At 60.7% G+C, this 48,428-nt stretch carries 47 protein-coding genes and 1 riboswitch (1 of these 48 cut by a window edge); of the genes, 25 read left to right on the top strand and 22 right to left on the bottom strand.

The genetic code is table 11. The features are described 5' to 3' along the window. Positions 1-130: 130 nt before the first annotated feature. The 8 genes from M2367_RS09860 (at position 131) to M2367_RS09825 (ending at position 7,921) form a co-directional block, all read left to right on the top strand. Positions 131-556 (top strand): thioesterase family protein, encoded by a 426-nt coding sequence (locus tag M2367_RS09860; protein ID WP_259236569.1) that lies wholly within the window; start codon positions 131-133, stop codon positions 554-556. After that, on the top strand, positions 553-1,164 hold the full coding sequence (locus M2367_RS09855; RefSeq protein ID WP_259236568.1) for an outer membrane lipoprotein carrier protein LolA: 612 nt from the start codon (positions 553-555) through the stop codon (positions 1,162-1,164). The genes M2367_RS09860 and M2367_RS09855 overlap by 4 nt, the downstream gene beginning before the upstream one ends. Further along, complete coding sequence (locus M2367_RS09850; protein ID WP_259236567.1) at positions 1,154-3,496, top strand: MMPL family transporter; 2,343 nt, start codon at positions 1,154-1,156, stop codon at positions 3,494-3,496. The genes M2367_RS09855 and M2367_RS09850 overlap by 11 nt, the downstream gene beginning before the upstream one ends. A 49-nt stretch (positions 3,497-3,545) precedes the next feature. Then, positions 3,546-4,124: a DUF3261 domain-containing protein gene (locus M2367_RS09845; RefSeq protein WP_259236566.1), complete on the top strand. Its 579-nt coding sequence runs from the start codon at positions 3,546-3,548 to the stop codon at positions 4,122-4,124. After that, complete coding sequence (locus tag M2367_RS09840) at positions 4,121-5,401, top strand: beta-ketoacyl-[acyl-carrier-protein] synthase family protein (protein ID WP_259236565.1); 1,281 nt, start codon at positions 4,121-4,123, stop codon at positions 5,399-5,401. Before M2367_RS09845 ends, M2367_RS09840 begins: the two co-directional genes overlap by 4 nt. Continuing rightward, positions 5,394-5,852 carry a hotdog family protein gene (locus M2367_RS09835; RefSeq protein WP_259236564.1) on the top strand — a complete coding sequence of 153 codons (459 nt, stop codon included), beginning with the start codon at positions 5,394-5,396 and terminating at the stop codon, positions 5,850-5,852. Before M2367_RS09840 ends, M2367_RS09835 begins: the two co-directional genes overlap by 8 nt. A 108-nt stretch (positions 5,853-5,960) precedes the next feature. Then, complete coding sequence (locus M2367_RS09830; RefSeq protein ID WP_042040154.1) at positions 5,961-6,686, top strand: 3-ketoacyl-ACP reductase FabG2; 726 nt, start codon at positions 5,961-5,963, stop codon at positions 6,684-6,686. After that, positions 6,683-7,921, top strand: coding sequence for a beta-ketoacyl-ACP synthase (locus M2367_RS09825; protein ID WP_259236563.1), 1,239 nt, complete (start codon positions 6,683-6,685; stop codon positions 7,919-7,921). The genes M2367_RS09830 and M2367_RS09825 overlap by 4 nt, the downstream gene beginning before the upstream one ends. A gap of 60 nt (positions 7,922-7,981) precedes the next feature. Here the strand turns inward: M2367_RS09825 and mog are convergent, their stop codons facing one another. Further along, positions 7,982-8,512: a molybdopterin adenylyltransferase gene (gene mog, locus M2367_RS09820; protein WP_042040156.1), complete on the bottom strand. Its 531-nt coding sequence runs from the start codon at positions 8,510-8,512 to the stop codon at positions 7,982-7,984. Between the two features lie 412 nt (positions 8,513-8,924). On the opposite strand from mog, the gene M2367_RS09815 reads away from it, so the two are divergent. From M2367_RS09815 to folA, 4 genes are all read left to right on the top strand, one after another. Beyond that, entirely contained in the window at positions 8,925-9,263 is a 339-nt protein-coding gene (locus tag M2367_RS09815) for a DUF3135 domain-containing protein (RefSeq protein ID WP_042040157.1), read from the top strand. 308 nt (positions 9,264-9,571) lie between these two features. Further along, entirely contained in the window at positions 9,572-10,384 is an 813-nt protein-coding gene (locus tag M2367_RS09810) for a threonine/serine exporter family protein (RefSeq protein WP_042040158.1), read from the top strand. Positions 10,385-10,442: 58 nt separating this feature from the next. Continuing rightward, positions 10,443-10,910, top strand: a complete 468-nt coding sequence (locus M2367_RS09805) for a threonine/serine exporter family protein (protein WP_042040159.1) — start codon at positions 10,443-10,445, stop codon at positions 10,908-10,910. A gap of 24 nt (positions 10,911-10,934) precedes the next feature. Further along, positions 10,935-11,435 carry a type 3 dihydrofolate reductase gene (gene folA, locus M2367_RS09800; protein ID WP_224432241.1) on the top strand — a complete coding sequence of 167 codons (501 nt, stop codon included), beginning with the start codon at positions 10,935-10,937 and terminating at the stop codon, positions 11,433-11,435. Positions 11,436-11,504: 69 nt separating this feature from the next. On the opposite strand, the gene M2367_RS09795 is transcribed toward folA, so the two are convergent. From M2367_RS09795 to lptD, 6 genes are read right to left on the bottom strand one after another with little or no spacing between them, the layout of a single operon-like run. After that, positions 11,505-12,332 carry a symmetrical bis(5'-nucleosyl)-tetraphosphatase gene (locus tag M2367_RS09795; protein WP_259236562.1) on the bottom strand — a complete coding sequence of 276 codons (828 nt, stop codon included), beginning with the start codon at positions 12,330-12,332 and terminating at the stop codon, positions 11,505-11,507. Positions 12,333-12,338: 6 nt separating this feature from the next. Then, a complete protein-coding gene (gene apaG / locus M2367_RS09790) occupies positions 12,339-12,701 on the bottom strand; it encodes a Co2+/Mg2+ efflux protein ApaG (protein WP_259236561.1) in 363 nt (120 codons plus the stop codon). A gap of 4 nt (positions 12,702-12,705) precedes the next feature. Beyond that, entirely contained in the window at positions 12,706-13,518 is an 813-nt protein-coding gene (rsmA, locus tag M2367_RS09785) for a 16S rRNA (adenine(1518)-N(6)/adenine(1519)-N(6))-dimethyltransferase RsmA (protein WP_224432244.1), read from the bottom strand. Then, complete coding sequence (gene pdxA / locus M2367_RS09780) at positions 13,515-14,501, bottom strand: 4-hydroxythreonine-4-phosphate dehydrogenase PdxA (protein ID WP_259236590.1); 987 nt, start codon at positions 14,499-14,501, stop codon at positions 13,515-13,517. The genes rsmA and pdxA overlap by 4 nt, the downstream gene beginning before the upstream one ends. Then, complete coding sequence (gene surA, locus M2367_RS09775) at positions 14,501-15,799, bottom strand: peptidylprolyl isomerase SurA (RefSeq protein ID WP_224432245.1); 1,299 nt, start codon at positions 15,797-15,799, stop codon at positions 14,501-14,503. The genes pdxA and surA overlap by 1 nt, the downstream gene beginning before the upstream one ends. A 29-nt stretch (positions 15,800-15,828) precedes the next feature. Continuing rightward, positions 15,829-18,228, bottom strand: coding sequence for an LPS assembly protein LptD (lptD, locus tag M2367_RS09770; protein ID WP_259236560.1), 2,400 nt, complete (start codon positions 18,226-18,228; stop codon positions 15,829-15,831). 179 nt (positions 18,229-18,407) lie between these two features. Between lptD and M2367_RS09765 the strand changes: the two genes are divergently transcribed. The 3 genes from M2367_RS09765 to djlA are packed head-to-tail and all read left to right on the top strand — an operon-like array spanning position 18,408 to position 20,945. Further along, complete coding sequence (locus M2367_RS09765; protein WP_259236559.1) at positions 18,408-19,439, top strand: aminoglycoside phosphotransferase family protein; 1,032 nt, start codon at positions 18,408-18,410, stop codon at positions 19,437-19,439. Continuing rightward, positions 19,436-20,101, top strand: a complete 666-nt coding sequence (murU, locus tag M2367_RS09760; protein WP_259236558.1) for an N-acetylmuramate alpha-1-phosphate uridylyltransferase MurU — start codon at positions 19,436-19,438, stop codon at positions 20,099-20,101. The genes M2367_RS09765 and murU overlap by 4 nt, the downstream gene beginning before the upstream one ends. A gap of 16 nt (positions 20,102-20,117) precedes the next feature. After that, positions 20,118-20,945 carry a co-chaperone DjlA gene (gene djlA / locus M2367_RS09755; protein WP_042040173.1) on the top strand — a complete coding sequence of 276 codons (828 nt, stop codon included), beginning with the start codon at positions 20,118-20,120 and terminating at the stop codon, positions 20,943-20,945. Between the two features lie 72 nt (positions 20,946-21,017). On the opposite strand, the gene M2367_RS09750 is transcribed toward djlA, so the two are convergent. The 4 genes from M2367_RS09750 to M2367_RS09735 all read right to left on the bottom strand — a co-directional run bounded on the left by M2367_RS09750 (position 21,018) and on the right by M2367_RS09735 (position 25,880). Then, on the bottom strand, positions 21,018-22,373 hold the full coding sequence (locus M2367_RS09750; protein ID WP_259236557.1) for an NCS2 family permease: 1,356 nt from the start codon (positions 22,371-22,373) through the stop codon (positions 21,018-21,020). Positions 22,374-22,637: 264 nt separating this feature from the next. Next, complete coding sequence (locus tag M2367_RS09745) at positions 22,638-22,973, bottom strand: hypothetical protein (RefSeq protein WP_259236556.1); 336 nt, start codon at positions 22,971-22,973, stop codon at positions 22,638-22,640. Between the two features lie 137 nt (positions 22,974-23,110). Then, on the bottom strand, positions 23,111-24,778 hold the full coding sequence (gene ettA, locus M2367_RS09740; protein ID WP_042040177.1) for an energy-dependent translational throttle protein EttA: 1,668 nt from the start codon (positions 24,776-24,778) through the stop codon (positions 23,111-23,113). Positions 24,779-25,013: 235 nt separating this feature from the next. Further along, positions 25,014-25,880, bottom strand: coding sequence for a lytic transglycosylase domain-containing protein (locus tag M2367_RS09735; RefSeq protein WP_259236555.1), 867 nt, complete (start codon positions 25,878-25,880; stop codon positions 25,014-25,016). Positions 25,881-26,149: 269 nt separating this feature from the next. On the opposite strand from M2367_RS09735, the gene M2367_RS09730 reads away from it, so the two are divergent. Together M2367_RS09730 and M2367_RS09725 are read left to right on the top strand one after the other, a co-directional pair. After that, positions 26,150-26,596 carry a globin domain-containing protein gene (locus tag M2367_RS09730; protein ID WP_259236554.1) on the top strand — a complete coding sequence of 149 codons (447 nt, stop codon included), beginning with the start codon at positions 26,150-26,152 and terminating at the stop codon, positions 26,594-26,596. 202 nt (positions 26,597-26,798) lie between these two features. Continuing rightward, positions 26,799-27,410, top strand: coding sequence for a YitT family protein (locus M2367_RS09725; protein ID WP_259236552.1), 612 nt, complete (start codon positions 26,799-26,801; stop codon positions 27,408-27,410). A 66-nt stretch (positions 27,411-27,476) separates the two neighbouring features. Here the strand turns inward: M2367_RS09725 and M2367_RS09720 are convergent, their stop codons facing one another. The 3 genes from M2367_RS09720 to M2367_RS09710 are packed head-to-tail and all read right to left on the bottom strand — an operon-like array spanning position 27,477 to position 30,155. Next, positions 27,477-28,283 carry a heme ABC transporter ATP-binding protein gene (locus M2367_RS09720; protein ID WP_259236551.1) on the bottom strand — a complete coding sequence of 269 codons (807 nt, stop codon included), beginning with the start codon at positions 28,281-28,283 and terminating at the stop codon, positions 27,477-27,479. Positions 28,284-28,290: 7 nt separating this feature from the next. Further along, positions 28,291-29,322 (bottom strand): iron ABC transporter permease, encoded by a 1,032-nt coding sequence (locus tag M2367_RS09715; protein ID WP_042040185.1) that lies wholly within the window; start codon positions 29,320-29,322, stop codon positions 28,291-28,293. Further along, positions 29,319-30,155, bottom strand: a complete 837-nt coding sequence (locus tag M2367_RS09710; protein WP_259236550.1) for a hemin ABC transporter substrate-binding protein — start codon at positions 30,153-30,155, stop codon at positions 29,319-29,321. The genes M2367_RS09715 and M2367_RS09710 overlap by 4 nt, the downstream gene beginning before the upstream one ends. A gap of 160 nt (positions 30,156-30,315) precedes the next feature. Here M2367_RS09710 and hutX point away from each other — a divergent pair, with 160 nt between their 5' ends. Both hutX and hutZ read left to right on the top strand, forming a co-directional pair. Further along, on the top strand, positions 30,316-30,828 hold the full coding sequence (gene hutX / locus M2367_RS09705) for a heme utilization cystosolic carrier protein HutX (RefSeq protein WP_259236549.1): 513 nt from the start codon (positions 30,316-30,318) through the stop codon (positions 30,826-30,828). Then, on the top strand, positions 30,825-31,379 hold the full coding sequence (hutZ, locus tag M2367_RS09700; RefSeq protein WP_224432257.1) for a heme utilization protein HutZ: 555 nt from the start codon (positions 30,825-30,827) through the stop codon (positions 31,377-31,379). Before hutX ends, hutZ begins: the two co-directional genes overlap by 4 nt. Positions 31,380-31,446: 67 nt before the next feature. Here hutZ and M2367_RS09695 read toward each other — a convergent pair whose 3' ends face one another. The 3 genes from M2367_RS09695 to M2367_RS09685 all read right to left on the bottom strand — a co-directional run bounded on the left by M2367_RS09695 (position 31,447) and on the right by M2367_RS09685 (position 33,457). Next, a complete protein-coding gene (locus tag M2367_RS09695) occupies positions 31,447-31,854 on the bottom strand; it encodes a hypothetical protein (protein ID WP_157013871.1) in 408 nt (135 codons plus the stop codon). Next, positions 31,855-32,379: a cysteine hydrolase family protein gene (locus M2367_RS09690; RefSeq protein WP_042040190.1), complete on the bottom strand. Its 525-nt coding sequence runs from the start codon at positions 32,377-32,379 to the stop codon at positions 31,855-31,857. It abuts the gene before it with no gap. A gap of 106 nt (positions 32,380-32,485) precedes the next feature. Further along, a complete protein-coding gene (locus M2367_RS09685) occupies positions 32,486-33,457 on the bottom strand; it encodes a ChaN family lipoprotein (RefSeq protein ID WP_259236548.1) in 972 nt (323 codons plus the stop codon). Positions 33,458-33,601: 144 nt separating this feature from the next. Here M2367_RS09685 and M2367_RS09680 point away from each other — a divergent pair, with 144 nt between their 5' ends. From M2367_RS09680 to M2367_RS09665, 4 genes are all read left to right on the top strand, one after another. Beyond that, the gene (locus M2367_RS09680; protein ID WP_404972867.1) at positions 33,602-35,749 is read left to right on the top strand and encodes a TonB-dependent hemoglobin/transferrin/lactoferrin family receptor; all 2,148 of its coding nucleotides are present in this window, start codon (positions 33,602-33,604) and stop codon (positions 35,747-35,749) included. 325 nt (positions 35,750-36,074) lie between these two features. Next, on the top strand, positions 36,075-37,214 hold the full coding sequence (locus M2367_RS09675) for a 3-phenylpropionate MFS transporter (RefSeq protein ID WP_259236546.1): 1,140 nt from the start codon (positions 36,075-36,077) through the stop codon (positions 37,212-37,214). A gap of 72 nt (positions 37,215-37,286) precedes the next feature. Next, the gene (locus tag M2367_RS09670; protein ID WP_259236545.1) at positions 37,287-40,775 is read left to right on the top strand and encodes a PAS domain-containing hybrid sensor histidine kinase/response regulator; all 3,489 of its coding nucleotides are present in this window, start codon (positions 37,287-37,289) and stop codon (positions 40,773-40,775) included. A 184-nt stretch (positions 40,776-40,959) separates the two neighbouring features. Next, positions 40,960-41,047, top strand: a riboswitch (cyclic di-GMP riboswitch). A 112-nt stretch (positions 41,048-41,159) separates the two neighbouring features. Continuing rightward, positions 41,160-43,754 carry a glycosyl hydrolase family 18 protein gene (locus M2367_RS09665; RefSeq protein WP_259236544.1) on the top strand — a complete coding sequence of 865 codons (2,595 nt, stop codon included), beginning with the start codon at positions 41,160-41,162 and terminating at the stop codon, positions 43,752-43,754. A gap of 285 nt (positions 43,755-44,039) precedes the next feature. Here the strand turns inward: M2367_RS09665 and M2367_RS09660 are convergent, their stop codons facing one another. Together M2367_RS09660 and crp are read right to left on the bottom strand one after the other, a co-directional pair. After that, positions 44,040-44,840 (bottom strand): putative RNA methyltransferase, encoded by an 801-nt coding sequence (locus M2367_RS09660; protein ID WP_259236543.1) that lies wholly within the window; start codon positions 44,838-44,840, stop codon positions 44,040-44,042. 195 nt (positions 44,841-45,035) lie between these two features. Continuing rightward, entirely contained in the window at positions 45,036-45,674 is a 639-nt protein-coding gene (gene crp / locus M2367_RS09655; protein WP_005896734.1) for a cAMP-activated global transcriptional regulator CRP, read from the bottom strand. 423 nt (positions 45,675-46,097) lie between these two features. On the opposite strand from crp, the gene M2367_RS09650 reads away from it, so the two are divergent. Together M2367_RS09650 and M2367_RS09645 are read left to right on the top strand one after the other, a co-directional pair. After that, complete coding sequence (locus M2367_RS09650) at positions 46,098-46,502, top strand: OsmC family protein (RefSeq protein ID WP_042040199.1); 405 nt, start codon at positions 46,098-46,100, stop codon at positions 46,500-46,502. Positions 46,503-46,539: 37 nt separating this feature from the next. Continuing rightward, positions 46,540-46,839 carry an MliC family protein gene (locus M2367_RS09645; protein ID WP_042040200.1) on the top strand — a complete coding sequence of 100 codons (300 nt, stop codon included), beginning with the start codon at positions 46,540-46,542 and terminating at the stop codon, positions 46,837-46,839. 73 nt (positions 46,840-46,912) lie between these two features. On the opposite strand, the gene M2367_RS09640 is transcribed toward M2367_RS09645, so the two are convergent. From M2367_RS09640 to M2367_RS09630, 3 genes are all read right to left on the bottom strand, one after another. Further along, entirely contained in the window at positions 46,913-47,449 is a 537-nt protein-coding gene (locus tag M2367_RS09640) for a DUF4136 domain-containing protein (RefSeq protein WP_259236542.1), read from the bottom strand. 16 nt (positions 47,450-47,465) lie between these two features. Next, on the bottom strand, positions 47,466-48,335 hold the full coding sequence (locus M2367_RS09635) for a phosphoribulokinase (protein ID WP_005896722.1): 870 nt from the start codon (positions 48,333-48,335) through the stop codon (positions 47,466-47,468). A gap of 89 nt (positions 48,336-48,424) precedes the next feature. Continuing rightward, a protein-coding gene (locus M2367_RS09630; protein WP_259236541.1) for a YheU family protein crosses the window boundary here: on the bottom strand, positions 48,425-48,428 show its end. Its footprint extends 233 nt past the window's final position; 4 of the gene's 237 nt are visible here — the last part of the coding sequence; the start codon falls outside the window, past its right edge; it ends in the stop codon at positions 48,425-48,427.

Genomic DNA, 48,428 nt, shown 5'->3' with positions numbered 1-48,428 from the left:
ACGGCCCGATGGAGAGTCTGTATGCAGCATGAGTCCTGGATGATTAGCCACAGTATCGAGATAGAGATCCCGTTTCACGACGTGGACATGATGGCAGCGGATGTCTGGCACGGCCCGATGGAGAGTCTGTATGCAGCATGAGTCCTGGATGATTAGCCACAGTATCGAGATAGAGATCCCGTTTCACGACGTGGACATGATGGCGGTGGCCTGGCATGGCCATTATGTGCGTTATATCGAGCTGGCCCGCTGCGCCCTGCTCGAGCGCATCGATTACAACTATCCCCAGATGGAGGCCTCCGGCTATGTCTGGCCCGTCATCGACTTGCGACTCAAGTACATGGCGCCCCTGCGCTTTGGTCAGAAGGTGCGAGTCGAGGCCCGACTCTGCGAGTATCAGAACCGGCTCAAAATCGAGTACGAGCTGTTCGACGCCGCCAGCGGCGTGCGTACCAGCAAGGGCTACAGCATTCAGGTGGCGGTGGACAAGGAGAGTGGCGAGATGTGCCTGGCCTCGCCCCGGGTGCTGCTCGACAAGCTGGGAGTGAGCGAATGAGGCGCTGGTTAAGCCTGGCGCTGCTGCTGACGACGGTGCTGAGCCCGTTACCTCTCCAGGCCGCGGCCATGACCCAGGCCGAGGTGCGTCAGTTGCTGAGCGAGCAGCCCGCTCAGCGCGCCCGGTTTGAGCAGGAGAAACAGGTGGCAGGCTTAAGCCAGCCCCTGCGGGCCAGCGGCGAGCTGCTGCTGGTACGGAGCAAGGGGCTCTGGTGGCATCAGCAGGCCCCCTTTGATCTCGCCCTCAGCCTCACCGACCAGCGCATGAGCCAGCGGGTGGGTCAGGGGCGGGCCGAGGTGATCGACAACCCCCAGCTGCTCGAATTCAGCAAGATGCTGCTGGCGCTGTTTGGTTCGAACGAGCAGGCGCTGGCCCGCTATTTTGACCTCGATTTTCAGTCCGGCGAGCAGGGGTGGGCCCTGACCCTGACGCCGCTGGCGTCGCCCCTTGACAAGGTATTTGCCAAGCTCACCCTGAGTGGTCGCGAGCAGTTGGATAAGCTGTCGATCGCAGACAGACAAGGGGATGAGACCCGCATCCACTTCTCCCGCTGGCAGGCAGTGACGCTGCCACTTCCCCCTGAGCAAGAGGCCTATTTTGCCCGATAAAGCGCCCATAGTCCCATCGCAGCCGACCCTTGGCATCGGCGAGGCCAGCTGGCGCAAGCTTGCCCTGGGCTGGTTGCTGCTCTGCCTGCTGGCGTTGGCGCTGCTCGGCTATCTGCTGCCCCACAGTCGCATCAACACCAGCCTGATGGATCTGCTGCCCCAAAGTGAGCGTTCCGCCCTGGATCCGGCTCTGCAGCAGGGGTTGCTGCGCCAGCTCGATGGTCAGCTGGTCTGGATGCTGAGCCTGCCGGCGGGCCAGGATGGCCGCGCCGCGGCAGAGGCCTGGGCCGAGTCTCTCGCACGGCTGCCTGAGCTCAGTAGCGTTCGCGGTGCCCAGCCTGAGCTGACGGGAGCCTGGCAAGGGTATCTGCATGACTACGCCTGGCAGCGGCTCGATGAGCGCAGCCGTGTCAGGTTGGCGGCTGGCCCCGAGGCGTGGAGCCAGTGGGTACTCGGCCAGATCTACAGCCCCTTTGGCGGCGTCTCCCGCGCCGAGTGGCAATCCGATCCCCTGCTGCTGACCCGGGCCGGGGTACAGGGCCAGGCAGCCACGCCGCTGCGCCTCGACCATGACTGGCTGGTGAGCCAGGATGAGACGGGACGGCGCTGGTATATGCTGCGGGCCGAGCTGGATCGCTCCGCCTTCGATCTCTCCCGCAACGGCGCCCTGCTCGGCCGACTCGACGAGGCCGAGCAGACCCTCAAGGCGCACTATCCGGGGGTCGAGCTGCTGCGTCGTGGCACGCTGTTTTATAGCCAGCATGCCAGCAACCTGGCTCAGGCGGATATCTCCACCATAGGGCTGGGCTCGCTGATTGGGGTGGTGCTGCTCATCTGGGTGGTGTTCCGCTCGGCCCGTGCGCTCTGGCTTGCCCTGCTGCCCATCCTCATCGGTCTGGGCTGGGGGCTCTTGGCCGTGCTGCTCTGGTTTGGCGAAGTGCACCTCTTTACCCTGGTGATCAGCACCAGTCTCATCGGCATCGCCATCGACTATGGCCTGCATTTTCTGAGCGAGCGGCGTCTGCATGGGGGTGAGGAGAGCCCCCATCAGACGAGGATCCGGCTGCTGCCCAGCCTCTGGCTGGCGCTGCTCACCACCCTGATCGGCTATGGCCTGCTCTGGTTGGCACCCTTCCCCGGTTTGCAACAGCTCGCGCTGTGCGCCCTGGCCGGACTGTTCGCCGCCTTCATCACAGTGATCTGCCTCTTCCCGCTCTGGCTGGGCCCCCTGCCGCAAGGAGAGCCCAGGGGGTTGGTGTGGCTAAGCGGCTGGCTCAATCTGTGGCGCGAGCGACGCGGCTTGCGCTGGGGCCTGCCGCTGACGTGCCTGTTGCTGGTGGCCGCGGGTCTGAGCCGGTTGCAGATCGATGATGATATCGGCCGTCTGCAACCGCTGCCCGCTGAGCTGCAAGCCCAGGAGCAGCAGATCCAGCGCCTCATTGGCCAGCAGGGGGGCATGGCGGGTTTTCTGGTGACGGGGAACGATGGGGAGGCGGCCTTGCAACGGCTGGAGGCCCTGACCCGGACGCTTGCCTTGGCCAAGGCCCAGGGGCAACTGACCGGATTCGTCTCGCTGGCGCAGTGGCTGCCATCCCTCGCGCAGCAAAGGGCGGATCACGACGCCCTTGGCAAGCTCCTGCCCGAGGTGGTGGCAGGGCTCAACCAGGTCGGGGTGCCGGTCAAGGGCGTCGCCAGACCCTGGCAGCCACTGACGCCCGCGCTGTGGCTGGCCAGCCCGGTCAGCGAGGGGAGCCGCCTGCTCTGGCACGGCATGGCCGATGGCCGGGTCGCCATCTGGCTGCCGATCTCAGGGGTGAGCGCGCCGACGGCCATGGCGAACCTGGCGGCAAACCAGTCCGGCGTCTATTGGCAGGATCAGCGGGCGCAATGGAGCCAGCTGTTCGCCCACTATCGCATCAAGCTGGCCGAGCTGCTGGGAGTGGCCATGGGACTGGTCGCCCTGTTGCTCGGCTGGCGGCTGGGTTGGCGCAAGGGGGGGCGAGTCCTGCTGGTCAACGTCCTGGCCCTGGGGGCGGGCCTGGCCCTGCTTGCCGCCTGTGGTCAGCCGCTCACCCTGTTTGGTGTCCTGGCCCTGAGTCTCATCTTTGGCATCGGCATCGACTACGGGCTCTTTTTTGCCCACAGTGGCGTCGATCCCCACCGGCAGCGCTCGACCCTGCTTGCCATCTTGCTGGCCAACCTGACCACCCAGCTGGCATTCGGGCTATTGGCCCTGAGTCACACTCCGGCCATTGCGGGTTTTGGTCTGGTGTTGAGCGGCGGTATCTTTACCGCTTTCCTCCTGTCGCCGCTGGTGCTGGACCGGAGATGATCCCATGATCCACCCCTTTTTGGCCCACCCCAGACGCCCGGGACACAAGATGAAGTCGCTTCTGCCTCTCTGTTTATGCGCCAGCTTGCTGAGCGCCTGTGCCAGTGCGCCGACCGCGGTGCCGGATAATCGCGCTTTCCTGACCCAGGAGACCCGTCTGGTGTTACCGGCGCCGACCCTGGTTCAGCCGCTCTATCGCCAACAGTTGCTGAGTGCCAGGACCCAGGGGGGTGAGCATCAGCTGCTGACGGTGTTGGAGGCCGATGGCCGCCAGCTCACCCTGGTGGGGTTGACCCCGAGCGGGATCCGGCTGTTTCGCGTGAGTTATGACGGTGAGGCGATTCGCACCGAGCAACTCTCCAGCCTGCTGGGAGGCACGACCCTGCCCCCGGTGGCTCAGGTATTGGCCGATGTCATGCTCAGCTACTGGCCCATTCAATCCTGGCAGCCGCAACTGCCCAGGGGTTGGCAGCTCAAGGACGAGGGCATGGTGCGGCGCCTGCGAGACCCCAAGGGCACGCTGGTGAGCGAGATCTTCTATCAAGATATCGCCGGAGAGCGAGAACCTGTGCGTCTGGTGCAGCATGCCTTCGATTACCAGTTGCAGATGGAGAAGCTGGCCCCATGACCCAGGCAATGAACCCTATCTCCCCCTGCTATATCCAGGCTTACGGCCTGATCTGTGCCCTGGGGGAGGGCAAGGCGGCGGTGAGCACGGCCCTGACCGCCTGGCAGGTGGAGGGCATCAGCCCCCTCGACACTGAACAGCAAGCCCTGAGTGATGGCCGACTCACCCCTGTGGGCCGGGTGAGGGGGGCGCTGCCTCCCGTCCCTGACACACTGGCGGCCTATGACTCTCGCAACAATCGACTGCTGCTGGCGGCCCTGGCCCAGATCCGGCCCAGTGTCGATGCGCTGGTGACCCGACTGGGGGCGGATCGCATCGCCATCGTACTGGGTACCAGCACGGCGGGGATTGCCGAGGCGGAGCTGGCGGTGGCGGCCAGGGAGCGGGGGGCGTCATTGCCAGCTGCATTTGACTATCGCCAGCAGGAACTGGGTTCGCCGAGTGAGTTTCTGGCACGCCAGCTGGCCCTGACGGGGCCGGCTTACACCCTTTCGACCGCCTGTTCATCCAGTGCCCGCGCCTTTATCAGCGGCCAGCGGCTGCTGGCGGCCGGGCTGGCCGACGCGGTGATCGTCGGCGGGGCCGACAGCTTGTGCGGCTTGACCCTCAATGGTTTTGACAGCCTGGAGTCCCTGAGTCTGGCGCGCTGCCGCCCCTTCGCCGCGGATAGACGCGGCATCAACATCGGCGAGGGGGCCGCCCTCTTTTTGCTGAGCCAGGCCCCGGCGCCGCTGGCGTTGCTGGGGGCGGGGGAATCCTCCGATGCCTGGCATATCTCGGCCCCTCATCCGGAAGGGGTGGGGGCCGAGGCGGCCATGCGCATGGCCCTGCAGCAGGGAGGGGTGGAGGCCAGGGCGCTCGACTACATCAACCTGCATGGCACCGCGACCCGACTCAACGATGAGATGGAGAGCCGCGCCCTGGCCCGATTATTCGGGGGCGATGAGACGGCCCCCTGCAGCTCCAGCAAGATGCTGACCGGTCATTGTCTGGGGGCGGCGGGCGCCATAGAGGCGGCGCTCTGCTGCCTGTTGATGGAGCTAGGGTTGCCAGCTCCCGGGCAGGGAAGCGTGCAGGATGCGGCCCTGGCCCAGATTGAACTCATGCAGGGACGCGGGTCTGCTCTCGCCGGTGAGCCCCTCGCCCTGACTCTGTCGAACTCCTTCGCCTTTGGTGGCAATAACGTCAGTCTGCTGCTGGGTCGCCGGGACGTGGCAGGCTCCGCCGAGGGGACTGCGCCCCTTGCGGCACAAGAGATGAATACCGACCATGAATGAGATAACCATCGCCGAGCTGTTGCCCCATCAGGCCCCCATGCTGCTGCTCGATAGCCTGCTCGATTACCAGGGGACGCGGGTGCGCTGCGAGACCCGGGTGGGGGATCGCCACCGCCTGCTGCTCGATGAGCAGGGGAGCCTGCCCGCCTGGGTCGGCCTGGAGCTGATGGCCCAGACCATAGCCGCCTGGGCCGGGATGCGGGGGCGCGAGCGGGGCGAACCGGTGCGCATCGGCATGCTGCTCGGCAGTCGCCAGTATCAGAGCCAGCTGCCCGCCTTCGCGGTCGGGGAGCGGCTCGTCATCGAGGCCGAATGCCTGCTGGAAGATGGTGGCATGGCCAGTTTCGAGTGCCGGATCTTGCGCGGTGATAGGCTCTGTGCCGAGGCGCGGCTGAGCACCTATCTGCCCAGTGATAGCGAACTGGCCAATATCTTGCCGCTTGACCGATAGCGCCGGGCTGGCCAGGGGGCTGGCTCGGCGGGCAACAGAGTGCCGCCTGAGGGGCGCTCTGGGTGCCTGAGGCCCCATTATCTGAATTTGTTAGGGAAGGATTGATTTATGAGTTCCACCGTATTGGTGACGGGTGCCAGCAAGGGCATAGGCCGTGCCATCGCCCTGCAGCTGGCCAGGGATGGTTTTCACATCGTGGTGCACTATCACAGTGACCGTTCGGGTGCCGAGGCAACCCTGGCCGAGCTCGTGGCGGCGGGGGGCCAGGGGCGACTGATCCAGTTCGATATCTCGAACCGGGAGGCGTGCCGCAGCCGGCTCGAGTCGGACATCGAGACCCATGGCGCCTATTACGGCGTGGTCAGCAATGCCGGTGTCATCCGCGACGGTGCCTTCCCGGCCCTGACCGATGAGGATTGGGATGGGGTAGTGCACACCAATCTGGATGGTTTCTACAACCTGCTCAAGCCCTGCATCATGCCGATGATTGGGCTGCGGCGGGGGGGGCGCATCGTCACCCTCTCCTCTGTCTCCGGCATCATGGGTAACAGGGGCCAGGTCAACTACAGCGCGGCCAAGGCGGGCATCATAGGGGCCAGCAAGGCCCTGGCCCTGGAGCTGGCCAAACGCAAGATCACGGTCAACTGCGTGGCCCCCGGGCTCATCGACACCGGCATGGTCAATGCCGAGGTGGAGGCCGAGGCGATGAAGATGATCCCGCTCAAGCGCATGGGCCAGGCAGATGAAGTGGCGGGGCTGGTCTCCTACCTGATGTCGGACGTAGCGGCTTATGTCACCCGTCAGGTGATCTCCATCAACGGGGGCCTGATATGAGCGCGAACAGCAGGCGGGTCGTGGTCACCGGCATGGCCGGGGTGACCGCCTTTGGCAACGACTGGCAGAGCGTGGGGCCCCGCCTCAAGGCCGAGCGCAATGGAGTGTGCCAGATGCCGGAGTGGGCGGTCTATGAGGGGCTCAATACCCGGTTGGCCGCCCCCATCCCAGACTTTGTGCTGCCGAGCCACTATACCCGCAAGCAGACCCGCGCCATGGGCCGGGTCTCACAGCTCTCCACGGTGGCGACCGAGCTTGCCCTGATCCGCGCCGGCCTGATTGGCCATCCGGTTCTCACCGGTGGACGCACCGGCATCGCCTATGGCTCCTCCACGGGCAGCACCGCGCCCATCAGCGCCTTCGGCGCCATGCTCAACGACAAGACCACCGCCAGCATCACGGCCACCACCTATGTGCAGATGATGCCACACACGGCGGCGGTCAATACCGGCCTCTTCTTCGGTCTGCGAGGCCGGGTCATTCCCACCTCGAGCGCCTGCACCTCCGGCAGTCAGGGCATTGGTTATGCCTATGAGGCGATCAAGCATGGCTATCAGGATCTGATGGTGGCGGGGGGCGCCGAGGAGCTCTGCCCCTCCGAGGCGGTGGTGTTTGACACCCTGTTCGCGACCAGCTTGCAAAATGAGACCCCGCAGCTGAGCCCCAGGCCCTTCGACAGGGAGCGCGATGGGCTGGTGATCGGGGAGGGGGCAGGCACCCTTATTCTGGAGGAGCTGGAGCATGCCCTGGCCCGGGGCGCGACCATACTCGCCGAGTTGGTGGGCTTTGCCACCAACTGCGATGCCGCCCATGTCACCCAGCCCCAGAGAGAGACCATGCAGCTCTGCATGGAGATGGCCCTGAATGATGCCGGTTTGCAGGCTGGGGATATTGGCTATATCAGTGCTCACGGCACGGCGACCGAGCGCGGCGATATTGCCGAAAGCCATGCCACTGGTGCTATTTTCGGGGACAAGACCCCCATCTCCTCATTGAAAAGCTACTTTGGTCACACCCTGGGGGCCTGCGGCGCCATCGAGGCCTGGCTCTCTCTGGAGATGATGAATGAGGGCTGGTTCTCTCCCACCCTCAACCTGAACGAGCCGGATCCCGCCTGCGCCCCGCTGGACCATATCCGCAGCGGTGGCCGGGTGCTGGATGTGGCGTATCTGATGTCCAACAACTTCGCCTTTGGCGGCATCAATACCTCGCTCATCTTCAAGCGCTGGCCGTGACCATCAAGATGGTAAAAGAGGCGCCCCTGGGCGCCTCTTTTTATGGGGGATGAGCTGCGCTTACTGCTTGGGGCGAAACGGCTTGATGACGCTCTCATCGCACTCGAGATAGGGGCCGTCCATCAGATCGATGCAGTAGGGAATGGCGGGGAAGACCGCATCCAGGCACTCGCGAATGGATTTTGGTTTGCCTGGCAGGTTGACGATCAGGGTGCTGCCCCGCAGCCCCGCGGTCTGGCGCGACAGTATGGCGGTCGGGACGAACTTGAGGGACTCGGCGCGCATCAGTTCACCGAAGCCCGGCATCATGCGATCGCACACCGCTTCGGTCGCCTCCGGGGTGACATCCCGCTTGGCAGGGCCTGTGCCCCCCGTGGTGACGATGAGGCAGCACTGCATGTCATCCGCCAGTTGAGCCAGACACGCCTCAATCTGGGGTTGCTCGTCCGGGATCAGGCGGTAGACGGCTTCCCATTCAGAGCTCAGATAGCAGCCGAGCGTGTCCATGATGGCCTTGCCGGAGAGATCCTCGTAGATGCCTGCACTGGCCCTGTCACTGACGGTGACGATGCCGATCTTTGCCTTATTCATACGACCCCTTGTCTGTCGCGGTGGATAGGGAAATAAAATAGCATAATCAGATAGATATGTTAAATGCTGGCCTTAATGCCCGAGGTGTCGCCTGCTTGAACCGGCTCTTGGCATACGGCTTGAAAATACATTTTCAGGCCGGAAGTCAGTAATGGGAATAATGGTGCTGCCCTGCTTGTGAAAAATGTATAAGGATTGATGGTTAGACAGGATATTGGCGTTTCAAATTCAACGTGCTGATCTGTAATGGTTAATATCTTGATGTCCTGATTGGCAGTATTCAATGGAAGCTTGTCGACTGTCTGGTGGTAAATTGAACTCCGCTCACCCTTGGCATATATAACCAGTAGGAGAGGCTGGAAGAGTCAATGTGCCAGCATCACACCCTCTCAATGCGAGAGTGGAGGGCGACATGGAATTACCTGATTTTGACACCTTGAAACGGCTTGCCGCGACAGAGCCTCATCTGCTTGAGACCCTGCTCTATGAACAGATAGAGGCGGTGATAGAAACGGCCACCCCGGATCAGCAGCGCAGATTGAGAGGGTTGCAGTTTCAGGTCGACTGCCAGCGCAGGCTGGCCAAGAACCCCATCGATAGCTGCCTTCGCATCGTCAATATGATGCAAGACTCCTTCTTCCTGATGCGAAGTGAAATGAGCCGGCTCTGCTATCTCTCGGACGAAGATGAACTCCCTCCCTTGCCACCCCGTAATAATGTGATCTCATTGCAGGACCATCGCCACAAATAAGTGTCATTCGGAAATATTCAATACCGGGTTTTATAGACGGGAATGGATTATTTCCGCTGACCCAGCTGGGCCGTATTTGGCATATCCTGGTCGTGTTTCCTTTATCGCGCTGACATTGGGTGATCCGAAAGAGACCGCTATCCCATGGGGGCCGTTAGCTGCGCGCTTTATTATGAGTGATACCGGTTGCAAGCTATTTATCATCCGGTTCGTTGATCTTGCCCCCTATTTTACCCTGCCAGGGGTGGGTGAATAGCCTGGCCAGCCAGGCTAAGATAGTGCCTTTAACGCTACGACTCGAAGGGAACATGAGAAGTATCAGTCCAAGAAGGGTGCTGTCCCGGGAACAGCAGACGGAGGTCACCCGTATCCTCGTCAAGGCAGGGCAGATGTTGGCCCAGTTTGGTGCCGAAAGCCGGCTCATTGAGCAAACGACAACGCGGCTGGGCCTGGCGCTTGGACTGGAGAGTGTCGAGATGGCCATCTCCTCAAGCGCCATAGTGTTGACCAGCCTCTATCAGGGGCATTGTGTCACCACCACCCGCAGGGTGCGCGAGCACGGCATCAATATGCAGGTGGTGTGTGAGGTGCAACGGCTGTGCATCATGGCTGAGAAGCATCTCATTGGGGCGCGGGAAGTCAGGCAGCGACTCGATGCCATCAAGCCCTTCCACTATCACCCCTGGCTGGTCGTGCCCATGGTGGGTCTATCCTGTGGTGCCTTCAGCCTGTTGTTCGGCGGCGATTGGCCCATTTTCCTGGTGACTTTTGTCGCCAGCGCCGTTGCCATGCGGGTACGCCAGCTGATGGCGCGCCACCATCACAGTCCGCTGATCAATTTTGCCCTGACCGGTTTTATCGCAACGCTCCTTGCCTCCAGCGCCACCTTCTTTGGCTGGGGCGAGCAGCCCTACCTCGCCATGGCGGCCAGCGTGCTGTTGCTGGTGCCGGGGTTCCCCCTCATCAATGCGGTCTCTGACATGGTCAAGGGTTACTTCAACATGGGACTGGCCCGCTGGGGGACGGCGACCCTGCTCACCATCAGCGCCGCCATCGGTATCATACTGGCCATGTCCATCGCCGAGGTCTGGGGAGGCAAGGTATGGTGGAGGCTGATATGAACCGCATCTCGCATGCTATGGCAGCGCTCCCGTCAGCCGGTGGTGATGGGAGCAGGCCATGATGGAGCTGTCATGGTTGTTGGCCAAGGATGCCTTCTGGTCGGCCATTCCCGCGGTGGGGTTTGCCATGTTGTTCAACGTGCCGCCCCGCATGCTCAAGTACTGCGCCATGGGGGGCGCCCTGGCCCATAGTCTGCGCACCTTGCTGATGCACGAGGGGATGCCCATCGAGTGGGCAACCCTGGCGGCGGCGACCACGGTCGGCTTTGTCTGTGTCTATTGGTCGCGGCGGCTGCTGGCCCCGCGCCCCGTGTTCAGCGTGGCCTCTATCATCCCGATGATCCCGGGCAGCTATGCGTTCAAGACGATGATAGCCATCGTCGAACTCAACATTCACGGCGTGACCCTGGCGCTTATTCAGAGCGCCCTGGAGAATGGTTTGAAGGCTATTTTTATCGTAGGAGCATTGAGCTTCGGGCTGGCGATACCCTCGCTGGTCGTGTACCGTAATCGCCCCATTGTGTGAGAGACGGCGTGAGAGGCTGAACCCATGAAGATTTCCATGATTGCCGCCATGGCCCGGGATCGGGTGATCGGCAAGGACAACCAGATGCCCTGGCACCTGCCCGCCGATCTGGCCCACTTCAAGAGGGTCACCCTTGGCAAACCGGTATTGATGGGGCGAAAGACATTTGAGTCTATTGGCCGCCCGCTGCCTGGGCGCCGAAATTTGGTGATCAGTCGTAATTCAGGATTTAGCGCGCCCAACATTGAGGTTTTCTCATCCATCGAGGAAGTCTTCGCAACCTTGTCCGAGAGCGAGATGCCCGATGAGTTGATGGTGATTGGCGGGGGTTATCTCTATGCCCAGCTATTGCCGCGCGCGGATCGTCTCTATCTGACTCACATTGAGCTGGCCGTCGAGGGTGACACCCGCTTCCCGGAGTATGAGAGGCAGCAGTGGCACTGCGTGGAGCGGGAAGCCCATCAGCCCGATGAGCGCAATCCCCATCCTTACTGTTTCGAGACCCTGGAGCGGATCGCCCATTGATCCCCCAGTCGTACCATGAAAAAAGGCCCGTGAGGGCCTTTTTGCTGTCCGTGATGCACCATCCCTTGCTCAGCGAGCATGCAGGGGGCAGGGGGTGCTGATCAGGGCATCATCTTCCAGACGCCACAGGGTAAGAGTGTTGCCCCAGACGCAGCCGGTATCGAGGGCCTTGATATGAGGACGGCCTGTGTTGCCCATCAGTGCCGCCCAGTGGCCGAATACCAGGGTGGGGTCATCGCTGTGACGCTCCCGCAGCTCGAACCAGGGATGCAGGCCGGGGGTCGAGTCATCGGGCCCCAGCTTGCACTTGAAGTCGAGTCGACCATCGGCGTGACAAAAGCGCATTCGGGTGAAGCTGTTGATGATGTAGCGATAGCGCTCTATGCCGAGCAGGCCTTCGTCCCAGCTATCCGGATGATCCCCATACATGTGGTGCAGCAGCCAGAGGTACTGATCGCTTTGCAGCAGACTCTCCACCTCGCGGGCACAGCGGCGGGCGGTATCGGCATCCCAGGTCGGAGAGAGACCGGCATGGACCATCATCACAGGGCGTGTCGGGTGGGGGCACTCGGCAAGCAGCGGTCGATGGCGCAGCCATTCCAGCAGGGCCTCTCTGTCCGGTGCTTCCATCAAGGCCTGCAATCTGTCCTTCTTCTTGAGGGGGGCCACCCCTTCGGCGACGGCGAGCAGATGCAGATCATGATTGCCGAGTATGCAGACGGCCTTGTCACCCAGGGACTTGGCAAAGCGCAGCACGGAGAGGGAGTCCGGCCCCCGCGCCACCAGATCCCCCGCCAGCCAGAGAGTATCTGCCTGGGGATCAAAATCAGCCAGCTCAAGCAGGCGGCGCAGATCGTCATAACAACCCTGGACATCGCCGACAAAACAGTTTGCCATGAAACCTCAATTGATAATGTGGGGAACCGCCAGGGTAAAGGGCGCTATGGGGGCATCAAATTCGTTGCCCCCTTCATCGCGCATCCGATAGCTCCCCTCCATGACCCCGAGGGGGGTATCAAGGGGAACCCCGCTCTGGTAGCGGAAGGTCTCACCAGGGGGAATGACGGGCTGCTCACCGACCACGCCAGGCCCCTCGACCTCCACTATCTTGCCGTTGGCATCGGTGATGATCCAGCGCCGGGCGAGCAGTTGTGCCGGGCCTGGCCCCAGGTTATGGATCTCGATGAGATAGAGAAACTGGTAGGGATCCTGGCTGCCTTCGACATAGCTGGGATGAGGGCGGATATGAATGGTCGGTGTCGCCATGGTGTCAGGCCTGCTGTTGGTCGGCCAGCCAGTTGGCGATGGTCACAAACTGTGCCAGGGAGAGGTTCTCCGGGCGCAGGGTGCTGTCAATGCCAAGCTCGGCGAGCTGGTCCACGGTAATGAAGTTCGCAAAGCTGTTGCGGATGGTCTTGCGACGCTGGCCGAAGCCTTCGGTACAGACCCGGCTCAGGCAGCGCAGATCCTTGGCGACCAGGGGAGGGGTCTTGTGGGGCACCAGGCGTACCACGGCAGAGTCCACTTTCGGGGCTGGCTTGAAGGCGCCTGGGCCCACTTCCAGGACAGGGATCACCTGGCAGTAGTACTGAACCATGACGCTCAGGCGACCATAGGCCTTGCTGCCCGGGCCGGCGCACATCCGCAATACCACCTCTTTTTGCAACATGAAGTGCATGTCCTCGACCCGGTCGGCGAACTCGCACAGGTGGAAGATGAGGGGGGTGGAGATGTTATAGGGCAGGTTGCCGAAGATGCGCAGCGGCCCCTTGCCTTCGCCCATCAGGGTGCCGAAGTCGAAGCGCATGGCATCGGCTTCGATCACGGTCAGCTTCTCTTTCAGGGTGGGGTGCTCGCGCAGGCGTGCGGCCAAGTCACGGTCCAGCTCGACCACGGTCATCTTGTCCATCTGGGAGGCGACCGGTTCGGTCAGCGCCGCCAGACCCGGGCCTATCTCCACCAGGTTCTGACCCGGCTGCGGATTGATGGCGGCCACTATCTGATCGATCACATAGCTGTCGTGCAAGAAGTTCTGACCGAAACGCTTACGGGCCGTGTGGCCCATGTGCATCTTACTGCTCATATTTTTTTCTCTACCATCAGAATGGCGTGGTTAAGCGCGGTGATCAGGCTGCCAGAATCGGCCAGGCCCTTGCCTGCCAAGTCCAGGGCCGTGCCGTGATCCACCGAGGTGCGGATAAAGGGGAGTCCGAGGGTGATATTGACCGAGCGCCCGAAGCCCTTGTATTTGAGCACGGGCAGCCCCTGGTCGTGGTACATGGTCAGTACCGCGTCCGCATCCTTGAGGTACTTCTCCTGGAACAGGGTGTCGGCTGGCAGGGGGCCAACCAGATCGATCCCTTCCTGGCGCAGGGCGGCCAGGGCGGGTTCGATCACGTCTATCTCTTCCCGGCCCAGGTGACCCCCTTCCCCGGCGTGGGGATTGAGGCCGCAGACGTAGATCCTGGGACGAGTGATACCAAACTTGCTGTTCAGATCCGCATTCAGGATCCGGATCACCTTGCCCAGACGCTCCGCCGTAATGGCGCGAGCGACATTGGCGAGGGGAATATGAGTGGTGGCCAGCGCCACCCTCAGGCCGTCGGTGGCGAGCAGCATGACCACATCACCGACCCCTGCCTGCTGGGCAAAGAACTCGGTGTGGCCGCTAAACGAGACCCCGGCCTGGTTGATGATGCCCTTGTGCACCGGGCCTGTGACCACGGCGGCAAACTCGCCGCTCAGGTTGCCATCACAGGCTCGCTGCAGGGTGGCCAGCACATAGGCGCCATTGGCTTCGTTGAGCGCGCCTGCGGTCTCCGCTGCCCCCAGGGTGACGGGGCAGAGGGTCAGGCTACCGGCCCGCTGGGGGCTGGCCGGCAGGGCTGGATCATAGGGGACAAGCTCGATATCGAGCCCCAGCATGGCGGCGCGGCGGCGCATCAGCGCAGGATCGGCCACCACCACCAGCTGGTGGGGCCAATCGCGCTGGGCGATGTCGAGCACCAGGTCCGGCCCAATACCGGCCGGCTCACCCGGGGTGATGGCGAGACGTTGGCAAATCATCAACTGCCGGCGCCTTCGATGCGGATATAGGCTTCATCGCGCAGCTCATCCAGCCAGGCTTGGGACTCTTCCACGAAGCGGCGATTGTAGATCAGCTGGTAAGCGCGCTGTTCCTGGGCCTTGTCGGTGGCGTCCTGACTGCGTCTGTCTTCGAGCTGCACTATGTGCCAGCCGTGGCTGGTACGGAACGGCTCGCTGTACTGACCGGGTTGCAGGCGATTGACCATATCGCGGAACTCGGGCACATAGACGCCGGGATCGGACCAGCCGAGCTCGCCACCTTGTACCGCAGAACCGGGGTCTTCGGAGTACTTCTCTGCCAGGGCGGCGAAGTCAGCCTTGCCGCTCTTGATGTCGTGGAGGAAGCCATCAAGCATGCCCTTGGCCTTCTCTTCACTCAGGATGATCGAGGGCTTGATCAGAATGTGGCGGGCCTTGACCTCGGTCTGCACCACTTGCTGGGCACCTTTGGCATCAAACACCTTGACGATGTGCAGGCCTGCCCCGGAGCGCAGCGGGCCGACGATGTCACCCTTCTTGGCACCCTGCACGGCCTCAGCCATGAGCGTGGGCATCTCTTGCGGGCTCATCCAGCCCCAATCCCCCCCTTCCAGGGCCTTGGGACCATTGCTCTCGGCGATGGCCAGCTCGCGGAAGTCCGCGCCATCACGCAGGCGTTTGAGCAGGCTGTCGATCTTGGCTTTGGCGGCATTGAGCTGTTCGGTGCTCGGGTTGTCCGGCAGGGCTATCTGGATGTGACCGACATGGAACTCCTGCTGTTGCTGGCCCTGTTTCTGCAGTGCCTGCACCACTTGCTTGACCTCTTGATCGGAAATGTTGATGCGGCGACGGATCTGGTTGCGGCGAACCTCGTTCATCAGGATTTCGCGGCGCACCTCTTCCCGGTACTGGGCATAACTCAGACCCTCACGGTCGAGCTGGGCCCGCAGCTGCTCCAGGTTCATCTTGTTATCGGCGGCGATGCTGTTGATCGCCTGCTCGAGCTGGGTATCGCTGATCTTCAGACCTTGCCGGTCCGCCAGCTGCAATTGCAGGCTCTCCTGGATCAGGCGATCCAGCGCCTGTTTGCGCAGGGTGGCGTCATCGGGCAGCGCCTGGCCGCTCTCCTTGGCAGAGAACTTGATCTTGTTGACCAGGGCCTCTTGCTGGCTGGCGAGTACCACGTCTTTGTTGACCACCGCCAGCACCTTGTCGATGAGCTCGGGGGAGGCAAGGGCACTCTGGCTCATGACACCTAACAGGCCTGCGGTCAGCAGGGAAATCCACGTCTTCTTCATATCCATCTCTCAAGGCGTTTTGCGATGACTCACTTGTCCCGCAGGTTAAACGGACGAATGTAAGGCAGGGCATCTGTATCCAGACTGGTGCCCTTGGCCCCTGTACCCACACTACCCAATCCTTTCATTTCAAACTGGATGCCGAAACTACGCTCCGAAGTGGGCTGGTAGGTGACGTTATCCGGGCTGTTGACCCACTCCAGGTTGAAGTTGATGCTCCAGCAACAGGAGTCATATTTGACGCCTATTTTGCGGTCGACTTTGACGTTCTGATCCAGGTCGTAGTAATAGCCGCCATACATGTGCCACTGGTCATTGATGGGCGAGCCCACCACCATGCCGACCTGATTGATGTTGGCCGTCTCACCGCTGCGGGTGAGGTCATAGTTGGCATCACGCACGAAGCGGTAGTTGACCTGGCTGACCAGCTTCTCATGGCGGTATTCCAGGGCACTGTTGGCGGAGCTGAACTCTTTTTCCTGCACGTCATACTGGGCGCCGGCATGGGCGAACCACTGTTCGCTTATCTTGGCATCCCCCTCGAACGACAAGGGGGAGCGGGTATTGGTGCTCGCCTCATCGCTGGGATAGAGCGTTACCTTGGGGGCGACGAAGTCGAATGCCTGAGCCACCGCCAGACGGAGACGTTCATCACCTACGGCATCATAGACCCGGCTGGTGAGACCCACGGAGACCCGGTTGGAATCACTTATCCGGTCCAGGCCGGCGAAACGGCGATCGCTGAACAGGCTGTAGTAGTCCTGGCGCATGCTGGTCGAGTCATAGATACCAATGTTGTCCTGATCCTCGTAGGGAACATAGAGGTACTGAAACTCGGGCTCCAGGGTCTGGTTGGCAGTTTCACCAAACCAATCCTGCTGGCGATCGAAGGTCATGCCACCCTTGAGGCGGAACGAGGGCAGTACCCGGGTGACCTTGTCGTCGAGATCGGTCAGCCCCTTGTTGCGGTAATAGGCCGTGAGCTTGCTGCTATCCGGTACATCCTGGTTGTACTGGGTGTACATCAGCTTGTATTGGCTATCCAGGTAGTAGCCAGCCGCATCGATGAGCGGCACCGTCAGGGTAGGTGCACTGTAGAGGCGGGTGCCAGTGTAGGCCTCGCCGATTGTGGACTGATCGTTGTCATAGCCGAAATTGGTCAATTCGGTATTCCAGGCCAGATCGTACCAGTTGCCCTGATGGTAAAAGTTGTGATTGATGCGCGGCAACATGGTGTGAGGCTGCTGGGCACCGGCCAGCAATATCTGATAGGTGCGCGCCTCTGTGGTCAGGTTCCAGTTCTGCTGGTAATAACCGGCCTTGAAGGATTGTTGCAACTGGTTATCGACCTGAGTGCCGACCGGCGGCGAGAAGTCGTTGAAATAGTTGTAATCGTTATCGCGTACCTTGGTGTAGTCGAGGGACATCACCAGGGCATTGTCGAGGAAGCGCGAGGTATGACGGGCACTGAGCAGATAGCGATGACCATCGGCGAGATAATCATTGAGGGTATCCGTCTCGTCATACTGCTTGTCATCGGCCAGGTTCTCGAAATAGAGGCTGCCGGTATGGGACGGGTTCGGCATATAGCGGAACTCGACCTGCTCCATCAGGCCACGCCTGTCCATGAAACGAGAGCTGATAGTCGCGTCGTAGTTGGGGGCTATGTTCCAGTAAAACGGCTGGTTGATGTCCATGCCGTTCTTGGAGCTCTGCTCGTAGCTGGGATAGAGCAGACCCGTCTTGCGCTGATCCTTGATCGGAAAGTTGATATAGGGGAAGTAGAACACCGGGTAGTCATAGAGCCAGAGACTGGCGTTCCAGGCTTCGCCAAACACCTCGTTCTGATCGATGTCGATGCTGCCCGCCTTCAGGGTCCAGGCTTCCTGGCCCGGTGGGCAGGTGGTGTATTGCGCGCCTTCCAGGGTGATGTTCTGGTTGTTATTGGTCATGATGACCCGCTCGGCCGAGCCACGCACCGGTGAGCCATGCACCTGATAGACACCCTCTTCCAGCTCGGAATCTTTGGTGGTGAGGTTGGATTTCAGGGTCTTGTCGCTGGTGACAGTGACCTGGCCGTCGTTGTAATAGATGTTGCCGATAGCGATCACATCCCGGCTCTTCTGATCGACCTGGGCATAATCAGAATCAAACTTGCGCACACCCTGGCGAACCTTGACGTCGCCCTGATAGACGGCGGTGCCACCCTGCTTGGCCTCGAGCCTGTCGGCATCGACCTCCACCGGCAGGGCGTTGGCGTCCTCATTGGCGGGGGCTTTCTCTATCTTGGGAACATAGTCATAGCAGAGCCCGTCCAGCAGACCAGTGGCGGCGGGTACGCTCAATGGCGCAGCCTGGAGATATGCCGGGCTGGCAAGGCCAATGGTCAGGGCGATGGGACAGGCACGCCCCAGTGTCCATTTTGTCATTTAGAAGACTCGCGCAATCCGTATCGAAACGGCTGATTCAAGAGCATGCATAATACGCCAGGACTCATCGAGTTGACATTGCATCTCATTGCTTTATGTTAGCCGGCAATGATAAAGCATTATTGCGGCCAGGGCTAACAGCCAAGCGCTGCTTTCCACCTTCAGCCGGTCCTTCACTCATGTCCAATCGCTTCGACTCCCTGCTCCAGTTTGCCCGCCAGTACACCGGCGACCCCCAGCTGACGCTGACCCTTATCTCTGGCGATGCCAGTTTCCGCCGTTACTATCGGGGGGCAGATCTTGTCTGGGTGGATGCCAATCCCCACACCGAAAAGAATCACGAATTTGTTCGCAATGCGGCAGCCCTGCATGCCTGCAATCTGCTGGCGCCCGAAGTGCGAGCGGTCGATTACAGCCTGGGCCTGCTGGCAGTGACAGATCTTGGCGATATCCAGCTCATTCATTGTCTGGGTGAGCACAGCGTACTGGCCTGGTACGAGAAAGCCATTGCGCTGCTGCCCCGGCTGGGGGGCGTGGCGTTGCCGCTCGAGCCTTTCGATGAGCTCTTCATGGCCCGGGAGAACGCCATCTTCCCCGAATGGCTGCTGGGCAAGCATCTGCAACTGCTGCTCAGCGAGGCAGAACAGCAGTTGCTGGATGACACTTTCGCCTGCCTCACCGCCAATAACCTGGCTCAGCCCCAGGGGGTGATGCACAGAGATTTCCATAGTCGCAATCTGATGGTGTGCAGCGAAGGGGCGGGGGACCCTGTCCCGGCCCTGAGCGAGTTGGCCATCATCGATTTTCAAGACATGGTCATGGGCCCCCTCAGCTATGACCTCGTCTCGCTGTTGAAGGATTGCTACGTGCGCTGGCCCGATGAGGTGCTCGAGCAGGGAATGCAGCTTGGCTATGCCCGATTGAGTCAAGCCGGGCTGCTCGGCGAGCTGGATTATGTCAGCTTCCTTCGTCATGCGGACCTGACCGGTATGCAGCGTCACCTGAAGGCGGCGGGCCTGTTCACCCGTCTCTATCATCGCGATGGCAAGTCAGGTTACCTCAAGGATATTCCCCGTACTCTGGGCTATGTGGTGGACGTGTGCGAGCTGCATGGCACCGCCTATCCGGTGCTGGCCGAGTTCGGAGAGTGGCTGGTGCGCCGGGTTCTGCCCGGTTTTGATGGCGCAGTGCTGGAGGGCAAGGGCCCATGAAGGCCATGATACTGGCGGCCGGTCGCGGTGAGCGGATGCGTCCGCTCACCGACACTGTGCCCAAGCCGCTGCTGAGGGTGGGGGGCAAGCCGCTTATCGTTCATCATCTCGAGAAGCTCAAAGCCGCTGGCATCAGCGAGGTGGTCATCAACCATGCCTGGCTCGGCGACAAGCTGGTGGCGGCGCTCGGTGATGGCAGTGACGTCGGGGTACAGATCGCCTGGTCTGCCGAGGCTGCGGCGCTCGAAACGGCGGGGGGCATAGTGCAGGCCCTGCCACTGCTGGGGGATGGCCCTTTTCTGGTGATCAATGGGGATACCTGGCTGGGAATGGATTACGCGCCTCTGGTGTCTCAGTCTCTGGGAGACGATCTCGCCCATCTCTGGCTGGTAGCCAATCCTCCCCAACACCCGGGCGGGGATTTTTCCCTCGAGGGAGACAGAGTACTGGATCGCCCCGGATTGACCTTTAGCGGCGTCGGTCTTTACCACACGTCAGCCTTCAGTGCCCTCACTCAGGGCAGTCGTAAACTGGCCCCGCTGCTGCGAGACTGGATGGCGCAAGGGCGAGTGGGTGGCGCACAGCTGATCGGGGACTGGCGCGATATCGGCACCGTGGCGCGGCTGCGGGCCCTGGACGACGAGTTAAGCTCCACTAATTAATATGAGGTCTTGAGTCATGCGTATTTGGGGCAAGGTGCTCGGCGCCTTCTTCGGTTTTTTACTCGGCAATATCTTCGGGTTGCTGATTGGTCTCTGGCTCGGTCACCGGTTTGACCGCGGTATCGGCATCCAGGGGGCATTTCGTCGCACCCCGAGCGCCGAGCAGCAAGCCATCTTCTTCCACGCGACCTTCGCGGTCATGGGCCACATTGCCAAGGCGGGTGGCCAGGTCACCGAGCAGGAGATCCGGGTCGCTGCGGCGTTGATGGAGCGGATGCGGCTCTCCCCCGAGCAGCGCAGCAACGCCCAGCGTTCGTTTCGCGAGGGTAAAGAGGCTGATTTTCCCCTGCGTCAGACCCTGGCCGGGTTTCGCAGTGCGAGCCAGGGCCAGCGTGACATCTTGCGTTTCTTCCTGGAGGTACAACTGCAAGCGGCCTTTGCCGATGGTCAGGTCGAAGCGGCCGAACGCGCCATCTTGCAGACCATTGCCGAGGAGCTGGGCTTTAGCCAGATAGAGCTGGCGCGGATCCTGGCCATGGCCGAGGCACAGATGAACTTCTTCCGCCACGGCGGCCGGGGCCAGTATCAGGGGGGTCATCACTCCGCGGGCCAGCAGCCACCGAGCCGTGACAGGCTCAAGGACGCCTACCAGTTGCTGGGGGTGAGCGAAGAGATGTCGGATGCCGACGTGAAGAAGGCCTATCGCAAGGAGATGAGCAAGCATCACCCGGACAAGCTGGCCGCCAAGGGTCTGCCGCCCGAGATGATGGAGATGGCCAAGGAGAAAGCCCAGGAGATACAGCAGGCCTGGGAGTGGATCCGCGAGGCGCGCGGCATTCGCTAGCCCCACGTCACCGAACGTCAGCCAAAAAAATGCCAGTCGAGAGACTGGCATTTTTGTTGGTGTCGGTGGCGCTTAGTGGGCGTCGACCCAGACGAACTTGATCACGAACAGCAGGGCGACCACCAGCACGCAGGGGTTGATCTCGCGCCAGCGACCGGTGCCCGCCTTCATCACGCAGTAGGAGATGAAGCCCACGGCGATCCCCTCGGTGATGGAGAAGCTGAACGGCATCATCACCGCTGTCATGAAGGCCGGCACCGCCTCGGTCAAGTCTTCCCATTTGACTTTGGTCAGCTCGGAGCACATCAGCACCCCCACGTAGATGAGGGCGCCGGCGGCGGCATAGGCGGGCACCATGGCGGCGATGGGGGAGAAGAAGATCGCCAGCAGGAACAAGACGCCTACTACTATGGCGGTCAGGCCGGTGCGACCGCCGACGGCAACCCCCGAGCTGCTCTCGATATAGGCCGTGACCGAGGAGGTGCCCATAAAGGCGCCGCCCACTGAACTCACGCTGTCGACCATCAACGCCTGTTTCATGCGCGGGAAGCGGCCCTTGTCATCGGCGAGCTTGGCCCGGCTGGTGACACCTATCAGGGTACCGGAGGAGTCAAACAGGTTGACCAGCATGAAGGAGAAGATGATCCCCGCCAGGCTGATGTCCAGCGAGCCCATCAGATCCAGCTGGCCGAACACCGGGGTGATGCTGGGCGGCATGGAGACGAAGCCCTTGAAGGTCACATCCCCAAACAGCCAGCCCAGGGTGGTGGTGACTACGATGGCGATCAGCACGGCGGAGTGCACGCCGCGGGCGGAGAAGATGCAGATCAGGAAGAAGCCGAGCAGCCCCAGCAGGCAGGGCAGGGAAGTGAGATTGCCCACCGTCACCATGGTGGCCGGGCTGGCGACGACGATGCCGGCGTTGTGCAGGCCTAGCAGGGCGATGAGCAGACCGATACCGGCGGTGATGCCGACTCGCAGGGTGAGCGGGATATTGGCGATGAGCCAGTAGCGCACCCGCAGCAGGGTGAGGATCAGCAAGCCCAGGGCGCCCCAGAAGATGGTGCCCATGCCGACCTGCCAGGAGTAACCCATGCCGGCGACGACCACGAAGGCGAAGAAGGCGTTGAGACCCATGGCGGGGGCCAGGGCGATGGGCAGGTTGGCCAGCAGACCCATCAGAATGCTGCCGATGCCGGCGATGAGGCAGGTAGTGACAAATACCGCCTGGGTGTCCATGCCCGCATTGGAGAGGATCTGCGGGTTGACGAACACGATGTAGACCATGGTCAGGAAGGTGGTGATCCCGGCGATGACCTCGGTGCGGGCGGTGGTGCCATGGCCTTTCAGGGCGAACAGGCGTTCGAGCAATCCTTGCCCGGCAGCTTGGCTGGCGGCCTGATGGTCGGTTTGATGTGGTTGATTCATGTTGTATTCCAATGGGTGACGTGAAATAAGCAGCAGGCTCGCGGCCAGACCCATCCATGAGGGATCCTGACCGGCGTCGCTGGCCAATGAATAGCCGGACTCGTCCTGATACCGTGACAGCGCGCACATTTTCACACAGGCGTCGTCGTTTACAAACCCCGGATCTGCGAAGGGGATCAACGAATAGAGTAAAAAATTCAAACGTTTGCTGTCAGTGCAGTGAAAATGGAACTCGATAGAGACCATGAGGCCCTCGGGTGAGGCTCAGAGGGTCTTGAAGTAGCGTTCGACCAGCAGTGCCAGCATGGCATCGCTGTGCTCCTGCAGGGTGGCAAGATCCAGCCCCATGCGACCCATCAGTTGAGCGGCTTGCTCCTCGCTCAATTTGCGATCCCCTAGGAAGAATGTCTGTTCGGGCAACTGCTTGTCATGGCGCGGTAGCAGCACCCAGTGCACCCGTTCGGGTTCGATGGCCGCAAAGATGCGGGTGGCTGCGGCGCAGAAGGTCTCTATGTGTGACTTACCGTCGGGGCCGAGGCAGCCGGGTTCGAGCCGGATCTGGATAGTGAGTCTCTTCGCGGTGACAGTGGTCTGGGTCATCGGCTGGTATCGGTAGGGGAAGGCGGGGAGATTGTAAGTCAAAAGGCAGTAGAAAGGGGAGCCTTGGCTCCCCTTGTCACGATGCAATCACCCTGATGGGGCGATACGCTTGTCTATCTGGTTCGGTGCGTGATCGCTTACTTGGTGATGCGTTTGTACTTGGCTCTGTGCGGCTGAACCGACTCGGCGCCATAGGTCTTCTTCTTCCACTCTTCATATTCGGTGAAGTTACCCTCGAAGAAGGCGATGTTGCCCTCGTCCTGATAATCGAGAATATGCGTGGCGATGCGGTCGAGGAACCAGCGATCGTGGGAGATGACCATGGCGCAACCCGGGAACTCCAACAGGGCGTTCTCGAGGGCGCGCAGGGTTTCGATGTCCAGATCGTTGGTCGGTTCATCAAGCAGCAAGACGTTGCCACCGGTTTGCAGCAGCTTGGCCAGGTGCAGACGGCCACGTTCACCCCCGGAGAGCTCGCCGACCCGCTTCTGCTGATCGGCACCCTTGAAGTTGAAGCGGCCAATATAGGCGCGGCTCGGGAACTCATGGTTGCCAATGCGCAATATGTCCTGGCCGTCCGCCACTTCCTGGAACACCGTCTTCTTGTCATCCATGCTGTCACGGAACTGATCCACAGAGGCCAGCACCACGGTATCCCCCAGGCTGATGGTGCCGGAATCCGGTTGCTCCTGGCCTGACATCATGCGGAACAGGGTCGATTTACCGGCACCGTTCGGGCCTATGATGCCGACGATGGCCCCCTTCGGAATGGCGAAGGAGAGATCATCGATCAGCACGCGGTCCCCATAGGACTTGCGCAGGTTGCTCACTTCCAGCACCTTGTCGCCGAGGCGGGGTCCGGGGGGAATGAACAGCTCGTTGGTCTCGTTGCGCTTCTGGTAGTCGTTGTTGTTGAGCTCTTCGAAGCGCGCCATCCGGGCCTTGGACTTGGCCTGACGACCCTTGGGGTTCTGACGAACCCACTCCAACTCTTTCTCGATGGACTTGCGACGAGCAGCCTCGGAGCTGGCTTCCTGGGCCAGGCGGGCATCTTTTTGCTCCAGCCAGGAGGAGTAGTTGCCCTCCCACGGAATGCCTTCGCCGCGGTCCAGCTCCAGGATCCAGCCAGCCACGTTGTCGAGGAAGTAGCGGTCGTGGGTGATGGCGACCACAGTGCCCTCGTAGTCGTGCAGGAAGCGCTCCAGCCAGGCTACGGATTCCGCATCCAGGTGGTTGGTCGGTTCGTCCAGCAGCAGCATGTCCGGCTTTTCCAGCAGCAGGCGGCACAGGGCCACCCGGCGGCGCTCACCACCGGAGAGGTGCTGGATCTTGGCATCCCAGGCGGGCAGACGCAGGGCATCGGCCGCGCGCTCCAGCTGGTTTTCCATGTTGTGGCCACCCTGAGACTCGATGATGGCCTCCAGCTCACCCTGTTCGCGGGCCAGCTTGTCAAAGTCGGCATCCGGGTCGGCATAGGCCGCATAGACCTCGTCCAGACGGGCCATGGCGCGCTTTACTTCGCCAATGGCCTCTTCGACCGCTTCGCGCACTGTCTGCTCCGGATCCAGCTTGGGCTCCTGGGGCAGGTAGCCAATCTTGATGCCGGGCTGCGGACGGGCTTCCCCTTCGATCTCGGTGTCTATCCCCGCCATGATGCGCAGCAGGGTGGATTTACCGGCGCCATTCAGACCCAATACGCCGATCTTGGCGCCCGGGAAGAAGGAGAGGGAGATGTTCTTGAGAATATGACGCTTGGGCGGTACGACTTTACCCACCCTGTTCATGGTGTAAATAAATTGAGCCATTGGCTAATTCTCTTTCCTTTTCATCAGGTTAACTTTATTTCGTCAACAGGCTGATGTCGTGGTGGGGCCAACTGGCGACAGGGGCCAGCCGGTTCCGAATAACGGTGCGATTGTAAACCAATGGCCGACGGGGGGAAAGTCGATGCCGGTGTGGAAATGGCGCACGAGAGGGGCATTCAATGGGGGATAAGAGGTTGAGTGTCACACAAGGTTCTGCGTGGGCTCAGTGGTGGGACTATGGCTTGCTGGTTCGGCTCCTGGCCTGGTGTGGGGTGGGCTCTTTGCCCGCGAAGTAGAGCACCTTGCGCACATATTGCTGGGTCTCGGCATAGGGGGGAATGCCGCCGTATTGATCCACGGATTTTTCCCCGGCGTTATAGGCCGCCGATATCCGCACCCAGTCGCCGTCGAAGCGGCGATGCAGCCACTTGAGATAGGCCATGGCACCGCGGATGTTCTGCTCGGGATCGAAGGGGTGAGTGACACCGAAGCGAGCCTGGGTGGCGGGGATGAGCTGCATCACGCCCTGGGCATTTTTGGGGGAGATGGCGCCGGGTTCGAGATTGGACTCGGCGATGGCGATGGCCAGTACCAGACGCGGGTCTATATCGTGGCGATCGGCGGCCTGACGCAACATATTCACCAGTTTTCGCTTTTCGGGGGATTGACGCGCCACATAGGCGTCGAGGTTGAAGGGGGTAGTGGGAATGGCAAAATAACCACCGCCCCCCGCGATGCCCGCACCGCAGTTGTCCCCCATGGGCACATTGCCAACCCGGCTGTTGTAGTAGCGGGCGGCTTGCTGGTTGCCAAGGCGCATCGCCATGGAGAGATAGCCATTGGCCAACTTGGGGTTGCGGGGGGCGAGCAGGCGACCAATACGATAATAGCCTTCGGGGTTGCCGGTGCTGGCGGCGACACAATAGTGCCGTATCGCCTGGCTGATGTTGCCCCGATTTTGGGCCGCCTGCCCCTGCTGGAGGGCATTGATGGCGCGAGGTGCCTGACGAAATGGCTCCTTGGTGGCGGCCCCTGCTATCCCAGTGCTGAGTAACAGCAGGGTCAATAGCATAAACAGCTGCTTCTCTAGCCCATTCACCATGACATCTCTCCATTCAACGTCCAAAAGCTATAGGGGAAATGCGGAGGAAGTGCCAGCCAGAGGGTGGACTCTGTGGTTATGGTATGGCGAGCTTCAAGAACGAAATGGTCTGGAACTTATCGCCGGACGCCCTGACGCCGAGGTAAACCACAGGGATGCGAATGAATTGATGCATGAGGTAATGCCAAATATGGCGCTAATAACTACTTTGTTATTAAATTCTGTGTGGCTGCCTCTGGACGAGGAGCGATGATGGCTAAGGATTGCCTATGACCTCTGATGATATCGATTTGGTACAACGGGCCTGGAGCCGTATTTCCCTGTTCAGCAATGACTTTGTCAGGGAGATCTACCAGGAGTTGTTTATCCTGGACCCGGGCCTTGTCCCCATGTTCACCATGACGAATGAGCAGCTTGTCAGCAAGGTCTCCCAGACCCTCAACATTGTGCTGACCAGCCTGGAGCAGCTCGATGCGTTGCGTTTTATCATTCGCCACCTGGGACAGCAACACAGGCGCTATGGCGTCACCTCCGAACACTTCGCGTTGGTCAAGTTGGCCATGACCAATGTCATGGCCAAGCGATTGGGCGAGCACTTTACCCCGGCGCTTGCTCTGGCCTGGTCCAGCGCCTATGACGAGATAGCCGCCATCATGATTGAAGGGCTGCAGGCCGAACAGCCCTGCAAGGAAGGGGCTGGCATGGATATCTCTTGATCATTCCGGGGTTGGTGAGCCGCTTTATATTGGTGCAACCCCTGTCAAGGTGAGGTGACAGATACCAAGTTGGTGCATGCTGGTTGGCTATTGTGATCCTGTTCACAAAAAATAGACTGGTGCGAATCAAGAAGGCCCTGAAGAGAGGGCCCGCACTCGCCTGGCTCAACAAGGCGCACTCCTTCGCAAACGGATACAACTTATGGACAAGACCCCCCACACCAGTGCACATCCCCTCTATGAGGATGTGCTGGCCCTGCTGATCGCATCTGGCTTCGTTTCTCTTGGCATCTTTCTGTTTCATCAGGTAGGTCTGCTCACCGGCGGCACTGCTGGCCTGGCGTTGCTGCTGCAACAGGTGACTGGGCTGAGCTTTGGTCTGCTGTTCTTTGGCATCAACCTGCCTTTTTATGCCCTGGCCTGGCTGAGGATGGGGCCCCGTTTTACCCTCAATACCTTTGTCTCTGTGGCGGCGGTCTCCTTCATGACGGATCACCTCAATGGCGTATTGCAGATAGGAAAGATTGAGCCCGCCTACGCGGCCCTGATTGGCGGCACCCTGATAGGCATGGGATTGCTCATCATGTTTCGCCATAAATCGAGTCTGGGGGGCTTCAATATCCTGGCGTTGTTTATCCAGGACAGGTTCGGCATCCGCGCTGGAAAGCTGCAAATGGGGCTTGATTGCGCCATCGTCGTCACCTCCTTCTTCGTGGTATCCCCCTGGCTGCTGGCCCTTTCCGTGGCGGCGGCCGTCATCTGTAACCTGATGTTGACACTCAACCACAAGCCGGGCCGTTATCAGATAGCCTGAATCCAGTACAGCCATCCCATTGAAAAGAGCGCCACAGAGGCGCTCTTTTCGTTGTTGTTATCTGGTTTAGCTGACGATGGGCAGCCCGCTCTGGGGGTGAAGCATGACCTCGGCGGGATAGTCATAGAGAGACTGGATAAGGGTCGGCGTCAGCACCTCGGCGGGAGGGCCGTCGGCCATCAGCTTGCCATCGGCCAGCATCAGCAGGCGATCGGCGTAACGGGCGGCGAGATTGAGATCGTGCAACACCACCAGTACCGCGGTATCACGGGCCGCCAAGGCACGTGCCAGGGTGAGCAGCTGATGCTGGTATTTCAGATCCAGTGCCGAGGTGGGCTCATCGAGCAGCAACAGCCGAGGGGAGCTCGGTGCATTGGGCGCTTGCCAGATCTGGGCCAGTACCCGGGCGAACTGCACTCGCTGGCGCTCCCCCCCCGATAGCCCAGGGTAGAGACGATTGGCCAGATGCTCGACCCCGCAGTGGGCCATGGCGGCACTGACAATCTCGCGCTGGCGTGCCGCAGGTTCGCTGTGGGGCAGGCGGCCCATGGTGACCACCTCTTCGCACAGAAATGGAAAGTTCAGGGAAGAGCTTTGGGGCAGCACACCCAGTCGATGGGCCAGGATACTGGCCTGCCACTGCTCACGGGGCTGGCCGAATAGCCGTATCTCACCATCATAATCGAGTTCGCCGGTGAGGCACTTGAGCAGGCTGCTCTTGCCTGCGCCATTGGGGCCGAGCAGGGCGGTGAGGGTGCCGCCACTCAGGGTCAGGTTCAGGTCACGGAGTATCGGTTTGCCACCGCGGCACAGGTTGAGGGCGTGGCAACTGAGCAGCGGCTCGGCCGGACTGTGTTGGGGGGGGATGGACATGGGGCGCCTAGAGTGTGCGACGGCCGCGCAGCAGCAGCCAGATGAAGAAGGGGGCGCCGAGCAGGGCGGTGATGATGCCGACCGGCAACTCGGCTGGCGCCAGCAGGGTGCGAGCCAGCATGTCTGCCCCCAGCAGCAGGGCCGCACCGACCAGTGCCGAGAGGGGCAGCAGGCGAACATGGTTGGGTCCACACAGCAGCCGCACCAGATGCGGCACCACCAGGCCGACAAAACCTATCATGCCGGCGATCGCCACGGCGACACCGACACCGGCGGCGGTGAGCAGGATCAGTCGCCGCTTCAGGGACTGCACATTGACCCCCAGATGACGGGCCTCGGACTCCCCCAGCAGCAGGGCGTTGAGGGGGCCGGCATCGCGGCTAAATAACAGCAGGAGTATGGCCAGGGTCGCGAGGGAAAGCAGCATGTCAGCGGGCTTCCCAGCCGCAAGCGTGCCCATCTGCCACAGGCTGAGATCCCGCAGCATCTGATCGTCTGCCAGATAACTGAGCAGCCCCATCACGGCGCCCGATAACGCCGTGATGGCCACCCCGGCCAGCAACATGACGGTGACGGAAGTCCCCCCCTGGCGACTGCCGAGCAGATAGACCAGGGTGGTGGTGATGGCTCCGCCGAGAAAGGCGAGCAGAGGCAGCAAGCCGATGCCGAGCTTGGCTTGCAGTTGTTGCTCCAGGGGGGCCAGCAGCACTATGGCCAGGGCGGCGCCCAAGGCAGCGCCTCCTGAAACCCCTATGATGCCGGGATCGGCGAGGGGGTTGCGAAACAGCCCCTGCATCACGGCGCCGCACAGGCCCAGTATGCCGCCCACGGCCAGGCAGAGCAGGGTTCGGGGCAGACGGATCTCTTGTACTACCAGCAATTTGTGAGGTGCAAGCTGGCTGGTCTCACTGGCCAACAGCGCCTGCAAGCTCTCGCTGAACGAGAGAGGCAGCGGCCCTGTGGCCAGGGAGCCGAGCAGGAGCCCGCTCAGCAGCAGACCGAGTCCAAGCAGCAACCAGGGGAGGGGCAGCCGCATCATGAGCCCTGTTTGATCCAGCCGGCGACCTTGCTGGCCTGTGCCAGTGTCATCAGGCTAAGCCCCCCCTGCAGAGCATGCCCATCGATGGCATGAATGGCGAGGCGCTTGCCTGCCGGGGTGGCGCTCAGGGAAGAGACTTGCTGCAACACTGTGTGGGGATCCTGATATTGTTGCCAGTCACGACCACTGACCAGTACCAGGTCGGGCTGCATCTCGATCAATGACTCGGCCGAGACGGGCTTGTAACCGCGCAGGGTAGCGACCGGATTGACGCCTCCGGCGAGGGTGATCAGGGCACTGGCCGTGGTATCGCCACCGGCAATGCTGGTGGGCTGCCCCTTGTGCAGCAGCAGGAAGACCACGTTGAGCGGCTTGTTCTGTTTCGCTTCGGTGGCGAGGCTGGCGGCCTCCTGATTGACGCGCGCGTTCAATGCATCACCGGCTTGCGGCATGCCGAGCAGCGTGGCGAGGGTCGTGATGCGTTGATTCAGGTTGGCCAGGGTAGGTGCGGTGGCTTGCACTTCCACTTTGACGCCTGCGCGGCCGAGCTGTTCCAGGGTGGCCTTGGGCCCCATCTCATCACTGCCGACCACCAGGGTGGGGGAGAGGCTCAACATCCCCTCCGCGGCCAGGGCCCTGTGATAACCCACCCTGGGTAACCCCTTGGGATCCTGGCTGCTGATATCGGTCGCGACGAGCCGTTTTTCGCCGCCGAGTGCCAGGATAAGTTCAGTGGTGGCGGGGCCTACGCTGATGATGCGTTCTGCCGCCATGATGGAGGCGGACAGGGGAATGCAACTCAGCCAGAGGGCGAGGGCAAGGCGTGGGGCCATGCTAATCTCCAGAAGATAGATAGGGGGTGAACGGGGTTGGTAGTCAACAATTCAAATATGAACACAAATGCAAACAATTATCAATTGTGCTTTTTGCCCCGTTTTATTAGAGTGCCACCACGATTTGCAGAGGGGATGTGAGTCCCGAGGGAGAAAACAGATGAGAATTGCACTGCGCATTCATGAACTGCTGGAACAGGATCCCGGCGCTCACCCATCGAGCATAGCGAGCCAGTTGGCGGTCAGTGAGTGGGAAGTGGTTCGCCATTTGCCGAGGGAGCTGGTCACCCTGTTGGCAGGGGATCAAGCCGAAGGCTTGTTGGCGGATCTGGCCGATTGGGGACAAGTGACCACGATTGTGGAATCAGAGGGTTCCATCTTCGAAGTGAAGGCGCCTTTCCCCAAGGGCAAGAATGCCCGGGGTTATTACAACCTGATGGGACGAGATGGTGAGATGCACGGTCACCTCAAGCTCGACAACGTCCTGCACGTGGCCCTGGTCAGCAAGCTGTTCATGGGCAAGGAGGGTCACTCCTTCCAGTTCTTTGGCCACAGGGGCCGCTGCATTTTCAAGGTCTATCTGGGCCGGGATGAGAAGCGTCAGCTGCTTCCCGCCCAAGTCGAGCGTTTCATGGCCCTGCGCCAACAGCATCAAGAGGAAGTAAAAGCATGAGTGAACGTCAGGAGCGCCTGCAAAATCGGTTGCAGCCGGAAATCCGCGAGTTTCGTGATGCATGTCGCACCCTGCAACTGGCCACGGTCGACAGCGAAGGGCGACCCAATGCCAGCTATGCCCCCTTTGTGCTGCAACCCGATGGCTATTATGTGCTTATCTCCGAGATAGCCCGTCACGCCCGCAACTTGCAGCAGGTGCCCCAGGTCTCGCTGATGCTGATCGAGGATGAAGGTGGTGCCCGTGAGTTGTTTGCGCGCAAACGCCTCACCTTCGATGCGAGCGCCGAAGTAGTGGCTCGGGATGATGGCCGCTGGCAGGCCGCGGTGACCGCCCTGCAGGATCGTTTCGGCGAGATCATTGCCGGTCTGTCCAGGCTGGAGGACTTCAAGCTGTTCTGCCTCAAGCCCCAGCAAGGTCTGTTCGTGAAAGGATTTGGCCAGGCCTTCCAGGTCTCGAGTGATGAGCTGGTGGAGGTGGTGCATCTGGTGGAAGGCCACAAGCGCGTCGATACAGGTGAAGCGATCACCCGCACCGACAAGGTGCTTTAAGCGCCCCTTCGACATAAAAACGGACAGCCTTGGCTGTCCGTTTTTATGTCAGGTACTTCAGCGCTCATCAACCTTGCCAGTCAACCCGGTTGGGGAAGGCCTGGCGATCACCCTCATTGGCCGTCTCATTGCATTCGCCCCTGATCCGCCAGGAGGTCTGACTCAGCACGATGAAACCCTGATGGCAGTAACCCCGCTCTTCCAGCGTTTGCTGGAGCTGGGCATCCTGCAGGGCGGTACGTCGTTCGAGCAGGCTCTGCTGGCGTTGCAACTTGCTACCGTCGTCATCTTGCAGCCGGGTGGGCAATGTCTCCAGCGGCGCGGCCTCGAACAGGAAGCGTTTACTGCCCTCCTCATTGATGTGAGTGCTGAACAGAGGGGGCGGCTGATCCGATGGCTGAGTGAAGCCACAGGCAACCAGGCCTGGCAGCATGACGATGAGCAAAGCGGTATGGGGGCGCACGGGAAATTTCATTCAAATAATCTGTTCTGTGGGTTGAACCAGGACGAGACGCTCTCCCGGCAGGGCCAGGTTCTCCCACATCCAGTTATGGTGTTTGATGATGAGGTTTGCATTCAGGTGAGCCCTGTCTGCCGTGGTATGTGCATCCTGTGCCACTGTGACGTCGAAGCCGTGGGAGGCGGCGCTGCGCACTGTGGTATCGACACAGAAGTCGGTCGCGCAGCCACACAGGATCAATCTGTCCACGCTCTGCTCCGCCAGCAGGAAGCCGAGTTCGGTATCGAGAAAACTGTCACATGCCGTCTTGCGTACCCGGCTGTCTGTGGGTCTTGGGGAGAGGGCCGCATGGATTTGCCAGGCCGGACTACCTGGTTCGAGTTCGCCACCTGGTTCGTCATGTTGCACATAGATGACTCGACCACCGCCCTGGCGCACACCGTCGGTCAGGCGATTGATATTGGAGAACACCTGGGTGTCCTCATGGCGCGGAACATCAAACAGCCCTTGTTGCACATCGATAACCAGTAACACGTCCATATGCACTCCTCAAAGAGGTTGGGGGAGTCCCCCATCTCGGCTGTGTGGTGGAGCATCAGGGAGCCTGATGCTCGTCATCTTGCGCTGATCACCCCTCGGGCCCTGGTCAGGGCTGTAACCACTGGTTGCAGTCCCGCTGCCGGGATTGATGCAGTGCGCCCATATCTTGCTTCATTTCCCCCTCGCTTTGCCAGCGTTTGGGTAAAGCTTCGATGCTGACCCCCACCTCGGCACGGCGCCCTGCAACCTGATCGGTGCCGCTCTGGGGCACCACCAGGGCAACCTTGAGTGCAGGATTGCGACTGGCAATGCGGCTGGCAAGGCCCAATCCGCCCTTTACATGGAAATTGCCGGCGATGTGCATGATGCGTCTGCCCGGATGGGATCTGAGGTAGTCCACCATGGTTTCGGCCATGGTGTCATCCCAGCCCGTCTGGGCGGCAAAGCGGCGGTCATTGCTATCCGCATCCCCATGATGCATGGAGGCCATGAATGTCTGGCGGTAAGGATCATCGCCCAGGGTCAGCTCCCGGGCCAGCTGGCTGCGGCGGGTGGCAGGCAGCTTGTCCAGCCAGGCGGGGCCTTCCTGGCCGACGCAGCTGATCAGGGGTTTGGGGGCATTGGCGGCCAGCACAGTGAGTCGCTGGGATTTGGCAAACTCAACCAGCGGGCGGTAATCACTCACATAGTTGGGCCAGGCATCGCTATCGCGGATCAGTTTGGCCTCCCCAATCTGGCCAGCCAGGTAGGCGTCCAGAACGGGTTGGGAGCCGCGACTGAACTGCTCCATGGAGAGCACCAGGGCCCGGCCATCGTCTTGGGAATGCAGTTGCAAGGCTGCCAGTAATTCGGTTTCCAGCAGATGCAGCGCCGGATGGGTGTGAAGCTCCCCGACCAGCACTATGTCGGCATCCTCCACCTTATCCACGGCCTGGGCGAGGGAGATGGCCGAGCCTGCTTCATCGGTCAGTCGATAATCATACAGGGTCGCGGCCGTCTGGTGACGGGGGCTGATGGTGTGATGGGTACAGGCGCTGAGTAGCAGGGATAGGGTGCCAAGGGCAATGGGTCGAAACATGATTTCTCGCGTTCAGAGGTTGGGTGATGGAGCTTCGCCAAGTTGGCGGGCGCGGTCACAATCGAGTAAAGGGTCGCTAGTGTAAACCCCAATCAAATAAAAATGATAACGATTATCATTGATCTTTATTTGTGGCTGGCTAAGATGCTCATGTTGATAATAATTCTCAATCAAGGACATGCAGTGGCTTATACTAACCCCCCCTCTTTGATCGCAATTGCGGTCATGACAGCACTCACTTCCCCGCTTCACGCCGCACAGAACCAGACTTCCAAGCCCAACGCCGACGAGGTCGTCGTGGTCAGTGCCTCGCGCATGCCCCAGAAACTGGAAGATGTCGCCAGTTCGGTCAGCGTCATCACCGCCACCGACATAGAAGAACAGGTGGTCACCAATGCGGCTGACTTGTTCCGCTATGAGCCGGGTGTCAAGGTGGTTGGCGGCGTGGGCAGTGCCCAGACCTTCATCATACGTGGTATGGGTGAAAACCGGGTCAAGGTCGTGGTGGACGGCGTGCGTCAGAATGATGCCTACAGCAAGGGGGGCGTTGGTCAGAGCTACTTTGATACCGACATGATCAAGCAGGTGGAGGTTGCCAAGGGCCCGGCATCTGCCGCTTATGGCTCCGATGCCCTGGGGGGCGTCATCGCCATCACCACCAAGGATGCCAGTGATTTCCTCACTGACAAGGATCACTACCTGGATGCGACCAGTGGCTATGCGTCCGACAGCCATCAGCGGATGTTGGGCTTTACCGGCGCACTGCGCAGCGGTGATGTCGAGAGCCTGCTGCGTTACACCTGGCGCGACAGCGGTGTGACTCAGAATTACGATTCCACCAAGACAGATTTCGATATCGGCACCAATGCCGTGCTGCTCAAGAGTCAATGGAATATCAACGAGGATCAATTCCTCAAGCTGACCGTCGACTATCTCAGCGAGAATCAAGATCCAGACTCGATCGATCTCTCCAAGACTGCCAGCGTCTTCAATCAGCCCATCACCGACAAAGAGACGGACAACCTCTCGGTGGTGCTGGATCACGGCATCGCCCTAGGGGCCAACTGGGTTGATCGCATCGACAGCAAGCTCTATTACGCCCGCACCAAGCAGACCCTGGATCAGTACGCCTCCTCCAAGTATCCGGTCAATCCGCGCAACCCCTATGTGACCAAGAACTCGCTCGATCACAATGGCTTCGAGCAGGAGAGCCTGGGCGCCCAGGTGCAGTTCAGCAAGGCCCTCGCCAGCCAGCGTCTGGCCTGGGGAGTGGAGTATGAGCACACGGATAACGAGCGGACGCGCATCAAGAATCCGACCGTGCCCGGTGATTTCGACTCCTACAGCGAGTTGAGCTTCCCCTCGACCACCAGTCAGCGTGCCGCACTCTGGGCCTTCGACGAGATCAAATTTGGCGAGCGCTGGGTGCTGACCCCGGGGGCTCGCTACGAGTATTACCATATGAAGCCGGATAGTGATCCCGCCTACACGGGGGATGATCTCAAGACCATTTCCGAGGGTGAGTTCTCTCCGAAACTGGGCCTGGTGTACAAGGCGCATGAGCTGGCCAATCTGTTCACCCAATATAGCCACGGCTTCAAGGCGCCCATGTATGACAGTGCCTTCTCGACCCTTAACCACCAGGCTTACGGCTATCGTATCGAGCCTAACCCCAATCTGAAATCCGAGAGCAGTGACGGTATCGATGCCGGGGTGCGTGGCAGCCAGGGTGGGTTCAGCTATGAAGTGACCGCCTTCTACAACAAGTTCGAAGACTTTATCGAGCTGCAATCCATCGGCACCTCGGGCCGGACCGCTCTCTACCAGTACCAGAACCTGGATGAGGCCACCACCAAGGGGGTCGAAGTCAAGGCCGACTACTGGCTCAACGAGCTGGTCAATGTCTGGGGCAACCTGGCGTATATCGAAGGTGAGGATGGCGAAGGCAACTACATCAACAGTCTGAGTCCGCTCAACGGCTCAGTGGGGGTTCGCCTCGAACAACCGAACTGGAACATCAATACCGCCCTGCGCTTTGCCGATGACATGAACAAGGTCAGCCAGGACTCCCGCGGCAATGACAACATCCAGAGTGCAGGCTGGGGCGTGGTGGATCTCTATGCCCAGTTCAAGCCGTTGACCGACTTGCAACTCAACGTCGGCGTCTTCAACCTGTTCGACAAAGAGTATGTCAGCTACGAGCGGGTAGCCGGTCAGGCTGCTGGCACAGATACCCAGTACATGACGGAGCCGGGCCGCAACCTGAGCGCCAGGGTCAAGTACATATTCTGATTGTCAAAGATAGGCATGTGAAAAGAGGAGCTGCGGCTCCTCTTTTTTTATGGGCGATCGCCGCCGGATCCCCGGTCAGCGGGTTTTGCTGAAGCGCGGTTCTGGTTGCCGCCCTCGACGCATGCCCCAAAAAAAGAAACCCGCCAGGGGCGGGTAGAAGGATTGCAACACTAACCAGGAGAGGTGTGTGTCTCAATAGACAGCGGGGTTTCGCCAATAGTTCAATTTTATTGATATTTTTCATGATTATCCGGGCGGGGTCGCTCGGGATCCTGCCCGGGAAATGGGTTATCATCTGCGTCCCGATCCGGCCCTGTGAGGTCCTATGCCTGCTTTCTCCTGGTTAGCCCTGTTTTTTGGTGCCTTTTATTTCGTCTACGGCGCCTATTTGCCGTTCTGGTCGCTCTGGCTGGAAGGGATCGGGGTCAGCGCCGAGGCGATCGGCATGCTGCTGGGGGCTGGCATGGCGATCCGTTTTGCGGGCAACCTGATGGTGATGGGGCGCATCAAGGGGGCGGCCCAGCTGCTGCCGGTCACCCGACTGCTCTGCCTGCTCTCCCTGCTCGCCTTCCTCGGTTTCTATGTCAGTCATCAGCTCTGGTGGCTGGTGGCATTGACCCTGGTGGCCAATTTTATCTATCCAACCCTGATGCCCATGGGAGAGGCGCTGGCCACCCGCATGGTGCTGCAGACCCAGCTCGATTATGGCAAGGTGCGACTGTGCGGCTCGGCCGCTTTCATTCTGGCCTCGACCCTGGTCGGGGTCCTCATCACCGATTGGGGTAGCCAGTGGGTGCTGCACATCATGGTGCTGGGACTGGGGATCATGCTGCTGCTCAGCTGGTTGCCGCTCAGGCCAGCCCCTCAGGATGTGCAGGGGGAGCGAGCCCACACCTCCCTGCGTGATACCCTCAAGAGCGCCACCGTGCGCCGCTTCTTGCTGGTGACGGCCTTGTTGCAAGGCAGCCATGCCGCTTATTACGGCTTTAGCGCCATCCACTGGAAGGCGGCGGGCTACAGTGGCTCCACCATTGGCTACTTATGGGCTCTGGGCGTGGTGGCCGAGATTGCCATGTTTGCCGCGGACAAGCGCTATTTCAGCCGCTTTGGCGCCCAGCGCCTGTTCCTGATTGGCGCCATCGGTTGTCTGCTGCGCTGGAGTCTGCTCGGGGCTACCACAGAGTTTGGCGTCCTGCTGTTTGCCCAGTTGCTGCACGGGGTGAGCTTCTGCATCAGTCACCTGGGCGCGGTGCGCTTCATGACCAAGGATCTGGCGCCGGAACAGCTGATCCCTACCCAGGCGCTCTACGCCGCCCTCTCCCTCGGGATCACTGTGGCGACCCTGATGACCTTATCTGGCCTGCTGTTTGAACCGCTGGGCGGTGGCATCTTCTTCATCATGGCCCTGGTGGTGCTACCTGTCTTCGTATTGCGGCTGAAACCGGACCGCTCGCAACGGACCTGAATTTGATTCATCTCCATGAGGGCGGCATAGGTTGCTCCCTGATGAAACCCTATTGATGACAAGGAGTTAGCAATGCACCAAGGATGGTTGCTCATCGGTTTGTCCCTCGCCTATCTGGGGCTGCTGTTTCTGATAGCCTTCGTGGCGGACAAAAACAAGCGCCGCCGCCTCAAGGGCCAACCCCTGCTCTACAGCCTGTCGCTGGCGGTTTATTGCACCTCCTGGACCTTCTTTGGCACCGTCGGTCAGGCGAGTGAGTCCCCCTGGTCGCCCTTGCCCATCTACCTCGGCCCCATGCTGGTGTTCCTGTTTGGCTGGCGGCTGCTGGCCCGACTCATTCTGGTGGCCAAGCGTGAGCACATCACCTCCATCGCCGACTTTATCGCCGCCCGCTACGGCAAGTCCCAGCGCCTCGCCATGCTGATCAGTCTGGTGGCCATCATAGGCGTGCTGCCTTATCTGGTATTGCAGCTCAAGGCCATAGTGACCGGGCTGGATCTGCTGATGGCGGGGGATACCCTGGTCGGCAGCTCAGGCAACACCGGTCAGCTGGCCCTGGGGGTCACCCTGCTGCTGGCCCTGTTCAGCATTCTGTTTGGCACCCGCAACCTGGATGCGACCGAGCACCACAGGGGCATGGTGGTGGCCATCGCCTTCGAGTCTGTGGTCAAGCTGCTGGCCTTCATGGTGGTGGGGGGCTTTGCGCTCTGGCTCATCCTGGGACAATCCAACGAGAGCCGGGACCTGGTTACCCAGGCGTTCTTTGCCTCTGTGGTCGATGTCAGCCCGGGCAACCTGCTAGAACTCGCCATCTATACCCTGCTGACCATGTGTGCGGTGATCTGCCTGCCACGCCAGTTCCATGTGACTGTGGTGGAGAACAATCAGGGCCAGGATCTGCACTGGGCTCGCTGGCTTTTCCCCGCGTATCTGTTCCTGATGGGGCTCTTCATCTGGCCCCTGGCGTTGGCGGGCAAGCAGTGGGTCGGCGCCGAGATGGCCTCGGATACCTATGTGATCAGCCTGCCCATGGCGCTGGGCAATCAGGGGATGGCCATGCTGGCCTTCCTTGGCGGTACCTCGGCCGCCACTGGTATGGTCATCGTCTCCACCATCGCCCTGGCCATCATGGTCAGCAACGATCTGGTATTGCCGGTGCTGCTGCGCCGCTTCTGGCAACAGGGGCGGGATGAGCGGCTGGTGCATCTGCTGCTGCAGGTACGGCGTGGCGCCATCTTGCTGATCCTGCTGGCGGCCTGGGCGCTCTATCTGTGGCTCGGCGATCTCACCAGCCTGTCGCGCATCGGTTACCTCTCATTTGGCGCCGTGGCCCAGTTTGCCCCGGCGCTGTTGCTCGGCCTCTATTGGCGCCATGGAAACCGCAAGGGGGTCTATCTCGGCCTGGGGCTTGGGATCAGCCTCTGGTTCATCACTCTGCTGGCCGAGAGCGGCTTGCTGGCGGGCTCGCCGCTGGAGGCCATGCTGGCCCCCCCCGACTGGCCCGCATTTCGTGAATTGAGCCTGGGGGCCTGGTGCCTCTTTCTCAGCCTGGTGCTCAACCTGCTCGGCTACGTGGCGGGCTCCCTGCTGACCCGGGCTGCGGTGAGCGAGCGGTTGCAGGCGGCGAACTTCGTCGGCCAGCCCAGCCGGGATACCGCGGCCCTTTATCAGGCCAAGGTGAGCGTCAAGGAGCTGGAGATGCTGGCGGCCCGCTTCGTCGGCCCGAGCCGGGTCAAGCGATCCTTCGGTCGCTTCGCCGGTGAATCCGGTGGCACCCTGGCGCCGCACATGCAGGCCAGCGCAGCGCTGATTGCGCACACGGAGCGGCTGCTGGCCGGGGTGTTTGGCACCTCGTCGGCGCGGCTGGTGCTCGCCTCTGCCCTGCAGGGTCGCAATATGCAGCTCGAGGAGATAGCCACCATAGTGGACGAGGCCTCGGACGTGCTGCGCTTCAACCGTGGTCTGTTGCAGGGGGCGATCGAACACATAGGGCTGGGTATTTCGGTGGTGGACAGGGAGCTGCGGCTGGTTGCCTGGAACCAGCGTTACATCGAGCTGTTCCAGTATCCGGCGGGGCTTATCCAGGTGGGGCGCCCCATCGAGGAGATTATCCGCCATAACGCCGTCAAGGGGTTGTGCGGCCAGGGAGAGGTTGAGGCCCATGTGGCACGGCGGGTCGGATTCATGAAGCGCGGCAGTGCTCATCTCTCTTCCCGGGAGCGCCCGGATGGCCGGGTCATCGAGCTGCAAGGCAACCCCATGCCCGGTGGCGGCTTCGTCATGACCTTCGCCGACATCACCCCCTTTCGCGATGCCGAGCGCGTGCTGCGTGAGGCCAATGAACATCTGGAGGCGCGGGTTGCCGAGCGTACCCGCGAGCTCTCGGCCCTCAACAGCCAGCTGCGCACCGTCAACGAGCAGGTGGAGCGGGCCAACCACTCCAAGAGCCGCTTCCTGGCGGCGGTGAGCCATGATCTGACCCAGCCGCTCAATGCCGCCAAGCTGTTTACCTCCTCCTTGATAGAGACCTTGCCCGATGAGGGGGAGCCCGCCCGGCTCGCCCGTCATATCGATGATGCCCTGGGGGCAACCGAGGATCTTATCACCGACTTGCTCGATATCTCCCGGTTGGAGGCGGGCAAGTTCAAGGCCAGGAAACTCGACTTTGCCCTGGCGGATGTCTTTGACAACCTCAAGGCCGAGTTTGGGGTGCTGGCCCAGGCAGGAGAGATAGAGTTTGCCGTGGTCGATACCAGGCTGGCGGTACACAGCGACGTGCGCTTGTTGCGGCGTGTGCTGCAAAACTTCCTCACCAATGCGTTTCGTTACAACCCCGGTGGCCGGGTATTGCTCGGTTGTCGCCGTCAGGGCCAGCGGTTGCGGATCGAGGTGTGGGACACCGGACCCGGCATCCCCCAGGACAAGCAGGAGGCCATCTTCGAAGAGTTCCAGCGTCTGGATCACTCCCGCACCACCCGCGAGCAGGGATTGGGGCTGGGCTTGGCCATCGCGCGCGGTATCTCGCAGGTGTTGGGGCACCAACTGACGCTGCGCAGCTGGCCAGGGGCAGGCTCGGTGTTTGCCATCAGCCTCAATCTGGCCAGCCGTCCTCTGGTGGAGCGGGCTCTCCAGAGCCCAGAGCCGCGGCGGGATAGCCAGCTGGCAGGGGTGCGGGTGCTCTGTCTCGATAATGAACCCGAGATACTGGTGGCCATGGCCTCGCTGCTGGGGCGTTGGGGTTGTGAGGTGCAGTGCGTTCAGGACCTGGCCCAGGCCCTGACGCTGGTGGAGAGCTTCAAACCGGACCTGGTGCTGTCCGATTACCATCTGGACGATGGCAAGACGGGGTTGCAGGCGCTGCATATGCTGCGGCTCGCCCTGGGGACCGGGGTGGGGGGGATCATCATCAGTGCGGATCGAAAAGGCGAACTGCAGGCCCAGATCCGCGAGCATGGTTATGGCTACATCAGCAAACCGGTCAAGCCCCTCAAGCTCAGGGCGCTGATGAACAGCATGAGCGGTGTCTGCAAACTTGATGATGATCACGAATTAACACATTAGTCATCAGCTTGCGGGTAAACAACTTGGCAGAGGTTCTCTGCAAAAAGGGCCATTTATGTCAATGAATGGCCCTTTTTTGTGCTATTTGGCTCCCTGCGACAGGGGCTGACTCGCGTGGGGTGTTTGCCTGCTGGCCAGTTGGGCCTTATATTTCCTTGGCGATTATTTTTATCGCGAATCAAGTTGTGCCAAAGGGCAAACCGGTCGAAAGGCCGGGACGCAAAACTTCCGGTCTAAGGGTCTGTCGTACCTAAGATAGCGGGGTCACCACAGGATTGTGTTTCCAGCCGGACGCCAAGCCAGCCTGGGATGTTGTCTGCTGTACCTGTCTGACATGCGTTGCCTTTTTCGTGACAAAATTATAAACGAATAAGGAAATTCAACATGTTAAGTCCAAAACCCTCCTTGCTGGCCTTAATGGTGGCCGGGCTCTTTGCCTCCTCCGCCTATGCGGCCGCCCCGGGCAAACCCACCATCGGCTGGGGCGAAACCAAGTTCGCCATCGTCGAAGTGGATCAGGCTGCGACCGCCTACAACAAGCTGGTGACCGTCCATGCCGATGGGGCGCCGGTCAGCGTGAGCTGGAATCTCTGGTCTGGTGACGTGGGTCAGACCGCCAAGGTGCTGCTCGATGGTGTCGAGGTGTGGCGCGGCCCGTCCGGCGCATCCGGCACTGCCAACTTCAAGGTGACCAAGGGTGGTCGCTACCAGATGCAGATAGAGCTCTGCAACGCCGATGGCTGTACCCGCTCCGATGCCAAAGAGATAGTGGTCGCCGACACCGATGGCAGCCATCTGCTGCCGCTCAACGCACCGCTGCAAGAGAACAACAAGCCTTATACCAACAAGTCCGGCAAAGTGGTTGGTGCCTATTACGTGGAGTGGGGCGTCTATGGTCGCAAGTTCACCGTCGACAAGGTCCCCGCCCAGAATCTGACCCATATCCTCTATGGCTTTACTCCCATCTGTGGCGGCAACGGCATCAATGACAGCCTCAAAGCGATCGAAGGTAGCTTTGAAGCGTTGCAACGGGCCTGCGCCGGTCGTGCCGATTTCAAGGTGGCCATGCATGATCCCTGGGCTGCCATCCAGATGCCCCAGGGCAACCTCAAGGATTTCGATGAGCCATATAAAGGCAACTTCGGTAACTTGATGGCCCTCAAACAGGCCCATCCCGACCTCAAGATACTGCCATCGGTCGGTGGCTGGACCCTGTCCGATCCCTTCTATTTCCTCAGCGATAAAACCAAGCGCGATACCTTCGTCGCCTCGGTCAAAGAGTTCCTGCAGACCTGGAAGTTCTTCGATGGGGTGGATATCGACTGGGAATTCCCGGGTGGTCAGGGCGCGAACCCCAGCCTGGGTGGCCCCAATGACGGTGCCACTTATGTGACGCTGATGAAGGAGCTGCGCACCATGCTCGACGAGCTGGAGGCCAGCACGGGCCGCCAGTATGAGCTGACCTCGGCGATCAGTGCCGGCGGCGACAAGATTGCCAAGGTCGATTATCAGGCGGCCCAGCAGTACATGGACCACATCTTCCTGATGAGTTACGACTTCAACGGCGCCTGGACCAATACCGAGCTGGGTCACCAGACCAACCTGTTTGAAGCCAGCTGGGATGCCAACACCAAGTACACCACCGACAAGGGAGTCAAAGCGCTGCTTGGCCAGGGCGTGACCCCGGGCAAGATAGTGGTCGGTGCGGCCATGTATGGTCGCGGCTGGACCGGGGTGAGTGGCTATCAGGCTGGCAACCCCTTCACCGGCACTGCCACAGGCCCGGTCAAGGGCACCTGGGAAAACGGTGTGGTGGATTATCGCCAGATCGTCAATGACTACATGGGCGCCGGTTGGGAGCAGGGTTATGACGAGGTGGCGGAGGCGCCCTATGTGTTCAAGGCCAGCACCGGGGATCTCATCACCTTTGACAACGATCGCTCGGTCAAGGCCAAGGGGCAGTATGTGCTGGCGAACCAGCTCGGCGGTCTGTTTGCGTGGGAGATCGACTCGGATAATGGTGACATCCTCAACGCCATGCATGAGGGATTGGGCAATGGTAGCGGCACACCGCCAGCCAACAAGCCGCCCATTGCCAACGCGGGCAAGGATCTTGGCGTAACAGGCCCGGCGAGCGTGACTCTGGACGGTTCGGCTTCCCGGGATCCTGAAGGTTCTGCCATCGGTTACGCCTGGGTACAGGTATCAGGTCCGGCGGTTCAGTTGGCTGGGGCTAATCAGGCGCAAGCCAGCTTCAACCTCGATGGGGTGACCCAGGACGTCAACCTGGTGTTCGAACTGACAGTGACCGATGCCGATGGACTCAAGGCCAAGGATCAAACCGTGGTGACCAATAAGGCACCCCAGCCCAATCTGGCCCCCACCGTGACCCTGCCTGCCACTGCCAGCGTCGAGTCCGGCAAGCAGGTGAGCATCCAGGCCCAGGCCAGCGATCCCAATGGTGATACCTTGAGCTACCAGTGGACAGTGCCAGCCGGCCTGGCCGTTACGGGCCAGAATAGCGCCACGTTAGTGGTGACTGGCCCGGCGGTCGATGCCGCGACTGGCTATGACCTGAGCGTGACCGTCACTGATGGCGCCCTGGATGCCCAGGCCAGTACCCGCCTCACCGTCAAGCCGGTGAGCGGTGGCGGCGAGTGCGGCAGCACGGATCCGGATGCCGCCAACTGGCCAGCCTGGCAGGCCAGCGTCGCCTATAACGGCAACGCCAAGGTGAGCCATAACAGCCTGGTCTGGCAGGCCAAGTACTGGACTCAAGGTAACGAGCCGAGCCGCAGTGCCGATCAGTGGAAACTGGTCAGCCAGGTACAGCTCGGGTGGGATGCCGCCGTTGCCTACAATGCTGGCGATCTCACCACCCATCAGGGCCACAGCTGGAAGGCCCAGTACTGGACCAAAGGAGAGGAGCCAGGTGTTGCCGTGGTCTGGCAAGACATGGGGGCGGCTAGCTGTCCTTGATAAGTTGCCAAGAGTAGCAAGTCGGAGAGGGGCGCCATGGCGCCCCTCTTTTTATGTGCGGATTATGTGCGGAGGTTGCCGGTCGCCCGTGACAACGGATCCCGGTGGCTGGGTGAGGGGGCATGGCATCGGGTAACGCAGGGCTGCGCATTACCCGCAGTCAAGGCGTGATACCTTGCCCCTGGCGGGGCCTGCTGGCAGCCAGGGCGTCGCCATCATCCTTGAAATAACAGAGGCCCTGCTGGGCCTCTGTTATTTACCTTGTCCATGCACCCGGACCGTTGCTCAGAGCGGCTTTTGCCACAGGCTCAGCAGCAGATCCTGTTCCAACTCATCCGGACCTTGCTGAGTGAACAGGTGACGCTGCTCGGCATCGGCACGCCAGCCGAGACGGCTGGTCTCGAGCACGAAGCTGCGCAGGCTCTGATCCAGGGTCAGGGAGAACTGGCTGCGCTGCTGCGCGACCTGGCTCAGACCGGTCAGGGTCGGCCAGCTCAGGGGGTGCTCCATGCTGACCGGATTGAGGCTGACCCTCAGTTGCCACTGGTGGCGTGGGCCGGGCTGCAGATGAAGCAGATAGCCACCCGGTGCCAACCAGTCGCACAGCTGCTCCGTTTTGACTTTGAGGTCGTTGACCAGCAGCAGCTCGGCTTGGCCCGATTGAAGCGGGGCCCGGGCCGGATCGGCGATGATGAAGCTGGCCTCCGGCTGCGCCTTGCTGGCGGCGAAGATGGCATTCTTGGCCAGATCGACGCCAGCGAAGCGCCAGCCAGGCAGACGCCCGGCCAGGGCTCGGCAGTAGTAGCCTTCGCCGCAACCGAGGTGGATAAGCTCACGCTCACCCAGGGGGGCGAGCAGGGTGGCCATGGCCTCGACCAGGGGCTGCATGTGGCCCTGTTCCAGGAAGTTGCGCTTGGCACGCATCAACATGCGGCTGTCGCTATCCTTGGGGTTTTTCTTGCCCGGGATGAGGTCCAGATAACCTTCAGGTTCCGGGTCGAAGTGGTGCTTGTTATCGCAGTAGCGACCGTTGGAGGCCTGATGAAGGTGCAGTGGGCTGCGGCAGCGGGGACATTGCAGGTGCATGGGATTCTCGCTTCGGATCTAGAGTACTTGCAGGCCGAGCCTGATGCTGAGACTGCTGATAGGGGGGCATTATAGGGGGATTGCGCCGAAAAGGGCGGCCTCGATGCATTTTATCTTGGCGCTGCATGTTCTTGACCGGACCGGGATCGAAAAAGGCTGCCTGGGCAGCCTTTGTCTTGGGTGAGGATGCCGCGATCAGCGGGTACCAAACACCACTATGGTCTTGCCGTGGGCGGAGATGAGCTCTTGCTCTTCCAGCATCTTGAGAATGCGGCCGACGGTTTCACGGGAGCAGCCGACGATCTGGCCTATCTCCTGACGGGTGATCTTGATCTGCATGCCATCCGGGTGAGTCATGGCATCTGGCTGTTTGGCCAAGTTGAGCAGGGTTTGAGCGATCCGGCCTGTGACATCCAGGAAGGCCAGGTTACCTACTTTCTGGCTGGTGTGCTGCAAACGCAGCGCCATCTGGCCGGAGAGGCGCATCAGGATCTCGGGGTTGACCTGGATCAGCTGACGAAACTTCTTGTAGGAGATCTCGGCGACTTCACAGGGACCCTTGGCACGGACCCAGGCACTGCGCTCCGGGTTATCGTTCTCTTCGAACATGCCCATCTCGCCGAGGAAGTCCCCCTGGTTGAGATAGGAGAGGATCATCTCTTTCCCCTCATCGTCCTTGATGAGGACAGCCACCGTACCCTTGACGATGTAATACAGGGTCTCCGCTTTTTCACCCGCATGGATCAGGGTGCTCTTGGCGGGATACTTATGAATGTGGCAGTGCGACAAGAACCATTCCAGGGTGGGATCGCTTTGCGGTTTGCCAATGACCATGAGATTTCCTCTGTAGTGTCTTTACGGGACGTTATGCGTCCAGACAAGTTGCCAGTCTTGCCCTTCCTTGTGTCAGTGGCAGTAGGATAAGAGCCTTTGTCTGTGCTGACAAGGCTTAGGGCCTCCTTTGGACGCCAGCTACTGCACTGGACAGGCATTCTAGGGAAGATAAATGCCGTAAACGTTGATTTTGATCCGGTTAGCCACAGGTTCTCGGCGCCCCAACGGGCAATCAAGGAGAAGAGAGAGTGGCCACGGCGATATGAGCCTGCTCTCGTGGCGCTTTTTCGCAAGGCGCCTTGGCTGCCATGGTGTCCCGGCGTGTTGGCGGGCGGACGCCAGATGCAGTCGGGGGCTCGGCTGAGGTATGCTATGGCATCGCGTCCGCCCGGACACCAATATAGATGCATGAGGTGAGTGAAGATGAAAGCCAAGGTCAGCTGGGTTGAAGGCATGAAATTTGTGGGGCAGAGTGAGTCTGGCCATCAGGTGATCCTGGATGGCGCCAACCCGGGAGAAGGGGCCAGCCCGATGGAACTGATCCTGCTGGCGGTTGGTGGCTGCAGCTCCATCGACGTGGTTTCCATTCTGGAGAAGGCACGTCAGAGCGTGACGGCCTGCCATGTGGAGTTATCCGGTGAACGGGTCGATACTGTGCCACGGGTGTTTGAGAAGATTCACTTGAACTTCGTCGTGACCGGTAAAGGGCTGGTTGAAAAGCAGGTGGCCCGCGCCGTTGACCTCTCCATGGAGAAGTACTGTTCAGTTTCCCTAATGCTGGAAAAAGCGGTCGAAATTACCCATAGTTATCAAATCATTGAGGCCTGAACCCCAGCTTCGCTCGTCATCACATAAGGAAAGTGCAATGAAGAAACTAGTCGCTCTGATCCCCCTGCTGGGGCTGGCCGCCTGTAGCTCACCGCAGCCGACCCAGTATCAATACAATCAGTACCAGTGTGGTGAAGAGATGTTGGCGGTGACCTATGATCCCCAGGCCGACATGGTGCAGTTTCCCCTGAACGGGGTGTATCAGAAATTGGATCGCGTCGAGTCCGAGAAAGATAGCGCTCGTTACTCCGATGGTGTGACCATGTTCTGGACTCAAGGCGACCAGCTGACCCTGACCCAGAAAGGGGTCACCCTGATGAACTGCACGCTGAAATAGCCGTTGGCGTCAGCAAAGAGAGAGGCCTGCATCCTGCAGGCCTCTCTCTTTATGGGGGGTTCTGACCCAAGGCTCAGGGGAGCTTGCCCAGCATCTTGGCGGCCAGTTCCTGGCTGAATGCGGCCCGATCGGACGCGGGAATGGCACTGTCAGTGGTCAGCTGGATAACGCTGCTCCAGACCGCCTGCTGATGGGCTCTGTCCAGCAAGATGATGGCGAGGGTTCCTTTGCGCTCTCCTGCCTTGGCTTGTACGCCAGGGTTCATGCCGAGGCGAGTGAACAACTCATCATCGCTGATATCCTGGGCACCGGCGACGCCGATGGCGACCCAGACATCCGCTTCATCCAGAGGGGCACTGCGCCAGCCCTTGGCATCCAGATGCTGGCTCACCGCCTGCTGTATCGGCTCGAGCCAGCCTTCGGTGCTGGCTCCCGCATATTGATACTGCTCGGCCAGGGCGTAGCGTGGCTGGGCCGGGAAAGGCCAGTGGCTGGCCGGGCGGATCACCTGTGTGCCCATGTCGACCACGGGAGCCTGGTGGCCGCTGCTGCAGCCGCCGAGCAGCCCAAACAGCATGAGTGCGGATAGTTTTTTCAGGGCTGTCTGCATAGTTTGCTCCTCACTCTCAGGTGATTTTTCCGGTTTCGATCAGTTGCTGGATGAGGGGACGCAAGATCAGCTCCATAGCGAAGCCCATCTTTCCCCCTGGTACCACTATGGTGTTCATGCGCGACATGAAGGCGCCATCGATCATCGATAGCAAGTAGGGGAAGTCGACGTTCTTGATACCGCGAAAACGGATCACCAGCATACTCTCATCCAGGCTAGGTATGATCTTGGCACTGAAGGGATTTGAGGTGTCGACGGTCGGTACTCGCTGGAAGTTGATATGGGTGCGCGAGAACTGGGGAGTGATGAAGTTGATATAGTCATCCATGGAACGGACGATGGAGTCGGCCACCGCCTCCCGGGAGTGACCGCGCTCCGAGGTGTCACGAATGAGCTTCTGGATCCACTCCAGGTTGACGATGGGCACCACCCCTATCAGGAAGTCGACATGGCGAGCCACATTGTGATCCTCGGTGACGACCCCCCCATGCAAGCCTTCGTAAAACATCAGATCCGTTTCGCTGGCGACATCCTGCCAGGGGGTAAAGGTGCCCGGCATCTGATTGAAGGGCACCGCCTCGTCGAAGGAGTGCAGATAGCGTCGATACTGGCCGCTGCCATCCTGGCCATATTGCTGGAAGAAGGATTCGAGCAGGGCGAAGTCGTTTGCCTCGGGTCCGAAGTAACTGATATGGCGGCCCTGTTCGCGGGCCTTGCGGATGGCGACGTCCATCTCGGGGCGGGTGTAGCGATGAAAGCTGTCTCCCTCGATCACCGCCGCCTGATAGCCGAGTTGATGAAACATGGAGCGAAAGGCATTGGTGGAGGTGGAGGTACCGGCGCCGGAGGAACCGGTGACCGCTATGATGGGATGCTTGGCCGACATAAGCGTCTGTTTCCTTGCTGTTGTCCCTGCAATGAAGAGGGTTTGTCCATGAGAATGAGCCGAACGGGTACGGCAGGTGGGCGCTTGCCCTAG

Source organism: Aeromonas sp. BIGb0445 (assembly GCF_024809075.1).
Taxonomy (GTDB): Bacteria; Pseudomonadota; Gammaproteobacteria; order Enterobacterales; family Aeromonadaceae; genus Aeromonas; species Aeromonas rivuli.
The sequence above is the reverse complement of the archived record's forward strand: the minus strand, read 5'-3'. Positions and strand labels throughout refer to the sequence as shown.

Bases quoted from the DNA above. Each gene is read 5' to 3' on its own strand.
- M2367_RS09860 (WP_259236569.1), top strand. From the start codon at position 131: ATGCAGCATGAGTCCTGGATGATTAGCCACAGTATCGAGATAGAGATC.
- M2367_RS09855 (WP_259236568.1), top strand. From the start codon at position 553: ATGAGGCGCTGGTTAAGCCTGGCGCTGCTGCTGACGACGGTGCTGAGC.
- M2367_RS09845 (WP_259236566.1), top strand. From the start codon at position 3,546: ATGAAGTCGCTTCTGCCTCTCTGTTTATGCGCCAGCTTGCTGAGCGCC.
- M2367_RS09840 (WP_259236565.1), top strand. From the start codon at position 4,121: ATGACCCAGGCAATGAACCCTATCTCCCCCTGCTATATCCAGGCTTAC.
- M2367_RS09835 (WP_259236564.1), top strand. From the start codon at position 5,394: ATGAATGAGATAACCATCGCCGAGCTGTTGCCCCATCAGGCCCCCATG.
- M2367_RS09830 (WP_042040154.1), top strand. From the start codon at position 5,961: ATGAGTTCCACCGTATTGGTGACGGGTGCCAGCAAGGGCATAGGCCGT.
- M2367_RS09825 (WP_259236563.1), top strand. From the start codon at position 6,683: ATGAGCGCGAACAGCAGGCGGGTCGTGGTCACCGGCATGGCCGGGGTG.
- mog (WP_042040156.1), bottom strand. From the start codon at position 8,512: ATGAATAAGGCAAAGATCGGCATCGTCACCGTCAGTGACAGGGCCAGT.
- M2367_RS09815 (WP_042040157.1), top strand. From the start codon at position 8,925: ATGGAATTACCTGATTTTGACACCTTGAAACGGCTTGCCGCGACAGAG.
- M2367_RS09810 (WP_042040158.1), top strand. From the start codon at position 9,572: ATGAGAAGTATCAGTCCAAGAAGGGTGCTGTCCCGGGAACAGCAGACG.
- M2367_RS09805 (WP_042040159.1), top strand. From the start codon at position 10,443: ATGATGGAGCTGTCATGGTTGTTGGCCAAGGATGCCTTCTGGTCGGCC.
- folA (WP_224432241.1), top strand. From the start codon at position 10,935: ATGAAGATTTCCATGATTGCCGCCATGGCCCGGGATCGGGTGATCGGC.
- M2367_RS09795 (WP_259236562.1), bottom strand. From the start codon at position 12,332: ATGGCAAACTGTTTTGTCGGCGATGTCCAGGGTTGTTATGACGATCTG.
- apaG (WP_259236561.1), bottom strand. From the start codon at position 12,701: ATGGCGACACCGACCATTCATATCCGCCCTCATCCCAGCTATGTCGAA.
- rsmA (WP_224432244.1), bottom strand. From the start codon at position 13,518: ATGAGCAGTAAGATGCACATGGGCCACACGGCCCGTAAGCGTTTCGGT.
- pdxA (WP_259236590.1), bottom strand. From the start codon at position 14,501: ATGATTTGCCAACGTCTCGCCATCACCCCGGGTGAGCCGGCCGGTATT.
- surA (WP_224432245.1), bottom strand. From the start codon at position 15,799: ATGAAGAAGACGTGGATTTCCCTGCTGACCGCAGGCCTGTTAGGTGTC.
- lptD (WP_259236560.1), bottom strand. From the start codon at position 18,228: ATGACAAAATGGACACTGGGGCGTGCCTGTCCCATCGCCCTGACCATT.
- M2367_RS09765 (WP_259236559.1), top strand. From the start codon at position 18,408: ATGTCCAATCGCTTCGACTCCCTGCTCCAGTTTGCCCGCCAGTACACC.
- murU (WP_259236558.1), top strand. From the start codon at position 19,436: ATGAAGGCCATGATACTGGCGGCCGGTCGCGGTGAGCGGATGCGTCCG.
- djlA (WP_042040173.1), top strand. From the start codon at position 20,118: ATGCGTATTTGGGGCAAGGTGCTCGGCGCCTTCTTCGGTTTTTTACTC.
- M2367_RS09750 (WP_259236557.1), bottom strand. From the start codon at position 22,373: ATGAATCAACCACATCAAACCGACCATCAGGCCGCCAGCCAAGCTGCC.
- M2367_RS09745 (WP_259236556.1), bottom strand. From the start codon at position 22,973: ATGACCCAGACCACTGTCACCGCGAAGAGACTCACTATCCAGATCCGG.
- ettA (WP_042040177.1), bottom strand. From the start codon at position 24,778: ATGGCTCAATTTATTTACACCATGAACAGGGTGGGTAAAGTCGTACCG.
- M2367_RS09735 (WP_259236555.1), bottom strand. From the start codon at position 25,880: ATGGTGAATGGGCTAGAGAAGCAGCTGTTTATGCTATTGACCCTGCTG.
- M2367_RS09730 (WP_259236554.1), top strand. From the start codon at position 26,150: ATGACCTCTGATGATATCGATTTGGTACAACGGGCCTGGAGCCGTATT.
- M2367_RS09725 (WP_259236552.1), top strand. From the start codon at position 26,799: ATGGACAAGACCCCCCACACCAGTGCACATCCCCTCTATGAGGATGTG.
- M2367_RS09720 (WP_259236551.1), bottom strand. From the start codon at position 28,283: ATGTCCATCCCCCCCCAACACAGTCCGGCCGAGCCGCTGCTCAGTTGC.
- M2367_RS09715 (WP_042040185.1), bottom strand. From the start codon at position 29,322: ATGATGCGGCTGCCCCTCCCCTGGTTGCTGCTTGGACTCGGTCTGCTG.
- M2367_RS09710 (WP_259236550.1), bottom strand. From the start codon at position 30,155: ATGGCCCCACGCCTTGCCCTCGCCCTCTGGCTGAGTTGCATTCCCCTG.
- hutX (WP_259236549.1), top strand. From the start codon at position 30,316: ATGAGAATTGCACTGCGCATTCATGAACTGCTGGAACAGGATCCCGGC.
- hutZ (WP_224432257.1), top strand. From the start codon at position 30,825: ATGAGTGAACGTCAGGAGCGCCTGCAAAATCGGTTGCAGCCGGAAATC.
- M2367_RS09695 (WP_157013871.1), bottom strand. From the start codon at position 31,854: ATGAAATTTCCCGTGCGCCCCCATACCGCTTTGCTCATCGTCATGCTG.
- M2367_RS09690 (WP_042040190.1), bottom strand. From the start codon at position 32,379: ATGGACGTGTTACTGGTTATCGATGTGCAACAAGGGCTGTTTGATGTT.
- M2367_RS09685 (WP_259236548.1), bottom strand. From the start codon at position 33,457: ATGTTTCGACCCATTGCCCTTGGCACCCTATCCCTGCTACTCAGCGCC.
- M2367_RS09680 (WP_404972867.1), top strand. From the start codon at position 33,602: ATGCTCATGTTGATAATAATTCTCAATCAAGGACATGCAGTGGCTTAT.
- M2367_RS09675 (WP_259236546.1), top strand. From the start codon at position 36,075: ATGCCTGCTTTCTCCTGGTTAGCCCTGTTTTTTGGTGCCTTTTATTTC.
- M2367_RS09670 (WP_259236545.1), top strand. From the start codon at position 37,287: ATGCACCAAGGATGGTTGCTCATCGGTTTGTCCCTCGCCTATCTGGGG.
- M2367_RS09665 (WP_259236544.1), top strand. From the start codon at position 41,160: ATGTTAAGTCCAAAACCCTCCTTGCTGGCCTTAATGGTGGCCGGGCTC.
- M2367_RS09660 (WP_259236543.1), bottom strand. From the start codon at position 44,840: ATGCACCTGCAATGTCCCCGCTGCCGCAGCCCACTGCACCTTCATCAG.
- crp (WP_005896734.1), bottom strand. From the start codon at position 45,674: ATGGTCATTGGCAAACCGCAAAGCGATCCCACCCTGGAATGGTTCTTG.
- M2367_RS09650 (WP_042040199.1), top strand. From the start codon at position 46,098: ATGAAAGCCAAGGTCAGCTGGGTTGAAGGCATGAAATTTGTGGGGCAG.
- M2367_RS09645 (WP_042040200.1), top strand. From the start codon at position 46,540: ATGAAGAAACTAGTCGCTCTGATCCCCCTGCTGGGGCTGGCCGCCTGT.
- M2367_RS09640 (WP_259236542.1), bottom strand. From the start codon at position 47,449: ATGCAGACAGCCCTGAAAAAACTATCCGCACTCATGCTGTTTGGGCTG.
- M2367_RS09635 (WP_005896722.1), bottom strand. From the start codon at position 48,335: ATGTCGGCCAAGCATCCCATCATAGCGGTCACCGGTTCCTCCGGCGCC.